Raw genomic sequence first — 57,671 nt, 5'->3', positions numbered from 1 at the left:
CCGCGCGGTGGCCGCGTTGACCTGGGGGAAGAACTCGCCCTGCACGCACCCGGTCAGCATGCCGACCACGGCCCGGCGCGGCCCCCTGGCCCGGACCAGCCGCGGTATCCGCTGCCTGCGCTCCACCCGGGGTGTCAGCCTCGCCATCGCTCCGAGGCTGGGATGCACCCGCTCCAGGAATGGCGCCATCCGCTCGGCCAGCCCCAGCCCGGGGCGCAGCAGCCGCAGCCGGCGCGGGTAGGGGAACAGGCTGAACACGATCTCCCTGACCGCCCGCTCGCGCGGCTCGCGCACGTGGACCCGCTCGACCTCGGCCCGCGTCTGCTCGATCAGCCGGTCGTACTGGACGCCCGACGGGCAGGCGGTGACGCACGCCATGCAGCCGAGGCAGGCGTCGAAGTGCCCGGCCATCTCCGGTGTCACCGGGGTGCCCTCGACGTGCTGTTTCATCAGGTGGATCCGGCCGCGCGGCGAGTCCATCTCCTCGCCCCACAGCGTGTACGTCGGGCAGGTGGGCAGGCAGAATCCGCAGTGCACGCAGTCGTTGATCAGCTTGGGGTCGATGCCGCCGGACGTCATGCCAGATGCCTCCTGGTTACCGCTCACTCAGATGCCGCCGATGAACCGGCCGGGAGACATCCGGCGCTCCGGGTCGAACCGCTCCTTGACCCGCCGCATCAGCGGCAGCGCGCTCACCGGCCCCCAGCGGTCCACGCTCTCGTACGGCGCGGCCAGCACGGTCACCCGGCCGCCCAGCGGCGTCAAGCGCTCCCGCAGGCCGGACACGACACCCGCGAAGTCCGCAGGCGGTTCAGCCGTGGGCTGGAGCCAGACCCGGCCCGCGACGGGCGAGCCGCGGAGCGAGAGCCCGGTGTCGCGTACCTCCGCCAGGACGTCGCTCGTCCGCGCGGGCGGGAACCGCAACTCGATCAGGAGCTCGTCGTCGCTGATCAGACCCCACCAGGCGGGTGCCTCGTCCGTGACGGCGCCCGCGCCGATGGCCTCGCGCAGCGCCTCGGCCCGTTGCCCGGCGGCCGAGCCCTCGACCAGCACGGCCAGCGTGATCGGCGCGTCCCCGCCGGGCCAGTCGAGCTCGACCGCGCTCGGCTCGGCCTGTGCGGCGGCCAGCATCGCGGTCACCTCCTGAACGTGCCGCTGGGCGAGCTCGGTCACGACATAGCGGCGGTCGGCGGGCAGCGGGTGCAGCCGGAACGTGGCTTCGGCGATGACGCCCAGGGTGCCGTACGAGCCGGTGAACAGTTTGCCCAGGTCGTAGCCCGCGACGTTCTTGACCACCCGGCCGCCCGACTTGGCCACGGTCCCGTCCGGCAGTACGACGGTGATGCCGATGAGCAGGTCGCGGGCCGTACCGTAGCGGAAGGCGCGCGGCCCGGCCGTCGCGGCGGCCAGCGTGCCGCCGACCGTGGCGCCTTCGGCGAACGGCACGTCCAGCGCCAGCTCCTGCCCCTGCTCGGCGAGCGCGTCGGCCAGCGCGTCCATCGTCACCCCGGCCTGGGTCTTGACCACGAGGTCGCCCGCGGCGTGCTCGACGACCTCGTTCAGGCAGCACAGGTCGAGCAGGACGTCACACCGCTCGGGCGGGTGGCCCCAGTGCAGCTTGGTGCCGCCGCCCACGGGCACGACCGCCAGGCCGGCCCCGGTGCAGGCGCGCAGCACGGCCGAGATCTCCTCGACCGACTCGGGCAGGGCCACCACATCCGCTCGCACGCCGCCCACGACGTCGTCCGGCCCGGCCTCCCTGACCGTCACGCCGGTCTTCTCCAGCCCGTCCATCAGAACTGCTCCGCCTGCCCCGAGGCGACCAGGGGGTGGACGCCCTTGCGCACCCCCGGCACCTCCCCGCACAGCCGCGGCGTGGGGAACACCTTGCCCGGATTCGACAGGCCCTTCGGGTCGAAGGCGCAGCGGACGAGCTGCATGGTGTCGAGATCGTCCGCGGAGAACATCCTCGGCATGTACTTCGCCTTGTCCACGCCCACCCCGTGCTCACCGGTGATCGACCCGCCGTGCTCGATGCACAAGTCGAGGATGGCACCCGAGACCGTCTCGGCCCGTTCGCCCGCCCCCGGCTCCGCGTCGTCGAACAGCACCAGCGGGTGCAGGTTGCCGTCGCCCGCGTGGAAGACGTTGGCCACCCTGATCCCGTACTCCTCCGACAGCCGGTCGATGGCGGCCAGCACCTTCGGCAGCGAGGTGCGGGGCACCACGCCGTCCTGCACGATGTAGGCGGGGCTGATGCGGCCGACGGCCGCGAACGCCGACTTGCGGCCCTTCCAGATCGCCGCCCGCTCGGCCGGATCGTCGGCCGTGCGCAGCTCGAACGCCCCCGAGCAGATCTCCTGCAGCCGGGCGAACTGCCGGACGACCTCCCGCTCCGGCCCGTCGAGCTCCACGATCAGCACCGCGCCCGCGCCCTCGGGATAGGAGCAGGCCACCGCCGCCTCGGCCGCCTCGATGGCCAGCGCGTCCATCATCTCGATCGCCGCGGGCACGATGCCGGCGCCGACGATGGCCGACACCGCCTGCCCGCCCTGCTCGATGCTCTCGAACGCGGCCAGCACCGTGGTGACGGCCTCCGGGGCGCGGCTCAGCCGTACCGTGATCTTGGTGGCGATGCCCAGCGTGCCCTCCGAGCCGATGAACGCGCCGAGCAGGTCGTAGCCGGGGTCCATCCGGTCGAGGGTCACCAGGTCGCCGTCGGGGGTGACGATCTCGCAGGCTTCGATGTGGTTGACCGTGAAGCCGTATTTGAGGCAGTGGGCGCCGCCGGAGTTCTCCGCCACGTTGCCGCCGATCGAGCAGACCTGCTGGCTGGAGGGATCGGGGGCGTAGTAATAGCCCTGGTCGCGGACCGCCTCGGTGATCGCCAGGTTGGTGACGCCCGGCTCGACGACGGCCCGGCGGTTGGGCAGGTCGATCTCCAGGACGCGGCGCATCTTGGAGGTGACGATCAGCACGCCGTCCTGGCGGGGGAGCGCCCCGCCGGACAGGCCGGTGCCGGAGCCGCGGGCCACGAACGGGACCCCGAAGTCGTTGCAGGCGCGGACCACCCCGGAGATCTGCTCGGCCGTCTCGGGCAGTACGACGACGCCCGGGGTGGCTCGGTGGTAGGTCAGGCCGTCGCACTCGTAGGTGCGCAGGCGTACCGGGTCCGTGATCACCGAGTCGGCGGGCAGCAGCGCGCGCAGCGCGGCCGTCAGCTCGTCGAGCGGCTTGTCGACCATGACGCCCCCCTTCTGTCGGCCATCCTTGGTCCTACCCGGCTCTCGGCCATCCTTGGTCATACCCGGTCAATCGCACTACCTTTCCGGATATATCCGGCGGCGACCCGCCGGATATATCCGGAAATTTCGTGATTACGGCATGCGGGCATACGCGGGCAGCGTCAGGAACTCGGCGAAGTCGTCGTCCAGCGCGACCTCCTTGAACAGCGCCGTGGCCTGCGCGTACAGCAGCTCGTCGTAACCCGGCTCGGCCGCGATCTTCGCCAGCTCCTCCGCGATGATCCGCTCGACCAGCTCCTTCGTCACCGTCGCGCCCGTGTCGGCCAGCGTGATGTCGTTGTGGATCCACTGCCAGATCTGCGAGCGGGAGATCTCCGCCGTGGCCGCGTCCTCCATGAGGTTGTGGATCGCCACCGCGCCGAGCCCGCCCATCCAGGCGGCCAGGTAGCGCAGCGCCACGTCCACGTTGCCGCGCAGCCCGGCCTCGGTGATGTCACCCGGCGTCTCGGAGACCGACAGCAGATCGGCGGCCGAGACCGAGACCTCCTCGCGCGTCCTGTCGAGCTGGTTGGGCCGCGAGCCCAGCACGCCGTCGAACACCTCGCGGCAGATCGGCACCAGGTCGGGGTGCGCGACCCAGGAGCCGTCGAAGCCGTCGCCCGACTCGCGCGTCTTGTCGGCCCGCACCTTCTCCAGCGCCGTCGCGTTGACCTCGGCGTCACGCCGCGAGGGGATGAACGCCGCCATCCCCCCGATCGCGTGCGCGCCCCGCTTGTGGCAGGTCCGGACGAGCAACTCGGTGTAAGCGCGCATGAACGGCGCGGTCATGGTGACCGCGTTGCGCTCGGGCAGCAGGAACTCCCGGCCCCGGGTGCGGAACTTCTTGATCACGCTGAACAGGTAGTCCCAGCGGCCCGCGTTGAGCCCGGCCGAGTGGTCGCGCAGCTCGTAGAGGATCTCCTCCATCTCGAACGCCGCCGGGTACGTCTCGATCAGCACGGTCGCCCTGATCGTCCCCTGGGGGATCCCCAGCAGGTCCTGGGCGCGGACGAACACCTGGTTCCAGAGCCGCGCCTCCAGGTGCGACTCCATCTTCGGCAAGTAGAAGTACGGGCCGCGCCCCTTGTCCAGCTGCGGCTGGGCGCAGTGGAAGAAGTAGAGCCCGAAGTCGAACAGCGAGGCCGACACCGGCCGCCCGTCCACCAGGGCGTGCTTCTCGTCGAGATGCCAGCCGCGCGGCCGGACCACGATCGTGGCCAGCTCGGCGTCGGGCTTGAGCGCGTACGTCTTGCCGCCGGTCTCGAAGTCGATCGTCCGGTCGAGCGCGGCGCGCAGGTTGAGGTGGCCGCTGACGCAGTTGGCCCAGAGCGGGGAGTTGGCGTCCTCGAAGTCGGCGAGCCAGACCTTGGCCCCCGAGTTGAGCGCGTTGATCGTCATCTTGCGGTCGACCGGGCCGGTGATCTCGACCCGGCGGTCCTCCAGCCCCGGGGCCGGCGGCGCGACGCTCCAGTCGCTCTCCCTGACCCCCTTGGTCTCCGGCAGGAAGTCGAGCCGGCCGCCCGCCGACAGCTCCGCCTGCCGTACGCGCCGGGCTTCCAGCAACTCCTGGCGGGTCGCGTCGAACTCCCGCTGCAGGCTCTCCACGAAGGCGAGCGCCTCCGGCGTGAGGACCTCGTCGAAGCGGTCGAGCATCGGGCCGGTGATCTCCATGCGCCCCTTCTTCCATGATGTGGAAAATTGGTTCTGGATTATGGAAGTGAAGCTACTTCATGGGTGGTCCCCGGTTCAAGGTGGGGGTCCCCTGGGGGAGGGTCAGGGGGAAACCCCGATGTACGGCATCCCCTGTGGACGCGAGGATCTGTCTCATGAAGACGATCGTGATCGCGGGTGGCCTCCTCGCCTCGGCATTACTGCTGACGGGCTGCGGGCTGAAGGACCTGGCCGGCCCGACCAACCAGGACACCGTCACGTACCAGGTCACGGACAAGATCGCCAAGCTGCAGCTCAAGAGCGGCTCGGGCGACACCGTGCTCACCGAGTACGACGGCGCCGCAGTGCGGGTCACCGAGACCCTCCAGTGGCGCAACGAGAAGCCGAAGGCCGAGCACAAGGTCGACGGCGACACGCTCTCCGTGTTCTACAGCTGCCCCAAGGGCTGGGACAGCTGCAGCGTCGACTACAAGATCGAGGTCCCCAAGGGCCTTCAGATCGACGCCGACGCGGGCTCGGGCGACCTCACCATGAGGCAGCTGACCGGGCAGATCGAGGCCAACGCCGGCTCGGGGGACGTGGACGCCAGCGGTCTCGGGACCAAGAAGATCTACGCCGAGGCCGGCTCCGGGAGCATCGACCTGAAGTTCGCCGTCGTGCCCGACAGCGTCGAACTGCAGAGCGGCTCCGGCGACGCCACCCTGCGGGTTCCGGCCGGTGCCTATGATGTGAAGACCCAGGTCGGATCGGGCGACGTGCAGGTCTCGGTCGACAAGGACCCGGCTTCTCCGCACAAGGTCTCGCTGACCACGGGCTCGGGAGACATAAGCGTGTTGCCGGGATAACCAGGTGATGGCATGAGGGATGTCATGTCACCATCGGGGAAGACACTCCGGTGTTCAGACGTTGCCTATTAGAGATGACACGAATGCACGAATACTCCGCGCTTGACGAGTTCGAGACCGGCGAGATGGACCTTGAGGAGCGCCAGGCACTGCGCCGCGTGGCGGGCCTCTCCACCGAACTCCAGGATGTCTCCGAGGTCGAATACCGGCAGCTGCGGCTCGAACGGGTCGTCCTGGTCGGCGTCTGGACCTCAGGCACGGCGGAGGACGCTGAAAACTCCCTTCTTGAGCTGAAGCTCCTGGCCGAAACGGCCGGTTCGGAGGTCCTCGAGGGCCTCATCCAGCGCCGCCAGAAGCCCGACCCCGCCACGTACATCGGATCGGGCAAGGCGCTCGAGCTCCGCGACGTGGTCGAGTCGACCGGCGCCGACACCGTGATCTGCGACGGCGAGCTCGCCCCTGGCCAGCTCCGCCAGCTGGAGGAGACGGTCAAGGTGAAGGTCATCGACCGCACCGCGCTGATCCTCGACATCTTCGCGCAGCACGCCAAGAGCCGTGAGGGCAAGGCTCAGGTCGAACTGGCCCAGCTCAGCTACCTGCTGCCCCGCCTGCGTGGCTGGGGTGGCAACCTGTCCCGGCAGGTCGGCGGACGCGCCGCGGGCGGCGTCGGCATCGGCGGCCGTGGCCCCGGTGAGACCAAGATCGAGCTCGACCGGCGCCGCATCCGCGAGCGCATGGCCAAGCTGCGTCGCCAGATCAGCGGCATGTCCACCTCGCGTGACACCATGCGCCACCGGCGCAGTCGCCGGGAGGTCCCGGCCGTCGCGATCGCGGGTTACACCAACGCCGGCAAGTCCTCGCTGCTCAACCGCGTCACCGGCGCCGGTGTGCTGGTGGAGGACGCCCTGTTCGCCACCCTGGATCCGACCGTACGCCGGGCGCACACGCCCGACGGCAGGCTGTTCACGATCGCCGACACGGTCGGCTTCGTGCGCCACCTGCCGCACCAGCTGGTCGAGGCGTTCCGCTCCACGCTGGAGGAGGTGGCCGACGCCGACCTGATCCTGCACGTGGTCGACGGCGCTCACCCCGACCCCGAGGGCCAGCTCGCCGCCGTGCGCGAGGTCTTCGCGGACATCGAGGGCGCCTTGGACATTCCCGAGATCGTAGTGATCAACAAGGCCGATGCCGCCGACCAGGAGGTGCTGGACCGCATCGCCAGGCGAGAGCGCGACAGCATCGTGGTCTCGGCGCGCACCGGTGCCGGCATCGCCGAGCTGATGGCGCTCATCGAGCGCGAGCTGCCCAGGCTCGACCACGAGGTCATGCTGCTCGTGCCGTACGACCGGGGTGACCTGATCTCGCGGGCCCACAAGGAGGGCGAGGTGCTCTCGGTGGACCACGTCGCGGAGGGCACGGTCCTGCACGCGCGCGTGCTCCCGAGTCTGTTCCAGGAGCTGGAGCGGGCCGGCAAGCCGGTCGAACGCGTCTCCTAGCGGTCGTATCGGGCAGCTCTTGGTGGTTGCGGGGGGCCAGAACCCCCAAAATCACTGCGGAGCTGCCCAAAGGCGGCAGTGGTCCCTGAACGCTGGGATTGCTAGGATAAGCCGAGTCTTACGACACTAATGGCACGGGTTTCAGATGATCGCTGCTGCGAGTCAGGTCGCGTGCGGGGGCCACAGGGGATCGATGGGGCTGAGTGGCGGTTGGGATGAGTGGGCTTCTTTCCGAATAACCCTGTACAGCAAGCCCACCTGTGAAATAACGTAACTGAACTGAAATCGCCGGATCATGAGTCTGGCGATACGGTCACCGCACAGCCATACGCGGATGAGATCAGGAGACCCCCCATGTCGTCCGGACCCGGAGCCGACTCAGTGGGCGCGGCGGCAGCCGTGCGCTGCTGGGCACTGTGCTCAGCTGGGGGATCCCGCGGGGCGGTGATGCGGTGACCGTTCGGCTCCTGACCAACATCGGCCGCCTCTGGACCGGCAACGAGGTCCTCAGCAACGCGGCCATCCTTGTGCACAACGACCGGATCGCGTGGGTCGGGCGAGCGCCCGATCTGCCGCAGAGCGTGCCCGGCGTTGTCGACGACATCGTCGACGTGGACCACGTCGAAAACCTGGGCGGCGCGCTCGTCACGCCCGGCCTCATCGACGCGCACACCCACCCCGTCTACGCGGGCAACCGCTACGCCGAGCTGGCGATCCGCACCGGCGGGTCCACCTCCTCGGCGATCACCGCGGCGGGCGGCGGCGTGGGCTCGACCGTCACCGTGACCCGCGGCACCGACCCGTGGACCCTGTGCAACGGCGTCCGCGAGCGGCTGCGCGGCTGGCTGCTCAGCGGCACCACGACCGTCGAGGCCAAGACCGGCTACCACCTCACCCGCGACGGCGAGCTCGCCGACGTGCGGCTCCTGCGCGAGCTGGAGAAGGAGCCGATGATGCCGCGGGTGCACGTCACCTTCCTCGCGGCACAGGTGGTGCCGCCGGAATACTTCGGCCGGCAGCGCGAATACGTCGAGGCCGTGGGCGCCTGGTGCGCCGACGCGGCCGCCGCCGGCGCTGACAGCGTGGACGTCTACTGCGACGAGGGCCACTTCACCACCGAGGAGTCCCGCTGGGTGCTCGCCTCGGGCCGCAACGTCGGCCTGCTGCCGCGCATCCACGCCGGCCTCTACAGCCGCCGCGGCGCCGTTCAACTGGCCGCCGAGCTCGGCTGCGCCTCCGCCGACGGGCTGCACCACATGTCCGAAGAGGACATCGCGATCATGTCCCGCTACGGCGTGCCCGCCGTGGTCTGCCCCGCGACGGCACTCCAGCGCGGCCACCTGCCGCCGGTCCGCCAGATGATCAAGCACGGTGTGCAGATCGCGCTCGGCAGCGACCACAACCCCGGCTACTGCGGCATCACCTCGATGTCCCTGGTCATCGCGATGGCGGTGTCGGCGTTCGGGATGAGCGTCAACGACGCGCTGCGGGCGGCCACGCTCGGCGGCGCCACCGTGCTGGGCGCGCCCGACCGCGGCGTGCTGGCTCCCGGTCGCCTCGCCGACATCGTCCAGTGGGATGCCGACCACGAGGGCGCCTTCGCCTGGTCCTTCGGCCTCAAGCCGCGCCGGGTCTGGCGGGGTGGCACCCCGGTTCAGTAGTTGATCTCGGACTATGCCGCCATCGGTGTTCGTGGTCACGGATTCAACCGCTTACCTGCCTCCGGTGCCTGGTGTCGCTGTCGTACCCGTACAGGTGACTTCCGGCGGTCTTTCGTACGACGAGGACTCCTTCACCGGTGACCTGTCGTCGGCGACGACGTCCAGACCCGCACCCGCGCGCTTCGCCGCGTGCTACTCGTCACTGGCGGCCGACGGAGCTTCGGCCGTGGTCTCAATACACCTTTCCGGCGATTTTTCCGGCACAGCCTCCGCCGCCCTGCTGGCCGCCAAGGAGTCGCCGATACCGGTAGAGGTCATTGACAGCCGCTCGATCGCCATGGGCCTCGGCTACCCCGTCCTCGCCGCCGCCCGTACGGCCGCGGACGGGGGAACGCCGACGGACGTGGCAGCGGCGGCCCGGCGGTGCGCCTTACGGACCCGGACGTACTTCTACGCCGACACGCTGGAATACCTGCGGCGAGGCGGCCGAGTCGGGACGGCGGCCTCGCTGGTGGGCTCGGCACTGCTGATCAAGCCGTTACTGCACCTGGTGGATGGGCGGGTCTCGCTGCTGGAGAAGGTACGGACCGCGACCAGGGCCATCGGTCGGCTGGAGGACCTGGCGGTTGCCGCGGCGGCGGGCAAGGCGGAGGTGCGGGTCGCCGTACAGCACCTGGGGGCGCTGGGACGGGCGGAGGGGCTGGCCGAACGGCTGGCCAAGCGGCTGCCTGGGGTGGTGGAGATGCGGGTGGTGGAGGTCGGGGCGGTCGTCGGGGTCCATGTGGGTCCCGGGATGCTGGGGCTGACGGTCACCTCGGCCGACTAGGGCGGTGTCGCCGAACGTTCGCCGGGTATCCGTTTCTTCCGTTCCCCCGTACGGGGTTTCCTCCATAGGGACACCAGCCACAACGGACCGTCGCAGGGATTGAGACGGTCGTCTGACGGCCCACTTCTTCGTCCACAGGACCGCCTACCGTGGCTCGGTTATCCCCAGAACCTCGTTCACCCGCCTGCGACCCCCTGCCGGTCTCGTACGTTCGCTGGCGTGCGCAACCACGATGCGACAGCCGAGCGGACCATCGCCGAGTCCCGCCTACGGTCGCTCACCAACCCCAGCCTGCCCGGCGGCGCACTCCATCGCCCACACGACCCGCCTCCGCAGCCCGGCCGAGCTCTTCCCGAGGCGCCCGTCCGGCCAGGACCAGTCCTGCGCGAGGCGGCCCAGAGGCCGAGCCGAATGATGGCCCCGATCCCGCCCTCGTTCGAGGCCTTTCGCCAGGCCGTCACCACCAAGCCACCCGCCTCGCTCGACCCCGGCAGGCCGGGCCTGCGCATCCTGATAGCCCTGGCCGTTCTGACCGCGGTGGTGGCAGGCGTGATCGCGTGGCGCTCCCAACCCACCCCAGAACCCCTCCCCGCCCCATCCCCCAGCCCGCCGGGACCCGCCACCCCTTCTCCCACGGCCAAGGTGACCGTCCACGTCACCGGCAAAGTACGCAAGCCGGGCCTCTACACCCTCGCCATGGGCGCCAGGGTGGCCGACGCGGTGACGGCCGCAGGAGGTCCCGTCCGCAGCACCGCCATGTCCTCGGTCAACCTGGCCAGACGCCTGGTGGACGGCGAACAGATCGTCGTAGGTGCCCCACCAGGCTTCGCACCCGGCCTCGCCTCAGCCGACCCCGCCACCACGACCCTCGACCTCAATTCGGCCACCCCCGACCAACTCGAACAACTCCCCGGCGTGGGCGAGGTCCTGGCGGCCCGCATCGCCGACTTCCGTACCGCGCACGGCGGCTTCACCAGCGTCGACCAGTTGCGCGAGGTCAGTGGCATCGGCGCGAAGAAATTCGAGGAGATCAAGGGAAAGGTCCGCGTCTGACATGCCCCACGGCCTCCCCTCCTCGCCTCACTCCTGGTCCCTGGCCCTGCCCGCCCTCGCCACCTGGGCCGCCACCCTCACCCTCCTGAACTTCTCGCCGACCACGAGCCTGATCGTCTCCGCTGTGGCCACCGTGGCCGCGCTCCTGACCGCCCTGAACTTCTCGCCGACCACGAGCCTGATCGTCTCCGCCGTAGCCACCGTGTCCGCGTTCGTGACCCTCCCCAGGCGTTCCCGCGTTCTCCAAGCGGGCTCACTCACTGGGTTCGTGTCCGGTCGCACTTCCTCGGGAGCGGTTCAGGGGTCCGTCCGGCGGCTCTGGCGCAACGTGGCCATCGCGACCCTCACCTGCCTCGCCGCGACCTCAGCCTCAGTGGCCCTGCGCGTCCACGCCGTGAGCACAGGCCCGGTGGCTGACCTGGCAACCCGTGGAGCACAGGTCACCGCCCAGATCACCCTCACCGACGATCCGAAGATCAGACGCCACCGAGGCGGACGCTTCACCCAGGACCGCATCGTCGTCCCCGCCACTCTGACCGTCCTCCAAACTCCAGACAGCCTAGGATCGCCGCTTCGGCGAGGTGCGGCCGGCAGAGCAATCGCGGTGAACACCCCTGTCGTCGTCTTCGCCCAGGGCCCCGAGTGGAGCAGCCTCCTCCCGAGCCAGAGTCTGGAAGTAGCCGCTCGCCTGGCACCGGCAACCCCAGGCGACCTGATCGGCGCCGTCCTCCTCGTACGAGGGTCACCACGCGTCCTCACCTCCCCGTCATGGATCCAGGCAGCGGCAGGCACCCTCAGGGCAGGTCTACGGACGGCCGCAGACGTACTCCCGGCAGACCAGCGCGGCCTCCTCCCAGGCTTGGTCGTGGGCGACGTCTCCCGCATGGACCCACAACTCACCGCCGACCTCAACGAAGCAGGCCTGAGCCACCTGAACGCGGTAAGTGGCGCGAACCTCGCGATCGTGGCAAGCGTCGTCCTGGCCCTCTCCCGCCTGGCCGGCCTCCCGCTCGCCCTGAGAGCCGTCCTCGCCGCCATCGCGATGCTCGCCTTCGCCGTGGTGGCCAGACCCTCGCCCAGCGTCCTGCGAGCCCTGCTCATGGGTATGACCGCCGCCATAGCCCTGGGCACCGGCCGAACCAAGGACGGCGTGGCGGCCCTGTCCGCGTCGATCCTGCTGCTCATCCTGTTCGACCCCGAACTGGCTCATTCGTACGGCTTCGCCCTGTCCGTGTTCGCGACCGCCGGAATCCTCCTCCTGGCTCCCCGCTGGCGAGCCCACCTCATTGGCCCCGACCCGGAAGAAACCCCCACCCACGACGACTCCGACGCCGAGAGCCGTACCCCCACCCGGGCCGACGACGCCAGGCGTCACAGCGACTCGGCACTCCACAGTGCCGACACACTCCACATCGTTCTCGAGTCCCAGGCGCCGCCCTCTGCCCTGGTTCGCTCACCGCCCGGGCGAGGTCGGCGCCGTCTGCGGCTGCCTCGGTGGGCGGCGGAGGCGGTGGCCGTGTCCGCGGCGGCGCAGGTCGCTGTGACGCCGGTTCTCGTGCTGATGTCCGGCCAGCTGACCCTGGTGGCCATACCCGCCAACCTCCTGGCGGGCCCGGCAGTGGCACCGGCGACCATCCTCGGGTTCGTCGCCGCGCTGGTAGCTCCCCTCTGGCCGCAGGCAGCTCAGTGGCTGGTCATCCCGGCCGGGTACGCCGTGGGCTGGATCATCCTGGTCGCCCAGTGGGCCGTGAGCATGCCACTCGCCACGCTCCCATGGCCGGGCGGTCTTCCGGGACTCGGGCTTCTGATGGTCGCCGTGGCCGTGATGATCCCCGTGCTCAGACGTCGTACCTGGAGAACGGCGGCCCTCACTATGACCGCCGTGGCACTCGTGGTCGCGCTCGTGGTTCGCCCCATGGCCAAGCCCTGGCCACCCCCGAACTGGCTCATGGTGGTCTGTGACGTCGGTCAGGGCGACGGCATGGTGCTGGCGGCCGGTCCCGGTCGTGGCATCGTCGTCGACACCGGCCCGGACCCCGTCGTCATGGACCGCTGCCTGCGCAGGCTGGACGTACGCGACGTACCCCTGCTGCTCCTCACCCACCCGCACGCCGACCACGTGGACGGGCTCCCCGGCGTACTCAGGAACAGGCGTGTCGGCGCGGTCATCGTCAGCCCGCAACGCGTCGCCCCGCAGGAGAGCAACCGCATCGCGACCATCCTCGCCCGCCACCGGATCCCCGAGTGGACACCTCCCTCGGGCAGCCGCTGGCAACTGGGCCCGTCCGAGATGACCATCCTCGCCCCCGACCCGGCCCAGGGTGACGCCGAGGGGCAGGGGGAAGGCAGCTTGATCAACAACTCCAGCATCGTGGCGCGCGTACGCTGGCGAGCAGGCTCGGCCCTCCTGAGCGGCGACATCGAAACCGAGGCTCAAGACGCGCTGCTACGGCGCCTCGCCCCGCGAGCGGACATACTCAAGGTCCCGCACCACGGCTCGCGGCGACTGGACCCGGCCTTCTTCGCGTCCGTAGGCGCTCGCGCGGCGCTGATCAGCGTAGGAGCCGACAACGACTACGGCCATCCCGCTCCGTCCACGATCGCGCTCCTGCACCGTCTCGGCGCCCGCGTCTACCGAACCGACCGCTCGGGCGACCTGGCGGTCATCGACCAGGACGGACAACTGGCGGTGGTCGCCCGTGGCCCGTAGCCGGCACCGGTCCGTTCCAGTCTGCCGTTCTGCGGACGCTGGAACGGGATGGGACGCAGTACTGCGTCACCTGACCTGGACGAGGGCAAGGCGAACGGCGTCGCCCCCAACCTCGTGAAGAGGCGCCCGCCCAGGCGAAGGGCGCTCGCCCCCCTCCCGGCGGGCGCCCCTTGTCTGGGCGGGCGCCTCCGGCGCGGGCTCAGCACGTAACAAGGCTCAGCGCATTAGCAGCTCAGCGCATACAGGGCTCAGCATGTCAGTGGCTCGGTACGTCGGTGGCTCAGCACGTCAGTGGATCGGTACGTCAGCGGCTCAGCAGGTGAGTGGCTCAGCACGTCACAGTGATTGCCGGTACGCGAGCCATGTCCTTCCCGCGCCCGCCGTCCTGGCCCGGAACTCGCGCCTCTCCTCCGGCCCGTACCGAGCCTTGTAGGTGCGGAATCGCGTCCACAGCGCGGCCAGCCCGATCACCGCGTCCGGCGGCGCGGACGACCACGACGGTACGCGGGACAGCAGTTCGTCCACCTCTGCTGGGGTGTGTCCGGCTTCGACGAGGTGGGGGGCGAGCATGGCCGCGTCGATCCAGGCCGCGCCCCGAGCGGAGAACGACCAGTCGATCGCGTACACGCGCCCTTGTGAAATGAGCATGTTGTTCGAGCCGAGGTCGTAGTGGAGCAGCGTGTTGCCGCGAAGGTCGCGCGGTTCGAAGCGTTCGATCGCGGTGTCGTACAGGTCGCGGTCCGCCGGGATGCCCTTGTCGCGCAGGTGGGAGTGCTTGGCAAGGAGCGGCAGGATGTTGTCGATGACCGGCGCCGCTCCCCGGGGGCAGGGTGTGAGCAGGGCGCCGAGCAGGGAGACCGTGTCCAGGACGGCGGGCAGGTCGGGGGAGCCGGGCGTCAGGTCGACGTGGCGGCTGTTGTCGTTGATGTACTCGAACACGGCCACCAGCCACCCATCCTGCTGCCCTCGCCACAGCAGGTGCGGTGCGGGAGTCTCGTCGGGCAGCACGTTCGCCGTCCAGGACTCCGTACGGTGTGCCTTGGCAGCGGGCCCGGATGCCTCGACGGCCTTGATGAACACGCTGTGATTCTCGGTCTGTAACCGGGCCGAGATGCCGGGCATGGTGCCTTCGCCGGCGGGCTCCGCCTTGATGACCGAGCCGCCGCATTCGAGTTCTACCGTTTCGCGCACGCTCGCCGGGAGGTCTTCCCATTGCTGCCGGGTCATCGTAATCCTCCATTTCCGGAGACGTCGGCGCAGCCCGAGTACCACTGGCCGCGTCTGCCGTCTGAGATCCGCAGTTCGGCGTCGAGCGGGGGAGCGGGGGTGCGCATGGTTCGTGCGATGGCGCCGACTTGCTCGGCCGTGGGGCGGAGCGCTGCCCCGGCCAGGTCGTCGGTGCCGTGGTCGCGTGCGACTCGCCCGACCGACTGATCGAGCGGGCCCTGGTTGATGAGGGCGCACGGGTGGGTCAGGGCTGGCGGGTCCAGCAGGGGGATCATTGCCGTGCTCCAGCTATGGGGGGACACGCGGAGATTGTCCGCGGGTGGCGCGGGTGGGTGTGTGGTGGTGTCCGCGGGTATCGCGATTGGACGTGCGGAGATGTTCACAGGTAATGCGGGCCGGTGTGCGGAGGTGTCCGCAGGTGAGGTGGTGGGGGACACAGCGACTTCCTCACGGAGGTGGTGCTTGCTTGCGGCGGCCGGGGTTTGGAGGTCCGGGAGCCTTCCGGCCGCCGCGAAGTGGTCCGCCTCGAAGGTACGAATCAGCGTTGTGGCCGCTCAAGTAAGTTTCGAAAAGTTTCTTAAAGATCTGGGCGAGCCGCGTCGATACAAGACAGCGCGAGCGGCCCGTAGACGGCCACTTCAGCCAGTGCGGTGAACGCCTTTTCGTAGACGGCGACGTCGTCCGGTTTCTTGATCCGGAACTGCGCGGCCACGCCGTCGACCCGGACCTCGGTGGCGTCGTACAGCCAGAAGTTCTCCGGCGGCATGACGGGTGGTTTGCGGCTGTACGGCAGGATGCCGAGGCTGACGTAGGGATTGTCCCGGGTGTAGGTGGCCAGCCGGTCGAGCTGGGCGTTCATCCCGGCGGGGTTCACCATGGGGGTGCGCAGCGTCTGCTCGCCGAGTACGAACACGAAGCGCCGTACGCCCCCGAGCGACTGCTGCTGCGCCATGCGCGCCGCCACGGCTCGGTCCAGGTCATCGGTTATGCCGCGGAAAGAGATGATCGTGGACAGATGGGCGCGGGCGTACGCCTCGGTCTGTAGCAGGCCGGGCACGGTGGAGTGCTGCCACACGCGTAATCGGGTCGTGCGCTCGTACAGCGGGATGAACGCCTCCTGGACCTGGCCCAGTCCATTCCGCTCCAGGCGGCGCCATTCGGTGTAGAGCGTGTCGATATGGCGGGCGGCGGCGAGCAGGTCGGGTATTTCGTGTTCGGCTCCGCAGGCGGTGGCCCAGGCGCGGATATCGTCGTCGCTCGGGACCTGCTGGCCGTTCTCGATTTTCGAGATGCGGGACTTGCGTCCGCGCCACCCCATGGCCTCGGCCAGGCGGTCGCCGGTCATTCGCCGGCCGCCATCGGTGTGGGCGGTGCGCAAATCCTTTAGCCTGATGGCGAGCGACATTCGCGCTTCCATGATTGTGCTGTGACTTGTCATGGGCCACCTCAGCTCGGGTGATGGAGTTTGCTTCGAAGCTACGCCCGGGTTCGGCCCCCGTCTGTAGGGTTTCTTGAAAATCATGGAGAAACCATTGAGTACGTTTCGGACGGATGTGACCGTTGCTTTCGGCGAAACAGCAGCGACTCAGGTCATGCCGGCCAAATCGGCGGCCCGCAAGCCTCACCGCGCGCGGAGCAGGTCGAGGAAGGCGGTGAAGGCCGCATCGGTGCGGGCGGTGTCGCCGGTGGCGTCGGTGTCCATGAGGAGCCCGCGGACAACGGCGAGCGCGGTGGTGGCCAGTGCGGGTGCCGCCGCGCCATGGTGGGCGCGCAACCCCTGTTCCAGGACCGCGAGCCAGTCGGTGGTCGCGGCCCTGCGGAAGTCGGGCCACAGGGCCTGCCCGTCGGGCGTGTTGTGGACGGTGCCGAACAGGCGCAGGTAGGGCGCGCCCTCAGGGCCGCTCAGCACCCGCCAGGCTCGGGCGAGGGTCTCCTCGTACGGTTCGTCCCTTGGCGCGAGCGCTTTTCCGAAGAAGCCGAGCTGTCGTCGCCGGGCCTCGTCGAGCACTTCACGTAGGAGCCGTTCGCGAGTGCCGAAGTGGTAGATCAGCATGCGCGCCGTGGTGCCGACGGCTTCGGCGAGCGGGGTCAGGCTGGTGGGCAAGCCGCGAGCCAGGACGTGGTCGGTGCAGGCGTCGAGGAGCGACCTTCTGATGTCGGGCTGTGGCTTGCGTCCCATGACCTTCCTTTGACGTAATGCTCGTTACGCATATTATCGTGCCCAATCGATAGGGAAGATCCGGGAGGTCACGGTGCGGGTGGTGTTCGTTCACGGGGCGTGTGTACGTGACGGGGCATGGTGGTGGCACCGGGCCGCCGACGAGCTGGAGGCGCGCGGCGTCCGCAGCTCCGCTCCGCCGCTGCCGAGTTGCGGGGAGACGGGGCACATGCCCAGCGGGAAAGGGCCGACGCTGGAGGACGACGTGGCGGCCGTGCGCGAACGGCTGGCGGCGGACAACCAGCCGACGATCGTGGTCAGCCACAGCTATGGCGGTGTTGTGGCGAGCGCCGCGGCGATAGAGCTGCCCCAGGTGCGCCATCTGGTGTACATCGCAAGTTTCCTCCCGGAGGTGGGCGAGAGCCTGGCATCGTTCGGTGACGGGACGCCCGCGCCGCACCTGGACTTCGGCCCTGACGGCACCTTCGGCGTGCGCGCCGAGCTCGCCACGCGGACTTTCCTGCAAGACTGCGACCAGGAGGCGGTGGAGCAGGCGCACGCGCGCTTGGTACGGCAGAGCGCTGCCGTCATCACCGCGCCGGTCCAGGCCGCGGCTTGGAAACAGATCCCGTCCACCTACGTCGTGTGCGCGCAGGACAACGGCACTCCTCCGGCGTCGCAGCGCGCCCAGGCCAAGCGGGCCAGCCGCGTGGTCGAGATGGCCACGGGGCATCACCCCTTCCTGGCCCAGCCGGATGTCGTCGCCGGGCTCGTCCTCGATCTGACCTGAGCCGGGCTCGTTGTCACGGCGTAGGGTGGGTGGTGCGCGCTCAGGGCGCCACCGGTCCGCGGACAGGGCTAAGCCCACCTGATGCTCATCGAACGACCCGGCCCGACCTCTTTTCCGGCCTGATCATGCGGACGCCAGGCCAGACGGAAAGGAGGCCCTCGTGCCCATCCATCGCCTGCCCGACAACCCCAGCCTCGAACGGCTCCGCAAGCAGGCCAAGACGCTGCTTCAGTACGTGAAGGCGGGAGTTCCCGAGGCGCTCGGGCTCGTCGCCGAGTTCCACCCCCGGCCGCCGGAGGCGCTCAAGCTGGCCGACGCGCAACTCGTCACCGCCCGCATGTACGGCTTCGCGAGCTGGCCCAAGCTGAAAGAACACCTCGGCACCGTCGAGCGCTACTCCCGCTCGCCGCACCGGGTCGCGCCGAGGGAAGAGTTGCCGGAGGAGTTCCTGCGGCTCGCCTGCCTCACCTATGGCACGGACTACCCGGGCCGGACCGCGGACGCCGACCTGCTGCTGGACCGGCATCCGCAGTTGTCCACCGCGAACATCTTCACCATGGCGGCCACCGGTTCGGCCGATGCGCTGGCCGACGTGCTGGCCGAAAATCCGGTGCTCGCGCGCGAGCAGGGCGGCCCCTTCGGGTGGGAGCCGCTGCTCTACCTGGCCTACGCGCGGCTCGATGCTCCCGGCCGGTACGTGGCCGCCGCCCGGCTCCTCCTCGACCATGGCGCCGATCCGAACGCCGGATTCCTGTGGGACGGGCTGACCTCGCCGTTCACCGTGCTCACCGGCGCATTCGGTGGAGGAGAGGGCCACCAGCCACCGCATCCGCAGGGCCTGGCGCTGGCCAGACTGCTGCTGGAGGCCGGGGCGGACCCCAACGACAGCCAGACGCTCTACAACCTCGGGCTCGGCGGCGCCCGCTCCGACGACACCGCCCACCTTCAGCTGCTGCTGGAGTTCGGCCTGGGCCGAGGCGCGGGCGGTCCGTGGCATGCCCGGCTGGGTCCCACGCTGCAGTCCCCGCAGCAGATGCTGCGCGACGAACTGGCCACCGCCGCGCTGCGGGGCGGTCCGCGGCGGGCCCGGCTGCTCCTGGCACATGGCGCGGAGGTGGACGGCCTGGGCGGGCATCCGGCGTACGGCGGGCGCACCCCCTACGAGCTCGCCCTGCTGAACGGGCATACCGAGATCGCCGAGCTGCTCGCCGCGGCAGGCGCCTCGGCAGTACTGGACGAGATGGAGGCGTTCACCGCCGCCTGCATGCGCGCCGACGCCGACGCGGTGGCCGGATTCGGCCCGGAACCGCTGGCGTGGGCGCTCGAACGATTCCCCGGCCTGATCATCAGGGCTGCCGAGCAGCGCAAGCCCGCGGCGGTACGCCTGCTCGCCGGTCTCGGCTTCGGCGTGAACCACCTGCATGAGTCCACCCCGCTGCACGCGGCGGCCTGGAACGACGACGTCGAGACGGCCAGGACACTGATCGAGCTCGGCGCCGACCCGGCGATCAAGGACACGGCGTACGACGCGACCCCGCTCGGCTGGGCCGAGCACGGCGGCATGCATCGCGCGGCGGCGTACCTGCGAAGTCTGGGAGAAGAGTCCAGTACGACGTGATCGGAACCGCCGTCGTCGAGTACCCGCTTGTCGGTGCCGCATGGCATGCTGCACGACATGGCGGCAACAGATCCAGCACTCGTGACCTTGGTCGTCGGCGACGAGGAGCTGCTGGCCGAGCGGGCGGTCAGCGAGGTGGTCGCGGCGGCGCGGGCGGCCGACGGCGGCGCGGAGGTGCACGATCTCATCGGCGGGAAGGTGGCGCTGGGGGAGCTGACCCAGCTGACCTCGCCGTCGCTGTTCGGTGATCGTTCCGTGGTGGTTATCCGATCCGCGCAGGATCTCGTCAAGGACGTCATCGCCGAGGTCCTGAAGTACGTGGCGCAGCCCTCTGACGACACCGTGCTCATCCTGGTCCACCCGGGCGGGGTGAAGGGCAAAGCGCTGGTCGACGGGGTCAAGAAGGCGGGGGCGCGAGTCGTCACCGTCAACAAGGTCACCAAGGCCGGTGAGCGGCTCGACTTCGTCAAGGGCGAGATCAAGCGGGCGGGGCGCGGCATTTCGAGCGACGCCGCGCAGGCGCTGCTCGAGGCCGTGGGCAACGATCTGCGGGAGCTGGCCGCGGCCTGCAACCAGCTGGTGTTCGACACGGAAGACAAGACGATCAACGCGGCGGCCGTGGCCCGCTATCACAAGGGGCGGGCGGAGGTCACCGGGTTCAACGTGGCCGACTCGGCGCTCGAGGGGCGGCTGGCCGAGGCGCTGGAGCAGCTCCGCTGGGCACTCGGCACCGGGGTGGCCCCCGTGCTGCTGGTGAGCGCGCTGGCGGGCGGGCTGAGGGGCCTGGCCAAGGTCGGCGGAGCGCCGCGCAACCTCAGGGGCGGGCAGTTGGCGAGCCACCTGGGCATGCCGCCGTGGAAGATCGACCGCGTGAAGCGGCAGCTGAACGGCTGGGGTCCGGAGGGCCTGTCCCGCGCCATCCAGGCGGTGGCCGACGCTGACGAGCAGGTCAAGGGCGGCGGCGCCGATCCGGCGTACGCGCTCGAACACACGGTGCAAGTGATCGTCGCCAACCGTACGGGCCGGTAGCCGCCACTCACCCGGTAGGTGCCACCCGCCCCGATAACCAATAGTCCGGTAGCCGGCGCCCCGGTAAGGTCGCGAAGCGTCGGAGGGCGAAGTGCGCCTCCTGTCGGTTGCTGGAGGGTATGTGAGCTGGTCGCCGTTTCGTATTGAGGTGCCGGACGCCGTGCTGGACGACCTGCGGAGTCGGCTGCTTAACACGCGGTTCGGCGACCCCACGCGGCCAGGGGAACAGGCGTGGCAGGGCGGCGCGGATCCCGGCTACCTACGTGACCTGGTCGGCTACTGGGCCGAGGGATTCGACTTCCGGGCACGTGAGGCCGAGCTGAACGCTCTGTCGCACGGCATCGCGCACATCGACGGCACGCGCACGCACTTCCTGAAGATCCCCGGCAACGGGCCCGCGCCCATGCCGTTGCTGCTGAGCCACGGGTGGCCGAGCAGCTTCATGGAGATGCTGCCGATGGCGACCCGGCTGGCCGATCCGGGACGGTTCGGGGGCGATCCGGAGGACGCGTTCGACGTGGTGATCCCCTCCATGCCCGGCTTCCTCTATTCGGAACTGCCCGCTGAGCCGCTGACCAGGGCGGCGATGGCGCGGACGTTGCACGCGCTGATGACCGAGGCGCTGGGCTACGAGCGTTACGGCGCGTTCGGCGGTGACATCGGCGGGGCGGCGACCGGGTGGCTGGGGGCGCTCTATCCGGAGCAGGTGATCGGGATTCACCTGATCCATCCGCCGTTCCCGGCGTCGCTCGAGGTTCCGCCGTTGTCGGCGGAGGAGCAGGCGTTCCTCGACGCGGAAGCCGTCTATGACGAGGGTGACGCCGGCTACAGCGCCATCATGGGCACGCGGCCTGACACCATCGCCGCCGCGCTTTTGGACTCGCCGGTCGGGCTGGCCGCGTGGATCGTGGACAAATACCGCGACTGGAGCGACTGTCACGGCGAGGTGGAGACGCGGTTCGACCGGGACACCCTGCTGACGATCCTCACCCTCTACTGGGCCACGGGCTCGATCGGCACCTCGTTCAGGCAATACTTCGACTTCGAGCACAACACCGCCCGGCCGCCCATCACCGTGCCGGCGGCGGTCACGCTGAGCCACGAGCCGTCGATGGCCGACTTTCCGCGGGCGCTCGCCGAGCGTGCCCTCACGGACATCCGGCACTGGAGCGAGCCCGGCAGAGGCGGCCACTTCCTGCCCCTGGAGGAGCCGGCCCTCCTCCAGGAGGAGCTGACGAGCTTCTTCCGCGAGCTCCGCAGCACCTGACGGGCACGGACCAGTAGCGCCCGGCGCACCGGACCGACCGCGGTTGAGGGTCAGCGGGTGGATTCCACGTTCACCAGGAGGCGTTTGAGCAGGCCGTCCAGGATCGCCTGCTCCGCCGGATCCAGCACGTAGACCATCGCGGCCTCCACCTCCCCCCGGATCCGCATGGCCTCCATCCACAGCTCGTGCCCCCGGTCAGTCAGCTCCACGTCGACCCGGCGGCGGTCGTCCGTGCTGCGCAGGCGGCGTACCAGGCCAGACTTCTCCAGCGTGTCGAGGCGGCCGGTCATCCCGGCGGGCGACAGCATCAGCTCCGCGGCCAGCTCCGAAGGCGTCGCGGAGCCCGAACTGGCCACCAGCCGATGCAGCGTCTCGAACTCGAAGTCCTGCATCCCCACCTCCGCCAGCGCCGCCTCCTTCGTCTGACGCAGATGCTTGACGAGGAAGTGCATCCGCGTCACGACCGCCTCCACCCGCTCGTCGTACGGCGCCTTGCCCCGCCACCGCGCCAGATGCCGATCGACAGAGTCACTGGAGCCGGAATCGGAGCTGGAGCCGGAGCCCGAGCCCGTCGAGTCGCCCGCGTTCATCGAGTCCACCCACCAATCCTAAGCCAGCAAGTATTTAGTTGACGAAACATTAGCCAGCGAATTAATGTCGAACCCCATGAGACTTCTGCTCGGGCGAGCCATCTCCGCCTTGGCCACCGCCTTGATCCCCACCACCCTCACCCTCGCAGTCCTCCGCACCACAGGCTCGGCCGAGGCCCTTGGCCTCGTCCTGGCCTGCGAATTGATCCCCCTCCTCCTGCTCCTCCCGGTCGGCGGGGTGCTGGCCGACCGGTTCCGTCCTGAGCGGGTGGCGCTGGTGGCCGACCTGGTCCGCGGCCTCTCCCAGGCCGCCATCGGGATCGAACTGCTGATGGGCGTCGGCCGCGTGCTCGACCTGGCCGTGTTGTCCGCGGTGGCGGGCGTGGCGATCGCGTTCGGCATGCCGGCCGTACCGAGGCTGGTCGCGGCCGTGGTGCCGGGCCCGGATCGGCTGCGCGTGAACGCGCGCATCGGGGTGGCCACCAGCACGTCCAGTGTGCTCGCGCCCGCCCTGTCGGGCGGCGTGGTACTGGTGGCGGGGCCGGGGTGGGCGGCGCTGCTCACCGCCGCGTTGTTCGCCTGCTCGGCGCTCACCCTTGGCGGAGTCCGTACGGCCAAGCAGCCCGAGAGAGCCCGGAACACCTTCGCCAAGGACCTGGCCGAGGGATGGCGCGAGGTCAGGACGCGGCCGTGGTTCCTGAGGTCGGTGCTCGGCCACGGCGTATGGCATTTCATGGCCGGGTTGTTCCTCACCCTCGGCCCGCTGACCGCGGTCAAGCACCTCGGCGGCGAGGCCAGTTGGGTGCTCATCGTGCAGTGCGGCACGGTCGGCCTGGTCGCGGGGGTGTTCCTGGTGCCGAGGCTGCCCGTTCGCCGGCCGCTGGTCGTCGTCCAGGTGGCTGCCGCGCTGTACCTGCTGCCGTTGGTGGCGCTGGCGGTGTCGGCGAACGTGGTGCTGATCGCGGCGGCGTACTTCGTGGCGATGTTCGGGCTCGGGCTGCTCAGCCCGTTGTGGGAGACCGTCGTCGCCGAGGAGATCCCCGAGGGCGCGCTGGGGCGGGTGCGGGCCTTCGATCAGCTCATCTCGTTCGCGTCGCGGCCGTTCGGGCTGGCGGTGGCGGCGCCGCTCGCGGGCTTCGTGGGCATGACCGGGCTGCTGCTGGCGGGAGCGGTCGCCGTGGCCGTGGCGAACCTGGCCGCGATCACGTCCGTCAAGCCTCCAAAGACCGGCTCTCCAGAGGAGCGGCCTCCCGCAGGACTCCATCGCTGATCTCCAGCACCCGGTCGGCCAGCGTGATGAGGCTCGGATCGTGGGTGGCGACGAGCGCGGTGACGCCCTCGCTGCGGACCAGGGCGCGCAGCAGTTCCATGATCTGCCGCCCGGTCTGTGAATCGAGTTGTCCGGTGGGCTCGTCGGCGACGAGCAGCCGGGGCCGGTTGGCCAGCGACCTGGCGATCGCCACCCGCTGCCGCTGGCCGCCAGACAGCTCGTACGGCCGCTGGTTGACGTGCTGTTCCAGCCCGACGAGGGAGAGCAGCACGCGCACGCGCGCCTCCCGTTCCGCGACCGGGGTGCGGGCCAGCCGCATCGGCACGCCGACGTTCTCGGCCGCCGACAGCACCGGGATCAGCCCGAACGACTGGAACACGAACCCCACCACGTCGCGGCGCAACGCCAGCAGGTCGTCCTCGGACATCGAGGTCACCTCGGTCCCCGCCACGACGACGCGCCCGGCGTCGGGCCGGTCGAGCCCGCCGATCTGGTTCAGCAGGGTCGTCTTGCCGGACCCCGACCGGCCGCGGATGGCGATCAGCTCGCCGGGGTAGGCCGAGAACGACACCTCCCGCAGCGCTACGACCTCCTTCGGCCCGGTGCGATAGGTCTTGCGCACCCCCTCTACGACGACCAGGGGCTCACTGCTCATTGGAGGGCTCCTCTCGGGCCGGCCACACGCCGATATGGTCGGATTCGAGCTCGAGGCGCACCCGGCGTTCCATGTCCAGGGCGTTCATGAAGTCGCGGGGCAATTGCAGCCGCCCCACGCGGTCGAGCACGGCGTACTCCTCGGCGACGCCCTCGCGGCGGAGCGTCTCGCTGCTGGTCCGCCCGTCGCGGATGCCGATCGTACGATCGACGCGCTCCGACACCAGCGGGTCGTGGGTCACGATGACCACGGTCACGCCCAGCTCGCCATTGGCCTTGCGCAGCGCCCCGAACACCTCCTCCGAGGTCTCGCTGTCCAGCTCGCCGGTGGGCTCGTCGGCCAGGACGAGCTGCGGGGAGTTGGCCAGGGCGACGGCGATGGCGACCCGCTGCTGCTCGCCGCCGGACATCTCGGGCACCTTGCGGTCCGCGCAGGAGGCGACGCCCATCAGGTCCAGCAGTTCGGCGGCGCGTCCCCTGCGTGCCTTACCGGCCAGCTTCATCGGCAACTCGACGTTCTCGCGGGCGGTCAGGTACGGGAGCAGGTTGCGCGCGGTCTGCTGCCAGACGAACCCGACGATGTCGCGCCGGTACCGCAGCCGGTCCTTCGCGGTCATCGACAGCAGGTCCGTCCCCGCCACCCGGGCCACGCCCGCCGTGGGCACGTCCAGGCCGGACAGCACGTTCAGGAGCGTCGACTTGCCCGACCCGGAGGCGCCGACGACGGCGACCAGTTCGCCCTCCTGGATGAGCAGGTCGAGGCCCTGCAGAGCGACCACCTCGACGCCCTCGGTCTTGTAGATGCGCACCAGGTTGTCGCACACGATGTGCGCGTCCCCGCCGAACGCGGCCTTCTTCTCGGCGGCCTTGGCTTCAAGCTCGGACAACGTTGGACTCAAATGAGGTCACCCACTCGGAGTACGGCGCCGAGGCTGCGGCGGCGGCTGATGGCGGTGTGCGCGTAGGTGCCGAGCACGGCGACGGCGGTCAGCCCGGCCGCCAGGACGATCGGCATGACCGGATCGGCGGAGTAGTCGCCGACGGCCAGGTCACCGGCGTAGGCGGACAGGTCGATGCCGGGTCCGAGCGCCGCGGGCAGGCCGAGGCCGAGCGCGAGCCCGGCGAGCGAGGCGATGAGGATCAGCGGGAGGATCTCCAGCACGGTCAGGCCCCGCGCCTGCCGGTCCGACAGCCCCAGCGTGCGCAGGAACGACAGCGCCCTGGCCCGGTCGGCCGCGCCGATCACCAGCGTCACCAGCACGGCGATGAGCGCGTAGACCGCGAGCGCGACGGTGGTGATGAGCAGGATGTCCTGGACGGTGCCGGTCATCGGGTCGTCCTCGATCGCGGCGAGGGCCTGTTCCTGCGAGGTCAGCTCGGCCTTGGGCTGTCCGGTGGCCGCCAGCAGCGCCGCGGGATCCGCCTCGCCCTTGATCAGCAGGGTGTTGACGCCGGGCCGCTTGTTCGTCGCGAAGGGCAGCACGATGAACTTGCCGCGTGGGTAGAAGCCGGGCAGCGAGGCGATCTCGCCGGCTGTGGTGACCTTCATCCGCTCATACCAGGCGATCTCGAACGTGCCGCGTCCGCGCAGCTCGCTGGAGACCAGCACTGGGATCCCTGCGGCTCCCGAGGCGGTGAGGGGCACGCTGATCGGCGCGCCGTCCAGCAGTCGCCGCCATTGGGCCAGGTCGACGGCGATGATCTCGGCGCGCTCGCCGCCGTAGCCGATCTGCGCGGTGGCGGTCTGCGCGGGCACGAGCAGCCGTACGCCGGGCACCTTGCGCACCCGCTCGATGGCATCGGGAGGCAGCTCCACGGGGGAGGTCAGCTTGATCGGCGCGCCGACGCTCTGCCAGGACGCCAGGCGCTGCGTGCTGGCCAGCCCACCGGAGATCACCGTCCCGAACACCGACACGGCCAGCGCGGGCAGCAGGATCAGCACCGGCAGCACGCTGGCGGATCTGGCCCGGGCCGCCCTGGTCAGGCCCAGGAAGGGCACGGCGAGGCGGCCGCGCGCGGCCAGCCGTACGAGCAGCTTGAGGGGGAGGGGATAGCAGCGGATGGTGATCAGCGCGGCGGCGACCGTCAGCGCGACCGGTACGAGCAGCAGGAACGGGTCCTGGCCGCCGGTCGTCAGGCCGCGGGTGCGCAGCAGGTACGCCCCGGCCAGCGCCAGGCCGACGACCAGTACCTCCAGGGTGATCCGGCGGGCCGACGGGCGGGCGGCGGCCACGTCGTCGCGGCGCTCGTGCAGGGGCGTCCGGTGCGTCACGGCCAGCCGTGCGGCGGCGTAGCCGACGGCGGTGAGGGGCACGAGGGCGGGCCCCGCGTGGGCGAGCCACGGCACCGGCCCCGGCACCAGGAAGGCCAGCCCCCACCCGGCCAGCGCCGCGGGCACCACCGCGATCGCCACGAGCGCCGTACCGGCACCCGCCACCTGCCGCAGCGACCCGCCGCGCGCCCGCGCCAGCGCGAGCGGGTGATCGATCCGCTCGGCCAGCAGTTGCACGGCCAGCACGAGCACCCCGAGCGCCACGACCAGAAGGCCGCCGAGCACCAGGAACATCACGGTCTGCGCGGTGCCCAGCGCGGTCCCGAACTTGTCCAGCAGCCCCGGCAGCTCCGTCTCCAGCCGGTACTGGCTGTCGGCGCCCGCCGGCTGCAGGGTGACCACGTGCCCGTAGTCCTCGATGGCGGCACGCAACTCTGGCAGGTCGAGAGAGGCGGCCGCAGTGGGATCGACCGGCAGGACCCAGCTGTAGATCAGGTTGCGGTCGGCGCCGCTCAGGGCGGCCAGGCCGGCGGCCGGGATCAGCGCGGTCGTGCGCCGCTCCAGCTCCAGCTTGCCGGGCGGCTGGACCTGCGTGACGTGCAGGACGTCGGTGTCGTGGCTCCAGTAGCGGGCACCGGGGTCCTTCGCCCTGAACACGCCCACGATCTTGACGGCGGCGTAGTCGCTCTCACCGAGGATCCGCACGTCGCCGATCTTCAGCGGCATCGTGGTGCGGGCCTCCTCCACGATGCCCACCTCGAACAGCGGGATCTCCGTCCCGCTCCAGCGCATGGTCGTCGGCTTGCCCGGCGCCCGGCCGTCGACCCACTCGACCCGCCGCTCACTGTCCGACAGCCAGGCGAGGTTGATGTAGGTCTGCCCGCCCGACAGGTGGACCGGCGTGTCGTACGTCTTCGCGCTCATCTGGCCGGTGGCCGACACGAGCGGCCGCAGCTGCGGCGGCACGAGCGAGCGCAGCCGGGCGTCCCTGGAGGCGAACTGGCCGGGCTCGTGCAGGTCGTCCGGCCCTCCGCGCGTCCTGGTCTGTACGGTCAGGTCGGCCTGCTGCGCGGGCGCTTCCTGGAGGGCCTGGTGGAGCGCTTCGTCGTACGAGCCCTGCAGCACCCGCGGCAGCCCCGCCACGAGCAGGCAGGCGCTCAACGTCAGCAGGGACAGCATGGCCATCGCGCCCAGATACGCCTGGGCAAGGCGCAGGATCCTCACAAGTCCTCCTGACGCTGCCCACGCAGATTCCGGGCCAATACGGCGACGATGCCGAGCAGCACCGCGGCCACCAGCGCCAGCATGGCCGCGGTCGCCGCCCACGGGATGTCGAGCAGCACGTCCGGCGTGACGGCCGCGGCCTGCCCGGTGAGCACGATGTGCGGCACGACCAGGACGCCCACGACGATCGCCAGCGCCGTGCCCGCCACCAGCGACAGGCCGATGACGAACGCCTGCTCGACCGCCAGCAGCCCGAACACCTGCCGGTGGCTCACCCCGAGCGCCCGCAGGATCGTGAACTCGGCCATCCGTTCCCGCGCCGCGACGGTGGCGTTCACCACGAAGCCGAGCGCGGCGAACGCCAGTGCCGCCGCGAAGCCCAGGATCAGCGCCCCCTGCAGCCCGCTGGCCAGCGGGTCGTCCCGCAGCCGCTCGGCGAGCTCGCGCTGGTCGACCGCGGTGACGTCCCACTCCGGCCGCTTCTTCAGCGCCGCGAGCGCGGGTCCGGCGTCGCCGTCGTGGGCGGCGAGCCACCATTCGGTGGCCGGTCTGGGGATCTCTCCCGCCGCCAGGCCGTACGCCTGCAGGGTGGCCCAGTCGGCCAGTACGGCGGGCTGGTCAGCGGCGGTCGTCGGCATCCGGTCGACCAGGCCCGCGACCTTGACCTCGACGATCCGCCGATCCAGGTTGACCCGGCCCACCTGGCCCACCGAGAGCTTGAGCGAGGCGGCCAGATCGGTCGTGAGCACCACGGGCAGCGGGCCCGACAACTCGCCGAAGGCGACCGCGACCGGCTGTGATCCGGTCGCCTTGAGCGAGATCGGGCGATCCGCGCTCAGACCGGTCACCGTGACCTGCGCGCTGCCGCTCTCGGGTGGATTGGCGACCAGGCCGCGGACCGACAGCGGGTAGGCGATCTTCCCGGTCCGCCCGGCGATCTCCGAAAGGTCGAGGTCGATCTGGTTGTCGCCCGGATGGAGCAGGCCCAGGGGCAGCTCGCGCCAGACGCCGAGCGCGTCCGAGACCATGATCCGCAGTGTCACCGCGGCGTCGGCGCGGGCGTGCAACGTGAGCGTCGTGGGCCGGCCCGGCAGCTCCAGTGGGGCACCTCGCGGCCGGCCCGAGCCGAGCACCCGCGCCATCTCCGTGACCGCTCGCGCCGACAGGTCGGGCCGCAACTGGAAGAGCCGGTCGAGCTTGCCGGCGTCGAGGCCGAGCAGGATCGCGCCCTCGCCGCTGAGCTGGACCGGGCCGCGGAAGGCGGGCGAGGCCGCCGTGACGCCCGGCAGCGCGGCGAACGCGGTGCCGCGCCCGAACGTGCCCAGCTCGGGGCCGTCCGGCGGCCCGGAGATCCGCAGGTCGGCCCCGGCCTGATGGCGGGCCTGGTCCTGCTGGGAACCGCGCCAGGTGGCGGCCGTGGCCATGGACACGATGCCGATGGCGATGGCCATGGTCAGCAGCAGCGCGGGCCCGGCGTACTTGAGCGGCCGCCGGCTGACCTGCCAGACGCCGAGCGCCGGGGCGAGCGTGGGCCGCCTGGCGGTGATCCGCTCGGCCAGCTTCGAGACGCGGGGCACCAGGCGCAGGCCCAGCATGCCGCCGGCGAGCAGCGCCAGGGCCGGTCCCGAGACGATGAGCGGGTCGATGCCGAGGTCTCCGGCGGCGGTCGCGGTGACGGGCGCGCCGTAGCGCCGCAGCTGCCAGATGGCCAGCCCCGCCACCACCAGCAGCGCCAGGTCCGCCCCGGCCCGCTCGATCAGCCCGCGCCCGCCGCCGCGGCCGCGCGCCGACTGCTCCTCCACATAGGTACGCCGGGCGCCGGCGAGGGCCGGGAGCATGAGGAGTACGGCCGAGGCCAGGGCCACGCCGATCGAGACCGCGAAGGTGCCCGGGTCGGGTGAGGGCGCCAGCCGTACGCCGGAGGCCCTGATCCAGGGCAGCGCATTGACCAGGGCCAGCAGCGGCGGGCCGAGGAAGGGCGCGACGATCGCGCACGGGAGGGCCACCAGCAGCGCCTCGCCGCCCGCCAGCGCGGCCAACCGCAGCGTGCCCGCGCCGCGCGAGCGCAGCAGCGCCACCTCCATGCGGCGGTGGTCGGCGAGCAGGCGGGCGGTGAGCATGAGCGCGTACGCCGCCAGCAGCAGCAACTGCAGGACCGGGATCAGCATGGTGGAGCGGGCGACCAGGGCGGCGGTGCCGAGCTGGGCGAGCATCTCCGGCAGGCGGCTGGTGGCGGTGCAGCTCGCGCAGCCGTTCGCGTGGAGTCGGTCGCGCAGCTCGGTCACCCGGGCGGCGAACGGCCGCAGCTGCTCCGGTGACAAAGCGCGCAGGTCAGGAACGGCGGTCCAGGTGGCGTTGACGTTCGTGGCGAAGCGGCTCAGGAACGTCTCGCGGGAGACCATCAGCGGGCCGTAGGTGGTGTACTCGCCCGTCTCGACGCCCCTGGTGAGCAGCTGCTCGCCGGTCCAGCGGTCGCCGAACGGGTCGTTGAGCTGGAAGACGCCGGTGATGCGGACGTTGACCGCCTTGTGGTCGAGGCGGCCTTCGGTGGTGATCTCCTGACCCGCCTTGACGCCGATCGCCGTGGCCGCCGACAGGGAGATGGCGGCTTCGACCGTCTTGGGTTCGGTGGCGCTTGGCCAGGTGCCGGAGACCAGTTTGGCGTGGGCGTCGAGGCCGTCATAGCTGCCGAACCTGAGCAGTTCGGGGGTCTTGCGGCTCTCCTGGCCCGGCCGGACGTAGGAGTCGGAGCGGAAGGCGGTCGTGATGGCGGCGGGCGCGCCCGCGTAGGCCCTGGCGAGCTCGGCGCGGATCGCCCGGTCGAGCGCCGGGAACGTCTGGCCGGTGACGGGCGCGGCGATGGTCGCGGCCACCTGGCCCAGCGGCGCGGTCTCCATCGTGCGGCGCACGCCCACCTCGGCGATGGTGGAGGCGTACATGGTCAGCGCGACCAGGGTCGTGGTGGCCAGCAGGATCGACCCGAACGCGGCCAGCAACAGCAACGGCTCACTGAACGCCCGTTTGACGACCAACGGCCCCCGCATGTGCCCCCCCTTGCCCCGTTTAGTGAACCTTTGAGCATTCCACTGGGGGAGGGCAAGGCGATCTTCGCAACGGTGACAGACCCGAGACGGCGGTGTGATATCGAAATCGTGACACAAAAAAACGCCGCACCCCTTGGTGGAGGTGCGGCGCTCTGGCGCCTTGCTCTTTGATCGAGCCTGGCTGGGCCTTACTTGGCTGCCAGGGAGGCGGCCTGCTTGGCGATCGCCGACTTGCGGTTGGCGGCCTGGTTCTTGTGGATGACGCCCTTGCTGACGGCCTTGTCGAGCTGGCGGGCCGCGGCCCGCTGCAGCTCGGCAGCCTGCTGGGCGTCGCCCTGCTCGGCGGCCTCGCGGAACTTGCGCACGGCCGTCTTCAGCGAGGACTTGACCGCCTTGTTGCGCAGGCGAGCCTTCTCGTTCTGCTTGTTGCGCTTGATCTGGGACTTGATGTTCGCCACGAAGAAGCCTCGGTAAAGTCTGAGTGATGGATGGGGCGCGCGGGCTCGTGAGAGGGGCGCGCCACACGCAGTTGAACAGGTTACCAATAACCCAGAGGACAGCTCAAATCAACACCCTGGGAATTGGAGTCTCGGACCAGTGTACGGCCTCAGGAGAGCCACTCGGTGGTGTATTCGCGCCAATCCTCCTCCGTGGCGGCGAAATCGACGTACAGGGCCAGGCCGAACCGCTCCCGCCTGCCGTGCTCCGTCAGGGCCAGCTTGGCGCCCTGGGCGGCCATGGCCACACTCTCGGCGGCGTCGCTCCACCCGACGCCGTGGTCGTGGTAGGCGGGGGCGCCCACGAGGACCAGCTTCGTCTCCGGGACCAGGTCGAGGGCGAGCGTGGCCTGCCGCACGACATAACCGCCGTAAAGGGACTGCAGGGGGGTCAAGGAGTCGTACGTCATGATGGCCACCTGGTCGACGCGGTCGGCGGCCTCCCTGAAGTAGCCGCTCGACCAGTATTTGTCGTGGCCGAGGATCGTCCGAGCGGGCAGGCGTATCAGGGGGTACGGCTCGATCTGGGGCGTCGAGATCGACAGCAGCTTGGTGTACTGGCGGGTCCTGTCGAGGAGGTCGAGGAACTCGCGGTCGCCGTCGCCGATCGGCTCGAAGTTGTAGTGGATTCCGTCGAAGCCGGTCTTCATGATGGCGGCGACTCCGGCCAGGACGTTCTCACGGGACTTGGCGTCGTCGAGGTCGAGGAAGCCGTCGACCTTCTGGCCGAGCCAGGCGGAGATGCGGACGCCGGGGAGGTACTGTCGCCCCCATCGAACGAAATTTCCGGCGTTGGGGTATTTATCGGGTTTTAGCTGGCCGTCCTTCTCGAACGGGCCCGCGTGGACGTACAGGTCCTTGATGCCCGTGGCGCGCAGGCGTACCGCGAGGCGCTCCACGTCCTGCTCCGTACGGCGGCCGTCGACCCAGGCGTGGCCGAGCCACAGAGCGTCGTTACCCGTGCTCTTCGCCCAGGCCGCCGGGTCACCGGTAAACTGAACGCGGAGCGCGCCGGCGAGGAGGCCGAGCAGCGCGACGACGATGGCCAGGGCCAGCGCGACAAGGCGCAGGCCACGGCGAATGGCGGTTCGGGCAATCACCCGGGCATGTCACCATGAAAGACGCTTGACCTCAACCCTGTCGAAACGGACTTCGGTGCGCACTCAGCCTGGCCAGACCGACCCCGCGTTGATCCGCAACTTCTGCATCATCGCGCATATCGACCACGGCAAGTCGACCCTTGCCGATCGGATGCTGCAGATCACCGGCGTGGTCGACGACCGCTCCATGCGCGCCCAATACCTCGACAGGATGGACATCGAGCGGGAGCGCGGCATCACGATCAAGTCGCAGGCCGTGCGGCTGCCCTGGGACGGCCACGTCCTCAACATGATCGACACGCCGGGCCACGTCGACTTCACCTACGAGGTGTCCCGGTCGCTGCAGGCGTGCGAGGGCGCGATCCTGCTGGTCGACGCCGCCCAGGGCATCGAGGCGCAGACGCTGGCCAACCTCTACCTGGCCATGAACAACGACCTGCACATCATCCCGGTGCTCAACAAGATCGACCTGCCCGCCGCGCAGCCGGAGAAGTTCGCCGAGGAGCTCGCGGGCCTGATCGGCTGCGACCCGTCCGACGTGCTCAGGGTCTCGGGGAAGACCGGCGTGGGCGTACGCGAGCTGCTCGACCACGTGGTGCAGACCGTCCCCGCGCCGGTGGGCGAGGCCGACGCGGCCGCCCGCGCGCTGATCTTCGACTCGGTCTACGACACCTACCGGGGCGTCGTCACCTACGTCCGGGTTTTCGACGGCCACCTGGGCAAGCGCGAGCGCATCCTGATGATGTCCACCCAAGCCGCCCACGAGACGCTGGAGATCGGCGTCATCTCGCCCGAGCCCAAGGTGTCGGACCTGGGACTGGGCGTCGGCGAGGTGGGCTACCTGATCACCGGCGTCAAGGACGTGCGCCAGTCGCGCGTCGGTGACACCGTCACCTCGGTCGCCAAGGGCGCCACCGAGATGCTGGCGGGCTACGACCACCCCAAGCCGATGGTGTTCTCCGGCCTCTATCCGATCGACGGCGACCAATACCCCGAATTGCGCGAAGCCCTTGACAAGCTCCAGCTCAACGACGCCGCGCTGATCTACGAGCCGGAGACCTCGGCCGCGCTCGGCTTCGGCTTCCGCGTCGGCTTCCTCGGCCTGCTCCACATGGAGATCGTCCGCGAACGGCTGGAGCGCGAGTTCGGCCTGTCGCTGATCTCCACCGCGCCCAACGTCGTCTACCGGGTGGTCATGGAGGACGGCTCAGAGCTGACCGTCACCAACCCGTCGGAGTTCCCCACCGGCGGCAAGATCTCGCAGGTCTTCGAGCCGGTGACCAAGTCGACCATCCTGGCCCCGGCCGAGTTCATCGGCGTGATCATGGAGATCTGCCAGGGGCGGCGCGGCCAGCTCCGCGGCATGGACTACCTGTCGGAAGACCGGGTCGAGATCCGCTACACGCTGCCTCTCGGCGAGATCATCTTCGACTTCTTCGACCAGCTCAAGTCGCGCACCCGGGGCTACGCCTCGCTCGACTACGAGCCCGACGGGGAGCAGGAGTCTGAGCTGGTCAAGGTCGACATCCTGCTCCAGGGCGAGGCCGTCGACGCCTTCAGCGCCATCGTCCACAAGGACAAGGCCTACGCCTATGGCGTCGACATGGCCAAGAAGCTGCGCGAGCTGATCCCCAGGCAGCAGTTCGAGGTGCCGATCCAGGCGGCCATCGGCGCCCGCGTCATTGCCCGCGAGAACATCCGCGCCATCCGCAAGGATGTCCTCGCCAAGTGCTACGGCGGCGACATCACGCGTAAGCGCAAGCTGCTGGAGAAGCAGAAGGAAGGCAAGAAGCGGATGAAGATGGTCGGGCGGGTCGAGGTGCCGCAGGAGGCGTTCGTCGCGGCGCTGTCGACCGACTCGAGCGCCGACAAGGCCAAGAAGTAGCCCTTCGGAAGCTTTTGGCAGTTTTTCGGAGCCCCGCACCCGGCGTAGGTGCGGGGCGTTCTCATGCCCGCTTGCCCGATGACTGAACACATGTTTATAGTACTAAACATGTGTTCAGCGTCTTCCGATCTGACCGCCCAGGCCAAGATCCGCAACGCGGCCATCGCGCACTTCGCCCGCGACGGCTTCCAGAAGACAAACCTGCGGGCCGTCGCCGCCACGGCGGGGGTGAGCGCCGCTCTGGTCATCCACCACTTCGGCAGCAAGGACAAGCTGCGTGCCGTCTGCGACGAGCACGTCCTGCGGACGCTGGCCCGCAAGGGACGCGCCGGCCTGCCGAATTTGGCGAACGAGTACCTGGCGGACCCGGCGGAGTATCACCTGTACGTCCAGTACATGGGCCGCGCCGTCGAGGACGACTCGCCCGCCGGCGCCACGTTCGTGACCACGATGGTGGAGGAGACGGAGGCGACCCTGCGGGCCGGAATCGCCGACGGCTCCATGCGCCCGTCGTCCGACGTGCGGGCGCTGGCCGTGTTCAGCGTGCTGACCAGCCTCGCGACGCTCACCATGGCGCCGTCGCTGGCGCGCGCCCTCGGCTACGAGACCTTCGGTCCCGAGGCCCTGCGGCGGCTCGCGCTGCCGACGCTCGAGGTGTACACGCATGGCTTGTACGCCGACGACTCCCTGCTCAAGGCGGCCGGTGACGCACTGACCGACCCCCGCTGGGCGAGCGCACAGAGCGACAGCCTGGAAGACGGTCCCGCGGACTCCTTGGAAAACGGTCCGGCGGACACCTTGGAGGACGGTCCGGCCGACAACCGATCAGAAGACGCACCGACCGATACCCGATGGGAAGAGGACTGACGACCCATGCCCCCAAATACCCTTCCGGCTCTCACACCGCTACAGGAGACCCTGTGGCTGACGCTGTGCGGCCGGGCCCTCGACAACCGGTTGACCCGCCCCATCCTCGGCGACGAGATGGCCGACGAGATCGTGCGCGAGACCGGCTACGACTACAAGAAGTTCGGCCTCATCCCGAGCGCCGCGATCAACATCGCGCACCGGGCCAAGAAGCTGGATGAGGTGACCGAACGGTTCTTCGCCCGCCACCCCGACGGGGTCGGCCTCGACCTCGGAGCCGGTCTGGACAGCCGGGCGCTGCGCATCTCCCCACCGCCCACGGCCGACTGGTACGACATCGACTTCCCCGAGGTCATGGCCGCCCGGCGGCAACTGCTGCCCGCCCGCGCCACCCCACATGGCATCGCCGCCGACCTGACCGACCCCGCGTGGCTGGACACCCTGCCCACCGACCGGCCCGCGGTGATCGTCGCCGACGGGGTGATCGCGTTCCTCTCCATGGAGGACATGATCTCCTTGGTGGGCCGCCTCATCGGCCACTTCCCCAGCGGGGAGATAGCCTTCAACGGCTACGGCAGCTTCCACGTCTGGGCCCAGCAGCACGTTCCCATGGGCGCCACCAAAGCCGTCAGGGACATCACCAAGTTCTCCGGCCTCGACGATCCCCGGGACGCCGAACGCTGGCACCCCAAGCTGAAGCTGGTCAGGGAGATCCTGTGCACCAGGGAGCCCGAGGTCGCCCGGTTCCCGCCGGTCCTTCGCTGGTGGACCCGCCTGGGCGCGCCGAGCGTGGCACTTTCCCGCCGGGGCAACGTCGTACTCCACTACCGCTTTTAGAGAGCTTGATCGTCAACGACCTGAGCGCGTCCTCTACCTACCCCGGCCGAGCGCTCCCGGCAAAGGCCCTCCGCTACGCTCCGGACGTCCTCCCAGGCGGGCTGACGCCCGCCCCCTGAAGGACCCTCGCTGCGCTCGGACCGCCCTCCCAATACGCTTCGCCGGGCCGGCTGATTGGACTGACCTTGGCGGCAACATCATCGAGACCGGCACCGACTCCTACCGCCAGGCCCAGACCCAAGCCCGCGCTCCCGCTCCCGCTGCGGCCGCGCTTACCGATCTTTGAGTGTCGTTGCTGGTAGTGGCTTCGTCGAGTGCGGGTCTGGCGGTGTTGTCACCATTGGGCCAGTGCAGGATGGACTCTTGGAAGCTGTCTCCGAACCTCGGCCCGGAATTTTGATCACGGTTCGGTGGTAGCAGGGCTGGGTCGCTCCCTTGAGCGGTGATAGCCGACCTGGTCCGTCCCATGTACACCGCCTCTGCCTTGATTGCCGCCAATGCCCGGAAAATGGCCGATCAGTGGCCTGGCCAAGCGTATGTCCGTAGGCGAAAATCAGTCCGCATGTCCCGCGACTTGGAGGTGCAGATGGACACGTCCGCGTATTTGAGGGCTGTTGTCGAACAGACGAGCACGTTTGCCGCTTGGGTGGACGGCAGGGATGCGGTGGCCCCGGTGCCGACATGTCCGAAGTGGACGCTGGCCGATCTTGTCGACCATGTCGGCGGGACGCAGCGTATGGTGGCCATGCTCGTGGGTGGGCGGATGACCGAGCCGAGCAGGGCGTTCGCCGGCTACGTTCCGGCTCCGACCGATTCCAGTCAGTGGCGCGCCTGGCTGAGCGACGGCGCGGCCGAGGCGAAGCGGGCGTTCGCATCGGTCGCCGATGACACGCCGGTGTGGGATCCGTCGGGTGGCACCGCGGGCGTGCCGTTCTGGTCACGTCGGCTGTTCGGCGAGGCTTGCGTGCATCGCGCGGACGCGGCTGCGGCGCTCGGCATGCGGTACGAGCTGGCGCCGGAGCTTGCCGTCGCGGCCACCGAGGACTGGCTGGACACGATGACCTCTCGCGGCTATTGGGAGAACAAGCCGGGCTTCGCCGACGCGATGCGCGGCAGCGGCCAGACCCTGCATTTCCACGCGACCGACGCACCCGGGGAGTGGCTGGCACGCCGGGAAGCGGACATGATCGTCCTGGAACGCACGCACGCCGAGGCGGACGTCGTGGTACGCGGCCCAGCCGCCGAACTCCTGCTGGTGCTCAGCAGGCGTCGCTCGCTGAATGCGGCTTCTACGCTGGAAGTGCAGGGCGATCGGGCACTGTTCGACCACTGGATCGAACACATGGACTGGGTCACCGACGGCTGACCCGCGAGCGACGCGCAAGATCCGCCGTAACCGCTCTGCGCTCTCCCGGCCGGCCAGAGGGGTTCGGGCAGCCTATGAGGGGGATGAGGCGCGTCGATTCCAAGCGTGTGTGCGGACCAGCCGCAAACCGACGAGCGACAGGATCGGCCCGCTCCGACCTCGAACGCCTCGAACGCCTCGAGCGTGCGACCGGCGAGCGGGTCGCGGCCGCCGAACGCGGCCGGGCCCGGCGCCATCCGCCGGGGGAACACCGGTAACGGAAGTGCCTTTCCTGGCTTGGAAAGGCACTTCCGTAGATCTTCAGCGGCCTTTGCCTCATTCACTCATGTGTGTCACCGGTGTGTCCGGCGCCACCAGTGGCGCCACCGCCAGCTCCCGCGGCCGATGCCGTACAGCGCACCGGAGAGGCCGCCGATCGCGCTGTTCTGCCAGTACGCGTTGGCGCAGCCCCTCAAGGTGCGCTTACGGAGACAGCCATAGGTGCCGAAGCCCACGCCGACGATGAAGGAGCCCCGGCTGACCCAGCGCCGGCCGCTGCTAGCCCACCGGTGGACGAAACCGCCAAAGCCCCGGCGGGTGTTCCAGCCGTACCGGAACGATCGGTAGTGGACCTTGGCCCGGCGCCAGACGTGCCTGGCCTTGTGGCGGAGCTTGCGGCACCAGCCGCAGCCCCACTTGCCGTCCAGGTCGGTGCAGTTGACCGGGTCGCCCGAGCAGTACTCGTAGGCGTTGGCGCTGCCGCCCTCCACCGGGTCGAGCTGCAGGAACCGGCCCAGCGACGGATTGTAGAGCCGCACGCCCATGAGCATGGTGCCGTCCAGGGTGTCGGCGGCGCGCTGCTTGCCGCCCAGCCAGCCGTATCTGCGGGCCGGACCGCGCGCCACCCCGTACTCGTCGGCGTCCACGACGGTGGCGGTCGCGGTGCCGAGCGTGTACTCGGTGCCGACGTCGCCGTGCAGCGTGGTCAGCTGCAGGCGGATGTCGCCGTTCGCGCCGGTGACGGCCGCCAGGTCGCCGTCGAAGCCGGAGACGTTCCTGAGCACCTGGCCGCCGGGCTCGGTGCTCCAGCGCGGCGAGTCGCCGTCGGAGCCGTAGTGGTTCACGACGGTGCCCGCCGCGGCGGCGCTGGACCTGAACCGGTCGGCCGGGTCCAGCGCCCAGGTCATCGTCTGGCCGCCCGCGGTCTGCCGGCGGGCCAGGTCGTTGACGTGGTAGTCGAACGTGGTCCCGCCCGGCAGGGCGGTCGTACGGCCGAGCGCGTCGTAGCGATAGCCGTCACCCACCAACCGGTCTCCGGAATCGTAGGCGTAGGAGGTGATCGTCGCCGCGGCGTCGTCGGCCTCCGGGCACGTGTCCGCCTGAGACTGGGTGGCCAGGCGGGTCCGGTTGGAGTTGTCGTCGAAGGCGTAGCGGCGCAGCGCGCACACGCCGCCCGCCGACTCCCTGGCCGAGGTCAGGCGGCCGGCCTTGTCGTAGCCGTAGGCCCGCTCGTACCCGGCGTCGCCGCGCGCGTCCGCGGCCCACTGGCCGTGCACCGACTCGGTGACCTGCTCGCTCAGCACGGGCTGGTCCAGCCCGTCCTTGGTGTAGAAGCGCGAGACGTCGGTACCGGTCTCGTCGTCGGTCACGCTCACATGCAGGCCCCCGGGCAGGTCGCCGGAGGCGAACTCCCCGTCGGCGTCGTAACGGGCGGTGAACGTGCCCGCCACCGAGTCCGTCATTGTCACGGCCAGGCCACGCGGCTCGGTCGCGATGTCGTAGCCGTAGGTGACGGTGGACGGCGCGGAGTCGGTCACCTTCGTGGTCCGGTCGAGCAGGTCGTACTCGGTCTTGACCACCCCGGCGTCGGCATCGGTGTAGGAGATCCTCCGGCCGAGCCGGTCGTAGGCCAGGACGATCCGCTCGGTGACGTTGCCCGCGGCGTCCAGGCGCTGCTGCTCGGCCACCTCGCCGGAGTCGTGCGCGTACGCCGTGGCCACGGCGCCCAGCGCCTCGCCCACGCCGCCGGTGATCCACTGGCGGATCTGGCGCCCCGCCTGGTCGTAGGCGGTGTTGGTGACGCGGGTGACGCCGTTGGCGGTCTCGGAGACCGTCAGCGGGTTGCCGTAGCGGTCGTAGGTGGTGATGGCGGTGGGCAGTTCGTCGGGGTTGTCACCGCCTCCGGTGATCTTCCCGGCGGGCGCCGTCCGGCACACCAGTCCCGCCCACGCGGGCTTGCCGCCGCACGGCGCGCTGCCGGAGGCGGTGTAGTACGTGGTGACCATGGTGGCCGCGTCGTTGCCCTTGGGCAGCACGTTCTTAACGGGGTTGCCGTCGTCGTCGTACGACGTGGCTGTCACCAGGTTCAGCCCGCCGGGGTCCTTGACGGTCTTGAGTGGCTTGCCGAGCGCCCAGTCGTACTCGGTGGCGGTCACCCGCGTGTCCCGGTCCTCGCCGCTCAGCAGGCGTGCGCTCACCTCGGTCCTGGTCGCCAGGTCCTTGGTGGGCGCGTTGCCGGGACGCCCCTGGTCGTAGGTGCTGACGGTGTGCTCCCTGGCCGCCGCGTCCTCGCCGCCCACCGACACGACGTGCAGCGGACCGAGGGTCTCCAGCTCCCGGGTGCCGTCGTCGTTGTACGTCGAACGCTTGGACAGCAGCTCAGCCCGTTCGGCCGTGGGCAGCCCGGAGACGCCGAGCTCGGCCAGGCGCGGCGAGGTGCCGAGCGCCAGCTCGCGGTTGCCCTCCGACAGCTCGCGCACGACGTTGCCGAACTTGTCGTGCTCGGTGGCCGACAGGTGACCGCCCGGCGTGAGCTGGTTGACCTGCCGCCCGTTGGCGTCGAGGTAGGTGACGGTGGCCCTGGTCCAGGAGCGGCCGTCGGGGATCTGGTCGCCGGGGAAGACGGCGGTGGCGTCGGTGGGGTTGTCGCGCTGCCCCCAGGCCGCGGTGTGCTGCGGGCGCAGGTCGGCCGGTCCACCGGCGGCCTTGTCCAGCGGCACGTTGTAGACGATCGAGGTGCGGTTCTCGCCCTCCGCCTGGTCGGCCGTGCCCGTCTTGAGTGCCTGCCTGACCGCGCTGGTCAGCCTGCCGTCGGCGTCGTAGACGAACGTCCACGGGAGCTGTCCCGGCTGAGTGAGCGAGGTGAGGTGGCCGCCGGTGTCGTAGCCGTAGGCCGTCTTGAGCGCCGGTGCGATGCGCGGGTCCCACGACTGGGCCAGGCGGCCGGCGCTGTCGTAGGCGTACTGCGCGACGGCCACGGGGGTGCCGGAGTCGTGGAACAGCACCTGCTTGACCCGGCCCGCGTAGTCGCCGCCGCCGGTCTGCGTGGCGTAGACGAGCTCCAGCACCCGGCAGCCGGACTTGGGCGAGGGCAGCGCGCAGTCCGCACCCGGGTCGGACAGCGCGCTGGTGGGCGCGATGACCGCCTTGAGCCGCTGGGCGCCGCTCGCGGCCTCGTAGACGTAGCGGGTGATGTTGTTCGCGCCGGGCGGGGTCGTCGTGGCCGGCAGGTACGACGTCGCGCCCGCGGGCTTGGTGAACGTGGTGACCACGCCGTCGGCGTCCTTGAGCGTGTAGGAGGCGGTCAGCGCCAGGTCCTCGGCGCCCTCCTCCGGCTTCCAGCCGCTGCCGGTCTTGGTGAACTGGATGGGCGTCCCGTCCACCAGCGTGATCTCGACGGAGCTGGCGGAGGTCTCGCGTAGCGCCGCGTACTCGGAGTCGGCGACGTCCGAGACGCCGCCGGCCGACCATTCGGGGCCGAACGGAGACGCCTGGGAGGCGATCTTGGTGCCGGCCTTCGGGTCGCGCGAGGAGATCGTCCTCGACAGCGCCAGGCCGAACAGCTCGGCCTCGCTCTCCTCCATCCGGAAGTCGCCGGTCAGCAGGTTGACGCTGCCCGGCCCCACGTTCTGCGTCTCGGCACCCGATGCCTGCCGGTCCGCGACCACGTCGGCGGCCGGCGTGCCCGCCGAGTCCGAGGCGTTGGCGAACACGGCGCGGACCTGGACGGCGCCGTCGCCGCCGAGCTGGTCGACCAGGTTCCAGGTCAGCCCCGACACCGTCGCGGTGCCGTCGGCGACCTTCGCCGCGACCGGCCAGGCCGTCAGCGGCTTGCCGTCGGCGCCGAGCACCTGCGCGACGGGGATGTCGGCCCAGTCGTCGGTTGACGCGCGCCGCCACTGGAAGGTCGCCCGGTCGTACTCGCCGCGGCCGGTCGCCGCCAGTTCGGTGCGGCGGGCCGTACGCGTGCCGTCGGCCGGTGCGGCCAGCGCGCCCGCCCCGACGTTGAAGCGGTACGTCACCGCCTCCGAGGCGTTGCCCGCCCGGTCCAGCGCGTACGTCGTCAGCGTGTGCGGCCCCGCGGCCTGCGGGGTCACCGTGAACGTGACGGCCGCGCCGGTCGTGGCCGCCGTGGCCGTGTCACCGTCGTCGAGCCGGTAAGCGATCTTGGCGACGTCGGAGTCGGCCGGCGTGGCGGTGAACGAGGCCGCCTCACCGGCGTCGCCGTGCCATCCGGAGTCCGGGTGGGAGCCGCTGGTCAGCTTGGGCGCGGGCGGCCGTATGGTGTCGATGGTGAACTGCCGGGACTGGGACTGCAGGGAGTCCAGCGAGCCGTCGTTGCCCCAGCCCTTGAGCGTGTAGGTGCGGCCGTTGGCCAGCTTGCCGGCCGGGACCGCGGCATCCGAGAATCCGCCGGAGGCCACGTAGGCGCCGTACAGGCCGGTGATGACCGCCGTGCTGCCGTCGTACACCTCGAACTTGGCGCGCACGTTGCCGCCGTCAGCGTCGCCGACGTGGGCGAACAGCCGCGGCGTCACCGAGTTGGTGTAGAAGGTGCTGTTCACCTCGCTGTTCGGGCTGGTCCAGACGGACAGCGGCGTGCTCGGGTTGCCGTTGTACGTCACCGCGATGTACGGCGTGTGCGAGGTCGCGTTGCCGGAGTTGAACCGCTTCCATCCGTACGGGTCGGACTCGTCCGAGGCGCGCAGTCCCATGCCGGACTTGGCCCAGCCCTTGTCCGCCCAGTACTGGGCCAGCGACGTGACGTTGGCGGTGACCCAGCCGTCGGCGCAGCTGGTGCTGAAGCCCTTGGTCTGGCTGGAGGTGGCGTACTTGGCCGCCATGGTGGGGCCCGGGTAGCGGCTGGAGGTGGAGGCTTGGTCGGCGCTCCACACCTCCCAGTTCTTGGCCGTGCACGACCAGGAGTGGAAGTTCCACAGGTTGAGCGTGGCGGAAAGGATCTTCCGCCCGGCCAGGCCGGAGGTGTTCCAGGTGATGAACGACTTGGCGATCTGCCCGCTGCCGTTGTTGCCGAGCTTGAGTTCGGTGGAGGCCGAATTGTCGGTGTTGTAGCCCTGCTGCACGAACGTGTCAAACACCCCGCTCACGTTGAGCGACGGGTCGACGGTGACCGGGTAGGCGGTGGCGGGGTCGTTCAGGAAGGCCGGGTCGGGCGTGAGCACGAGGTCCTTGCCCGACACCTCCATCTTCACCGGCGCGCGATGCGTGTGCTCGCCGGAGGACTGGTTCACCTGCGCGTCCCACATCACGGACGCGGGCACGGTCGCGGCGACCTTGCCGCCCTTGCCCACCAGTTCGACGCCGCCGTCCTTGGCCTGGCGGACCGTGAGCCCGGGGGCGTCCAGCTTGAGCCGGTAGGACAGCGGGGCGGAGGGCCGCTGCTTGAGCAGCAGGAACTGCTCGGCGCCCGTCCTGGTCGCCGTGACCGTCAGGTCGGCGCCGGGCAGCACGCCGGGGTAGGTGACACTCTGGCCCGACACCTGCGGTGACGGGAGCGCGCCCGGCCAGCGCAGGGTCACGCGGGCGTCCCCGGCGGCCACGCTGATCAGGTCGGTCCCGGCGGCCGCGGCCTGCTTGGCGCTACTCGCGGCGCCGCCGATGCGCAGCGCCCTGCCGTGCGATTTGGGGGTCACCGTGCCGTCGCCGGCCGCCGTGAGCGCGAGATCGACGGGCTTCCACCCGGCGCCGTCACGCACCCTGACCGGCCCGGCGAACATCTCCTCGGTGAGGGAGCCGTCGGGGTTGGCGTAGGTGGAGGAGGCCTCGGTACGTGCCGATTCGATCTCGACCCGCTTGCCGGTGAGGCGGGCGGTGAGCTTGGCCGAGCTCTCGTCGGGCGCGCTGGGCCCGGCCGGAGCGGTGGAGGGGTCGGGCGGGGTGGCCGCCTGTGGGGGTTGGGGTGAGGGGGTGTCTGCGTACGCCGTGGGGATGTCCGCGACGGTTACGGCCAGTGCGACGGACAGCACGGCCGCGATGGCCCGGTCCGCCGGGGTCGTCCGGCGGACGCGGGTGCGGTCTAAAGCCACTCTTCGATCTCCGATTCGCGCGTCTCTGGGAGAGGTTTGACCATCGTTGCGGCGTGATCGTAAGAGGCATGATCAATATGGGGAACAGGTGGCGAAGATCCTTAAGCTACCCGTCAGTTCGCGTTCATGTTCGGTAACGGGGTGGGGGGCCGCCGCGACCGCCAGTGACTGCCGACGATCTTCCTCAACCCCGAGCCCGGCCACCCGCCACATCGTCGTCGGCCTGCTGCCCTGCGGGCAGGTGTACGGAGCCCGCCGGGTGCGGCAGTTCGTCAGGGAGCCGCGTCGTGAACGACTCCGCATCCTGCTGCTGATCCCCGCCCGAGCTGACATCAGCAGTGCGTCCAACCGCGCCAATAACGCCTTCACATCCCTCAGGTTTCACCCCTTCACGGTGAGCACCATACGTTGGTACGACGTGAGCGTTGGCGAGCCGTTGTCCGTTGTCTGCAGGATCAGGTGAATCGTCTGGCCGGGTAGTGCGCCCTGGGGCACGCGGAAGCTCGCGATGTGGTGGCTGGCTTGCGAGGTCTGGGTGAGCGTAACGGTGCCGGGGTAGGTGTCCGCATCGCTTTACTGCCACCAGGTGCTGGTCAACCGGTCGCCGTCCGGGTCATGGGTGAGGCCGTTCAGAATTACCGACTGGCCGCGGGTCGTAGGGAGCGCCCCGGGCCCATCTCGCGGCCCCTGGATCCCCGTGTACGCCGGGGATTCTGTCGGTGGCGCCCGCTACCTTCTTGTCCGAACACCTGTGCGATAGGAGGGTGACATGCTTGCCGCTGAGCAATTCGAGCGTGCTGCTGTGCTAGGGGTCGCCGTGGCGGAAGAGATGCGGCGGTTGCTGAGACTCCACGCGGTTCCGGCTGAGGAGGCGGGTGACGGGGCCGTCCTGGTCGACGTCCCCTATCCGGACGCGGCCGTGGTGGTGGCCGTGCTCGACGTGGCCGCCGACTGTTTCGGCGAACGTGGCGATTCGGTCGAGGAGACCCGCCAGGCCGCCCTGGAGACGGTCTTACAGTTGGCGGGCTTCGATGACGATTCCCAGCTCAACCACGTGGAGGTCACGGGTTCGGGCGGACGAGACCGTGGCGGTACGCGTACGTGACGGCCTGCGCTCGGTCTCTCAGGCGGGCCTTGGCGAAGAGGTTGTTGATGTGGGTCTTGACGGTGGCCTCACTGATGAAGAGCCGGGCGGCGATCTCGCTGTTCGACAGGCCGTCGGCGATGAGCCGCAGCACCTCGACCTCGCGCGGCGTCAGGCCGTCACGCGCCTCGTCACTCCCTGCGGTGCTGTCTCCGATACCGGGAGTGGGCCGTTCGGCCGTCGCGTCCGGCCTGCTGGGGGGCGGTGCGGGCGGCTGCTCGCGCGGGGCGGGGTCGGGCTGTTCGCGTGGGTCGGGGGCAGGATGTTCATCCCAAGCCCGGCCGCCGCCAGGGGTCGTGGGATCGGGCCGCCCCGGTTGCTCACCCAGGGGTCGGCCGGCGTCGGAGGCCGTCATGGTGTCGAGGAGGCGGCGCTGGACGGAGGGGTCGAGCTGGGCGTTACCGCTGACGACGGCGGTGATGGCCTTGGCGATCTCGTCCGAGTCCGCGCTCTTGGTGAGGAAGCCGCGTGCCCCCGCCCTGAGCGCGGCGAACACCGACTCGTCGTCCGAGTAAGTCGTGAGCACCACCACTTGGGTGCCCGGGTGCTCGGCACGGATGCGACGGGTGGCCTCGACGCCGTCCATGCGCGGCATCCGGAGGTCCATCAGCGCCACGTCTGGCCGCCGCTCCGCGACCAGGCGGAGCGCCGCCTCGCCGTCCCCTGCCGAGCCGACCACCTCGATCCCCGGCAGGAGTCCGAGCAGCAGGACCAGCCCTTCCCGGACGACCGCCTGGTCATCGACGACCACGACCGTGACGCTCATGATCCGGCCACCGTGACCCACCGGGCGAGAGTGGCGGGGCCGCCGGACGGGAGGGGGAGGAAACGGGAATCCCGCGACTCCGCGTTGGAGGCGGCCGCCTGGGTCTCGGTGGGGCTGGCGGAGATGGGGGAGGTAATGCGGGGACTCCTCGACTCCATGCTGGAGCTGGCCGCCCGGATCCCGGCGGAGCTGCCGGACGTGAGGGAAGTCATGCAGGGACTCCCCAGGTGGACGCGGAAGCCCAGGAGACCGGCGGGTTGGCGGAAGCCGCCAGTCGTCTCACCAGTGCGCTGGTTCACGCCGGGATCCACAAATGGACGCGGAAACCGTCCGTCGTCTCGCCCGCCGACAGGGTGCCGCCGAGAAGTTCGGCTCGTTCGCGCATGCCCATGAGCCCATATCCTCCCCCAGGCGTGCCGCGCTCGGCTGCGGCGGGGTTGGTGATGCGGAGGTCGCATGAGCCAGGCGCGTACACCAGTGTGATCGTGGCCGGAGAGCCGGGAGCGTGGCGCCGTACGTTCGTGAGCGCCTCCTGGGCGGTACGCAGCAGGGCGAGCTCCGTCTCCGGGGGTAGGCGGTGCTCCGTGCCCGAGACGTGCAGCGTGCACGCCCGGTCGGTGGTCGCCTGGAACTCCTCCGCCAGCGTCCGAAGCGCCTGTGGAAGGGCGGGCGCGTCTTCGCGCAGGGCCGACACCGCGCGCCGGGCTTCCTCGAGTCCGGATTTGGCCAGGTCGCGCGCGCGGACGACGCGGTCGAGCGCTTCCTCGGTCTTGTCCGCACGGAGCAGGAGCTTGGCGCCCTCCAGGTGTACGAGCTGCGCCGACAGCGAGTGGGCGAGGATGTCGTGGATCTCTCTGGCGATCCGTGCCCTTTCGGCGAGTACGGCCTCGCGGGCCTCGGCGGCTCTGGCCGCCCGGCGTTCCTTGACCGAGTACGCCACCAAGAACACTAGGCAGGCACTGAGGATGAGGCTGAGATCGCGACCCAGCCGCCCGTAGATCGCCCCCTCCACGAGCAGCCCGCCGACGGCCAGAACGCCGATGGGCACCGAGTGGCGCAGCGGCAGCCGGACCGCCGCTATGCCAAGGCAGTACAGCAGTACGGCGAGTGCCGGACCGCCGTCGACCACCGCGTCGAGGATGATCGCGAGCACGACCGACAAGCCGAGCGCGATTGCCATGACCGGCGCCCGGGACGTGATCGCCGCGATGGGAGGTCGGGCCGCGATCACTCTGAGGGACTGGCGGGCCGCGATCGTGATGCGGGACACGCGGGAGGTGATCGCTCTGACCAGTGTGCCGAAGGCGACTCCCTTTCGCGACACACCGGCGGGCTCGGACGGGCGTGACGCCACGTGGTCCAGCGGTGGTCGAGGCATCACTTGGTCCTGAGGTGGTCGGGACGGTGCTTGGTCTGGCTGCGGTCCAGGCGGCGGTGGGGGTGGTGGTGAGGGATGCGGGGCCTTGGGGCCCTGCCGGAGCGTCGATGTCTTGCGGGTCAAAGGGAGTTGGACGACGAGCAGCATGATCACTATGGCCGAGGTCAGTGTGGTGACCGTCAGGCTGGTGCCGGTCAAACCAAGCGTGGGCATGGCCCGTATCTGTGCCCATACGAACACCACGATCGCCCCCAACCGCAAGACGAAGGGGACGATCTTTGACGGGCCAGGCATCACTCCACGAAATTATCCGCCCGCAGGGTCGTACCGGAAAGGGCGCGGCCGCGTCGGGCGACGAGCAGGGCCTGGGCGCCGATGGTAAGGCCGACGAAGAACAGGATGCCGGAGGTCGAGGCGTTCAGGCCGAGGGCAGTGCCGGCGAAGTACAGGCCCACGCGGCTCGCGACCGAGGCCAGCCAGGCCAGAAGGGTCAAGGGGGTGGCTTTCGACCAGGTCACCCCGGCCTCGTCCATCCAGACGCGTACGGTCGCGGCGCGGATGGCGCCGAAGACCACGGCGGCGATGGCCTCCACGGCCACGAGTGCCAGGCTGAGGGCGAGCTGGGTGGTGTCGATGAGGCCACCGGTCAGCAGGCCCAGCGCGACCAGGGCGGCCGAGACGTAGACGATGCCGTTTCTGGCCGTGGGGCGGGTCATCATCTGCCGGTAGACGACGAAGATGACGACGGCGGGGATGAGCAGCGCGCTCAGCAGGGGATCCATGGGTCTGACGGTAGGGAGGAGCGGTGTGGCGGCGGATCGGACTGGGGGTTGAGTCCTGGATCTCCACCCTGGGGTGGAGAGCGTGGGCAGTGGTGCAGTCCCGGAGCTTCGTTTGCCGTCAGACGTGAAGGCGGTGTGCGGGCGCGGCAGGAAGCACGCCCGCACACCACGATCGTCCGCGCCTCACGGGCGGCGCCACGGTCGTCCGCACCTCACGAGCAGCGTCGTGATCACCGCAGTACTGAGTACAGCGCCGATGTCAGCGAGGCGCGCGAGTCGTCCTGGTCGATTGACCACATCATCGACCCGCCCAGCCCCTTGAGCCGGATGTAGGCCGCCTTCTGCAGCATCACCGCCGGATCGTCGTACGACCAGAACTCGTTCCCGTCGTACAGCCACAACGTCCCCGTCCGCACGTCCCGGTACCGCTTGCCGGGCTTGGTCGCCAGGTCCTTGTAGTCCTCCGTCCCCGGACCCCACTTGCCCGGTGCGGGGCCGGTGGCGGGCTTGTACAGGCCGTCGCCGCCGGCGGTCACCCCGGTCCAGCCCTGGCCGTACGCGGGGACGCCGACCACGATCTTGCTCGCGGGAGCGCCGCGTGACAGGTAGTCGCGTACGGTCTGGTCGACGCTGTACCGGATCGGGTTCGGGTCTCGGCGGTCCGTCAGCAGGTTGCCGTTGTGGCCCGTCTGGGGCTCCCAGTTGCCCCGCAGGTCGTATCCCTGGACCGTGGCGAAGTCGAGCTGCTTGAACACCTGCCGTACCTCGAACCCGGCGTCGATCTTGGCGGTGGCGGCCGGGAGGAAAGCCGTCAGCTGCGACGACGTGGAGAACGCCCGCAGCCGCGACCGCAGTTCCGCCGCGAAGAGGGTGAAGTTCCGCTTGTCCTCGGGTCTGATGACGTTCCCGTCGGCGCCGGACGAACCGGGCCACTCCCAGTCGAGGTCGATGCCGTCGAACACCCCGGCCCCCGTGCCCGCCGCCAGTCCCGGCAGGTCACCGCGTAGCCACAGGTCGACGCACGACTGCGCCAGCTTCGCCCGGGACTCGGGGGTGAGGACGGCGTCGGAGAAGTAGCGGGACCCGGTCCAGCCGCCCAGCGAGATCAGCACCTTCAGTCCCGGGTGCTTGGCTTTGAGCTTGCGCAGCTGGTTGAGGTTGCCGTTCAGGGCCTGTCCGGGCGCGTCGGCCACGCCGTCCACGCTCTGCTCGGCGGGTACGGGGCGCTGCCAGTCCGCCCAGGGATCGGCCGAGTAGCAGGTCCCCTCCGCGCTGACGAAGCCGAAGGCGTAGTTGAGGTGGGTCAGCTTTGCGGCAGCGCCGCTGGCCTCGACGTCCTTGACGTGGTAGTTGCGGCCGTAGACGCCCCACTGGATGAAGTAGGCGACGCGTTTGAAGCCGGTATGGGCCTCGGCGGGCACCGCGACCGCTGAGAGACCGAGGAGCAGCGAGAGCGCGATCAGGATCTTCGTCTTCACCAGGCGATCCCCAATTAGGAAACTTTCCTATAAGTTTCACGGATCGTAGAGCCGCTGGATCAGGCAGTCAATGGCAGCGGGCACACTGGAGTCGTGCCATCCACCTTGCCTGACGGCGACCCCGCGCCCCCGTCCGGCGACCTGCCCGAGAGCGCGCTGCGCGGCCTCGGCGAGCGTCCGTTCGGCTTCTACGTGCACGTCCCGTTCTGCGTGACGCGCTGCGGCTACTGCGACTTCAACACCTACACCGCCGCCGAGCTGGGCCCCGGTGCCTCGCACCGCGACTACGCCGACACGGCCATCGAGGAGGTACGGCTGGCACGACGCGTCCTCGGTGATGTGGAGCTCCCGGTCGAGACCGTGTTCTTCGGCGGCGGCACGCCCACCCTGCTGCCCGCGGAAGACCTGAGCAGGATCCTCGGCGCGATCGACGCGGAGTTCGGGCTCAAGGCGGGCGCGGAGGTGACCACGGAGGCCAACCCCGAGTCGGTCGACCCGGCCTACCTCGGCAGGCTGCTGGACGGCGGCTTCAACCGGGTCAGCTTCGGCATGCAGAGCGCCAGGGAGCATGTGCTCAAGGTGCTCGACCGGCAGCACACGCCCGGCCGGGCGGCGCAGGCCGTACACGAGGCCAAGAAGGCCGGTTTCGAGCACGTCAACCTGGACCTGATCTACAGCACGCCCGGCGAGTCCGACGACGACTGGCGGGCGTCGCTGGAGGCGGCGATCGCCGCCGAGCCCGACCACGTCTCCGCCTACTCGCTGATCGTGGAGGAGGGCACGCGGCTGGCCGCCAGGATCAGGCGCGGCGAGCTGCCGATGCCCGACGACGACGTGGCCGCCGACCGCTACCAGATCGCCGACGCGCTGCTGGCGGAGGCGGGCCTGCGCTGGTACGAGGTGTCCAACTGGGCCACGGACGACGACGCGCGGTGCCGGCACAACCTGCTCTACTGGACCGGTGGCGACTGGTGGGCCGTCGGCCCCGGCGCGCACAGCCACGTGGGCGGCACCCGCTGGTGGAACGTCAAGCATCCGGCCGCCTACGCGCAGCGCCTGGCCGCGGGCACTTCGCCCGCGCACGCGCGCGAAGTGCTCGCCGACGACGACCGCGACGCCGAGCGGCTGATGCTGGAGCTTCGGCTGGCCTCCGGCTATCCGGTCGCCGACGTCGCTCCGGGCGCGCGTACGGCCGTCGCGGTGGCGCTGGGCGACGGCCTGCTGGAGCCGGAGCCGTTCAAGGCGGGGCGGCTGGTGCTCACCCTGCGCGGCCGGCTCCTGGCCGATGCCCTGGTACGCGATCTGCTCGGCTGAACATTGCCCTGGAACGGGATCTGCTCAGCTGACTATTGGCCTGGTATGCGGTCTGCTCAGCTGACCATGCGGATGGCGATCGGGTAGCGGTAGTTCTCGCCCTTGTTCGCGGCGACGGCGGCCTGGATGTGGAAGATCAGCGACACGATCCAGATGATGGGGAACAGGATGATCCCGATCAGGACGACCGTCAGCAGGCCCGCGACGACGTAGCCGATGAACATCGTGATCTGGAAGTTCAGCGCCTCGGCCGACTGGTCGCGGACATAGGGGGACTCGTCCCGCTTCATCAGGTAGATGATCAGTGGGCCGATCCAGGAGACGAGCAGGCCGAGCAGGTGGGCCAGCATGGCCATCGTGGTGTCGTCGCTGCCCGGCCGCGGACCGTAGACGCCGGGGACGTGCGGCGGACGCTGCTGCGGGGCCGCGTAGCCGTAGCCGGGCTGCTCGTAGCCGGGCGGCGGCGTGGGCGGCTGCCCGTAGCCATAACTGGGCGGCTGCCCGTACCCACCGGAACCAGGCTGCCCGTAGCCGTAACCAGGTTGCGGCCCCGGCCCAGGACCGCCCTGAGGTCCGGAACCGTACCCGGGCTGGCCACCGTACTCAGGTTTTCGAGGTGGTTCCGAGTTGATGTCCGACTGAGACACGCGCCGCGTCGCATCGTCGTCCGGCGGCGGCTGCGGGGGATCCTGGCTCATTAGATGCCTCCGAGGAAACCCCCGCCTTCAGGCGGGGGAGGAATCGGACCCCTGCGGAGTTGGGCAGAGGCAGGCGGGTCGCAGTATCGAACATATGCACGAAATTTGCATGATCGTGCGGTAGGATGTGAGGCGTGGCGCAGATCGTGAAGCGGGCCTACAAGTACCGCTTCTATCCGACGTTCGGGCAGGCCGAAGAGCTTGCCCGGACGTTCGGTTGCGTCCGCCTCGTCTATAACAAGGCCCTGGAAGAGCGCACCCGCGCCTACTCGCTGGAAGGGCGTCGCGTCTCCTACGTGGAGTCGTCTGCCATGCTTACGGCGTGGAAGCGCGGCGGCGAGTTCGACTTCCTGTCCGAGGTGTCGTCGGTGCCGTTGCAACAGGCGCTGCGGCACTTGCAAGCGGCGTTCGCGAACTTCTTTGCCAAGCGTGCGAAGTACCCGACGTTCAAGTCCCGTAAGAAGTCGCGGACCTCGGCTGAGTACACCAGTCGGCGTTCCGCTGGCGAGACGGCGCGCTGACGCTGGCGAAGATGGACGCGCCGCTGGACATCCGCTGGTCGCGGCCGCTTCCAGACGGCGCGGTCCCGTCCACGGTCACCGTGTCCCGGGACGCGGCCGGGCGCTGGTTCGTGTCCCTGCTGGTCGAGGAGAAGATCAGCCCGCTTGCGCCCTCTGATCAGAGTGTGGGCGTGGACGCGGGTATCTCGGCGCTGGCCACGCTGTCGACCGGCGAGAAGATCGTCAACCCCGGCCACGAGCGCCGGGACCGGCGCAAGCTGGCCAAGGCGCAGCGGGCGCTGGCCCGTAAGGAGAAGGGCTCGGCGAACCGGGCCAAAGCGAAACTGAAGGTTGCCAAGGTGCACGCCCGCATCGCCGACCGTAGGCGCGACCATCTGCACAAGGTCACCACACGGCTTGTTCGCGAGAACCAAGTGATCGCCGTAGAAGATCTGACCGTCCGCAACATGGTCAAGAACCATTCGCTGGCCCGCGCCATCTCCGACGCGTCGTGGCGCGAACTCCGCTCGATGCTGGAGTACAAGGCGGCCTGGTACGGGCGCACGCTCGTGGCGGTGGACCGCTGGTTCCCCTCCTCCAAGTTGTGCTCGGCGTGCGGGACGCTGCACGACAAGATGCCACTGGACATCCGGGAATGGACATGCGCCTGCGGCGCGGTCCATGACCGGGACGTCAACGCGGCCAAGAACGTGCTCGCCGCCGGGCTGGCGGAGAGCTGAAACGCCTGTGGAGCTGATGTAAGACCTCAAGAGGAGACCTCCTCGGCGGGCGATCGGCGGTGAAGCAGGAATCCCACCTTCGGGGAAGGGAGCAGTCAAGGTGCCTCCGTAACGAAGTCGATCAGTTCCTCGACCCGGCCGAGCAGTTCGGGCTCCAGGTCTGTGAATGCCGAGACGGCGCCGAGGATCCGCCGCCACGCGTCGGCCGGTTCCATCCGCCAGCCCAGGGCGGCGATCACGCCTTCCTTCCACGGCACCCCGCGCGGCACGTCCGGCCAGGCCGGGATCCGCAGCACGGAGGGCTTGACCGCCTGCCAGATGTCCACGTACGGATGGCCCACGACGAGCACGTGGGGCGAGGTCACCTGAGCGGCGATCCGGCTCTCCTTGGAGCCCGGTACGAGATGGTCGACCAGCACGCCCAGCCTACGCTCCGGCGACGGGCCGAACTCGGCGACGATCGCGGGCAGGTCGTCCACGCCCTCCAGGTACTCGACCACGACGCCCTCCACCCGGAGGTCGTGGCCCCAGATCTTCTCCACGAGGGCGGCGTCGTGCACGCCTTCCACGTAGATACGGCTCTCTTTGGCCACCCTGGCCCGCAGGCCCTCCACGGCTATCGAGCCGGACGCGCTCCGCCTGGGCGCGGCAGAGGACGGGGCGGCCGGCCGTACGAGCGTCACGACCTTGCCGTCCAGCAGGAACGCGGCGGGCGCGAACGGGAACAGGCGGCGCTTGCCGAAGCGGTCCTCCAGCGTGACGGCCTCCTTGTCGCAGGCCACCACGGCGCCGCAGAAGCCGCTCTCGGCGTCCTCCACGACCAGATCGAGTTCGGCGGGCACCTGTGGGATCTTGCCCTTGCCCGGCCGCCGCCAATTTCCCGCTAGAACATCGCCGTCGTACACACGGGGACCGTAGCAAATCACCCGCCCGCCGCAAGGCGCTTGCGATGAGAGCTGCGCCGGGTGACCACCATGATCGTCGTGATGACTGCGGCAAGTACGCCCAGACCCGGGATCACCAGCAGCGCCGCCACACCGCCCACCAGCCCGCCCGCGGCGCCTGCGGCGGCGAAGTCGCGGCCGACGCCGAAGCGCACGTTCGTCGGCTCCTGGGTCGTGCAGGTGAACTGGTATTCGCCCTTGACCGGCGCGTTGACCACGAGTATGAGATTCCACTGCGTGCCGTTGACGGTGACCCGCTCGGTGCCGGACGTCCTGGCGAGCTTGGCCTCGCCAGGACCGCCGTCGATCCGGCACATGTAGTGGACCTGGCTCTCACTGGCGAGGTACACCACCGGCTTGTCCGCCGGGTCCAGCGGCACGGTGACGCTCTGGCCCGCCGTGAACGTCTTGGACGGGGCCACCGCGCCCACCGTGTTCAGGATGCCGCTCACGAACACTCCCACCCCGACCAGGCCGGCGAGCAGCGCCAGGCCCCAGGCGACCGCGATCCACCGCAACCGCGGTCTGATCAACTTCGGGTCAACCTGAGGGCCGAACCGCTGCGGCGTGCCGTAAGGTCCGGGCTGGTACGGCTGCTGCTGCCCGTAAGGGCCGGGCTGGTAGTGCTGCTGGCCGTATTGCGGCGGACCATATTGGGGCGGCGGCGGGCCGTACTGGGGAGGTTGCCCCTGGTACGGACCCTGTCCCGGCGGCGGACCGTAGGCGGGGGGCTGGGAGTCATCGGTCATATCGGCCAGTGTGCGCCCTATGGGCGGCCACTCGCTAGCTCCGGTGTTATCGCACCTTGTGGGCGGGAGCCGTACACTTGGCACTCGGGAACACAGAGTGCTAGACCTGTCGTTTCCTGAAAGGCAGAGGTAGGAGGTGAGCGCGTGCTCGACGATAGGAAGCTGGCGGTGCTCCGCGCCATTGTCGAAGACTACGTGTCCACCAACGAGCCGGTGGGCTCCAGGGCGCTCGCCGAACGCCACAACCTGAAGGTCTCCCCAGCGACGGTCAGGAACGACATGGCCGCCCTGGAGGAGGAGGGCTACATCACCCAGCCGCACACCAGCGCGGGCCGTGTGCCGACGGACAAGGGCTATCGCCTGTTCGTCGACCGGCTCTCGCAGGTCAAGCCGCTGTCCGGGGCGGAGCGCCGGGCGATCGAGACGTTCCTCGCCGGCGCGGTCGACCTCGACGACGTGGTCACCCGCACAGTGCGGCTGCTCGCGCAGCTCACCCGGCAGGTCGCGGTCGTGCAATACCCGACGCTGACCCGCTCGACGGTCAGGCACGTCGAGCTCGTGCCCCTGCACGACCGGCGGATCATGCTCGTGCTGATCACCAACACGGGCCGCGTCGAGCAGCGGGTGGTCGAGCTGCCCGAAGCGGTGGAGGACACCCGCATCGCGCACCTGCGCGCGGTGCTCAACGCCTCCCTCGACGGCTGCGGCCTGCTCAACGTCCCCGATCAGGTCGCCGACCTGCCGGAGCGGCTGCCCGTCGAAGACCGTCCCGTGGTGGCCACTATCCTGTCGGTGCTCCTCGAGACGCTGGTCGAGCGCCATGATGAGAAGATCGTGTTCGCCGGTGCGGCCAACCTCGCCGGGGCCGACTTCTCGACCGGGCTGCGCGACGTGCTCGAAGCACTGGAGGAGCAGGTCGTGCTCATGCGGCTGCTCGGCGAGACTTCCACAGACACCCCGTCCACGCTCACCGTGCGCATCGGCTCGGAGAACCCGTTCCTCCGTGGCACGTCGATCGTCGCAACCGGGTACGGTTCTGGCGACAACGAACTGGCTCGGCTAGGCGTGCTAGGCCCCACGAGGATGGACTATCCCGTGACGATGGGCGCCGTGCGCGCGGTGGCACGCTACGTCAGCCAAATCCTGGCTGCATCATAAGAGGTCGATAAGTGGCAAACAGCGACTACTACGCCACCCTCGGGGTGCGCCGTGACGCCAGTCAGGAAGAGATCAAGAAGGCCTACCGCAGGCTTGCCCGCGAACTCCATCCCGACGTCAATCCGGACCCCGCGACCCAGGAGCGGTTCAAGGAGATCACGCAGGCCTACGAGGTGCTGTCCGACACCAACAAGCGTCAGATGTACGACCTGGGCGGCGACCCCTTCGGCGGCGCCGGCGCGGGTCAGGGAGCGGCCGGCTTCGGCGCGGGCTTCCCGTTCAGCGACATCATGGACGCCTTCTTCGGCACGGCCGGGGGCGCGCGCGGGCCCCGTTCGCGGGCCAGGAGAGGGCGCAACGCGACCATCCGCGTGGAGCTCGACCTGAGCGAGACCGCCTTCGGCACCACCCGCGAGCTGGTCGTTGACACGGCCGTGCTCTGCGAGGTCTGCCAGGGCGCGGGCGCCGCGTCCGGCACCCACCCCGACACCTGTGACATGTGCAACGGGCGCGGCGAGATCTCCCAGGTCACCCGGTCGTTCCTGGGTCAGGTCATGACCTCCAGGCCGTGTCCCCAGTGCGGCGGCTTCGGGACGATCATCCGCCACCCGTGCCAGGAGTGCTCGGGTGACGGCCGCGTGCGCACCCGCCGTACGATCAAGGTCCGCATCCCCGCGGGCGTCGAGGACGGCACGCACATCCAGCTCGCCGGCGAGGGCGAGATCGGCCCCGGCGGCGGCCCGCCCGGAGACCTCTTCCTGGAGATCGTCGAGCGCCCGCACGAGATCTTCGAGCGGCGCGGCGACGACCTGCACTGCACGGTCCAGATCCCGATGACGGCCGCCGCGCTCGGCACCAACCTCGCCGTGGAGACGCTCGACGGCTCCGAGGAGGTCGACGTGCGGCCGGGCACGCAGTCGGGCCAGGTCATCACGATGTACGGCAGGGGTGTGCAGCGGCTCAACGAGACGGGCCGCGGCGACCTGCTCATCCACGTCAATGTGGAGACCCCGCTGCGGCTCGACCCGGCGCAGGAGGAGCTGCTGCGCGAGCTGGCCAAGCAGCGTGGCGAGGAGCGGCCGCCCGGGAAGTTCGCCCCCGGGCAGCAGGGGTTCTTCTCGCGGCTGCGGGACGCGTTCAACGGCCGCTGAACGGGATACGTTCAGCGGCCGGTGACCCGTGAGGGCACCAGGAGTTCGCCCGGGAGGGCCACCCGGGCGGTGATGCCGTGTGGCGGCGACTCGTCCAGCCACACGCGCACACCGAGCCGCTCGGCCAGCCTGCCCACCACGTAGTGGCCGAGGTAGCGGGTGGGGGCGGCGAAGAAGCGCCGTTCGCCACGCAGCCGGGCGTTCGCGGCGGCGCGCTCTCCCTCGGTCATCCCCACGCCCTGGTCGACGATCGCGATGTGGCACTCGCCCTCGCGGGTGCTGGCCCGGATCTCCACCTCGGTGTCGGGCGCCGAGCAGGTCAGCGCGTTGTCGACCAGCTCGGTCACCAGGTGCGCGATCTCGGCGACGGCCGTGCCCCTGAGCAGGGCGTCATCCACTTCGCCCAGCACCGCGCGGCCCGACCCGGCCGCGCTCAGGGCCGAGCGGAGCACGTCGCGTACGGCCACGGGATCGGGCGGGCGGCGCGGGCGGCCGGTGGCGGGCCGGTGGGGCTCCTCGGCCGCGGGCCCCGTCGTGTCCGGGGCCTTCCCGGCGAGCCGGCGCGGCGCCGCGCGGGCGATGGTGGCAGGGACGGTGAGCAGGACGGTCAGCCGGGTCTTCAGCGCGCACGGCCAGCGCCGCGCGCGGCGGGTGTTCCTGGACATGAACGTCATCAGAACCACCCGTGGATACCCCGGCGTTCATGCCGGGGAGGGAACGGGAGCGGGAGCGGGAAGGCCCTTGAGGGCCTGAGTGTGCCCTGAGGTTCACCGTTCAGTGGTGGTCTCCTTGCTCGTGGTGTAGCTGTAGCCGTCGGCTCTTTGGAGCAGGCGGATGTGTTTGTGGTTGATGCCTTGGCGGGTGCCGGTCGCGGTGGTGATGTTGAAGGAGCCTGTGGTGCGGACGGCGACGCGTCCGGTGTGGACTCCGGTGTGTTTGCCTTTGGTGAGGGTGGCGCGTACGAGGTCGCCGGTGGCGAACCCATGGACGTGCTTGATGCGGGGGAGCCGCAGGCGGGGGAATCCGTACCGGTCGGTGCGGGTTCGGCTGTAGGTGCCGCGTCCGGTGGCCTTGACGACCAGGATGCGGTCTGGCCATCCGGTCACTCGCCCGAGTTTCGGCGACCGTGGAGTCGGCCGCCGTGCGGTCGGTCAGGCGGATGACGAACGGGGTGTGCCGGACCACCAACGCCCGGCCCGCTTTGAGGAAGTGCCGGGCTCGGCCGGGTCGGCAGGGCTGCAACGGTTTCCCGTGGCGATCGAGGACGAAAACGTGTGGGTCTGTAAGGACCTTTCCGCCCTTCCCGGACTGTTCCGGGTCGGG

General features: G+C 70.1%; 45 protein-coding genes and 3 pseudogenes (1 of these 48 running past the window's edge). 20 read left to right on the top strand and 28 right to left on the bottom strand.

Annotation, left to right across the window (positions count from 1 at the left end; all coding sequences use genetic code 11):
• The 4 genes from AB0L53_RS40605 to aceB form a co-directional block, all read right to left on the bottom strand.
• On the bottom strand, nt 1-579 hold the beginning of the coding sequence (locus AB0L53_RS40605; RefSeq protein WP_364006172.1) for a heterodisulfide reductase-related iron-sulfur binding cluster. It extends 639 nt beyond the left edge of the window; only the first 579 of its 1,218 coding nucleotides appear in the window; its start codon is at nt 577-579; its stop codon lies off the left edge, out of view.
• Between the two features lie 27 nt (nt 580-606).
• The gene (locus AB0L53_RS40600; protein ID WP_364006169.1) at nt 607-1,794 is read right to left on the bottom strand and encodes an FAD-binding oxidoreductase; all 1,188 of its coding nucleotides are present in this window, start codon (nt 1,792-1,794) and stop codon (nt 607-609) included.
• Entirely contained in the window at nt 1,794-3,245 is a 1,452-nt protein-coding gene (locus AB0L53_RS40595) for an FAD-linked oxidase C-terminal domain-containing protein (RefSeq protein WP_364006167.1), read from the bottom strand. The genes AB0L53_RS40600 and AB0L53_RS40595 overlap by 1 nt, the downstream gene beginning before the upstream one ends.
• A gap of 132 nt (nt 3,246-3,377) precedes the next feature.
• Complete coding sequence (aceB, locus tag AB0L53_RS40590; protein WP_364006164.1) at nt 3,378-4,955, bottom strand: malate synthase A; 1,578 nt, start codon at nt 4,953-4,955, stop codon at nt 3,378-3,380.
• Between the two features lie 155 nt (nt 4,956-5,110).
• Between aceB and AB0L53_RS40585 the strand changes: the two genes are divergently transcribed.
• The 6 genes from AB0L53_RS40585 (at nt 5,111) to AB0L53_RS40560 (ending at nt 13,546) form a co-directional block, all read left to right on the top strand.
• Nucleotides 5,111-5,800, top strand: coding sequence for a DUF4097 family beta strand repeat-containing protein (locus AB0L53_RS40585; protein ID WP_364006161.1), 690 nt, complete (start codon nt 5,111-5,113; stop codon nt 5,798-5,800).
• 83 nt (nt 5,801-5,883) lie between these two features.
• Nucleotides 5,884-7,296, top strand: coding sequence for a GTPase HflX (hflX, locus tag AB0L53_RS40580; RefSeq protein ID WP_364006433.1), 1,413 nt, complete (start codon nt 5,884-5,886; stop codon nt 7,294-7,296).
• Nucleotides 7,297-7,748: 452 nt separating this feature from the next.
• Nucleotides 7,749-8,957 (top strand): amidohydrolase family protein, encoded by a 1,209-nt coding sequence (locus AB0L53_RS40575; protein WP_225290705.1) that lies wholly within the window; start codon nt 7,749-7,751, stop codon nt 8,955-8,957.
• Between the two features lie 13 nt (nt 8,958-8,970).
• Nucleotides 8,971-9,783, top strand: coding sequence for a DegV family protein (locus AB0L53_RS40570; RefSeq protein WP_364006158.1), 813 nt, complete (start codon nt 8,971-8,973; stop codon nt 9,781-9,783).
• Nucleotides 9,784-10,002: 219 nt separating this feature from the next.
• On the top strand, nt 10,003-10,836 hold the full coding sequence (locus AB0L53_RS40565) for a ComEA family DNA-binding protein (protein ID WP_364006155.1): 834 nt from the start codon (nt 10,003-10,005) through the stop codon (nt 10,834-10,836).
• 1 nt (nt 10,837) lies between these two features.
• Entirely contained in the window at nt 10,838-13,546 is a 2,709-nt protein-coding gene (locus AB0L53_RS40560) for a ComEC/Rec2 family competence protein (protein ID WP_364006152.1), read from the top strand.
• Between the two features lie 336 nt (nt 13,547-13,882).
• Here AB0L53_RS40560 and AB0L53_RS40555 read toward each other — a convergent pair whose 3' ends face one another.
• The 4 genes from AB0L53_RS40555 to AB0L53_RS40540 all read right to left on the bottom strand — a co-directional run bounded on the left by AB0L53_RS40555 (nt 13,883) and on the right by AB0L53_RS40540 (nt 16,952).
• Complete coding sequence (locus AB0L53_RS40555) at nt 13,883-14,773, bottom strand: hypothetical protein (protein WP_364006149.1); 891 nt, start codon at nt 14,771-14,773, stop codon at nt 13,883-13,885.
• Complete coding sequence (locus AB0L53_RS40550) at nt 14,770-15,048, bottom strand: hypothetical protein (protein WP_364006146.1); 279 nt, start codon at nt 15,046-15,048, stop codon at nt 14,770-14,772. The genes AB0L53_RS40555 and AB0L53_RS40550 overlap by 4 nt, the downstream gene beginning before the upstream one ends.
• Nucleotides 15,049-15,350: 302 nt before the next feature.
• Entirely contained in the window at nt 15,351-16,178 is an 828-nt protein-coding gene (locus AB0L53_RS40545; protein ID WP_358436026.1) for a helix-turn-helix transcriptional regulator, read from the bottom strand.
• Nucleotides 16,179-16,394: 216 nt separating this feature from the next.
• The gene (locus AB0L53_RS40540; protein WP_364006144.1) at nt 16,395-16,952 is read right to left on the bottom strand and encodes a hypothetical protein; all 558 of its coding nucleotides are present in this window, start codon (nt 16,950-16,952) and stop codon (nt 16,395-16,397) included.
• Nucleotides 16,953-17,025: 73 nt separating this feature from the next.
• Here AB0L53_RS40540 and AB0L53_RS40535 point away from each other — a divergent pair, with 73 nt between their 5' ends.
• From AB0L53_RS40535 to AB0L53_RS40520, 4 genes are all read left to right on the top strand, one after another.
• A complete protein-coding gene (locus tag AB0L53_RS40535) occupies nt 17,026-17,721 on the top strand; it encodes an alpha/beta hydrolase (RefSeq protein ID WP_364006141.1) in 696 nt (231 codons plus the stop codon).
• 160 nt (nt 17,722-17,881) lie between these two features.
• Nucleotides 17,882-19,339: an ankyrin repeat domain-containing protein gene (locus tag AB0L53_RS40530; protein WP_364006138.1), complete on the top strand. Its 1,458-nt coding sequence runs from the start codon at nt 17,882-17,884 to the stop codon at nt 19,337-19,339.
• 57 nt (nt 19,340-19,396) lie between these two features.
• The gene (gene holA, locus AB0L53_RS40525) at nt 19,397-20,368 is read left to right on the top strand and encodes a DNA polymerase III subunit delta (RefSeq protein WP_364006135.1); all 972 of its coding nucleotides are present in this window, start codon (nt 19,397-19,399) and stop codon (nt 20,366-20,368) included.
• A 121-nt stretch (nt 20,369-20,489) separates the two neighbouring features.
• Nucleotides 20,490-21,635, top strand: a complete 1,146-nt coding sequence (locus AB0L53_RS40520; RefSeq protein ID WP_364006132.1) for an epoxide hydrolase family protein — start codon at nt 20,490-20,492, stop codon at nt 21,633-21,635.
• 50 nt (nt 21,636-21,685) lie between these two features.
• Here AB0L53_RS40520 and AB0L53_RS40515 read toward each other — a convergent pair whose 3' ends face one another.
• Nucleotides 21,686-22,225 carry a MarR family transcriptional regulator gene (locus tag AB0L53_RS40515; protein WP_364006429.1) on the bottom strand — a complete coding sequence of 180 codons (540 nt, stop codon included), beginning with the start codon at nt 22,223-22,225 and terminating at the stop codon, nt 21,686-21,688.
• 76 nt (nt 22,226-22,301) lie between these two features.
• Between AB0L53_RS40515 and AB0L53_RS40510 the strand changes: the two genes are divergently transcribed.
• On the top strand, nt 22,302-23,495 hold the full coding sequence (locus tag AB0L53_RS40510) for an MFS transporter (RefSeq protein ID WP_364006129.1): 1,194 nt from the start codon (nt 22,302-22,304) through the stop codon (nt 23,493-23,495).
• On the opposite strand, the gene AB0L53_RS40505 is transcribed toward AB0L53_RS40510, so the two are convergent.
• The 6 genes from AB0L53_RS40505 to AB0L53_RS40480 all read right to left on the bottom strand — a co-directional run bounded on the left by AB0L53_RS40505 (nt 23,437) and on the right by AB0L53_RS40480 (nt 32,286).
• Nucleotides 23,437-24,150, bottom strand: a complete 714-nt coding sequence (locus tag AB0L53_RS40505) for an ABC transporter ATP-binding protein (RefSeq protein ID WP_364006126.1) — start codon at nt 24,148-24,150, stop codon at nt 23,437-23,439. The genes AB0L53_RS40510 and AB0L53_RS40505 overlap by 59 nt on opposite strands.
• On the bottom strand, nt 24,140-25,036 hold the full coding sequence (locus AB0L53_RS40500) for an ABC transporter ATP-binding protein (protein WP_364006124.1): 897 nt from the start codon (nt 25,034-25,036) through the stop codon (nt 24,140-24,142). Before AB0L53_RS40500 ends, AB0L53_RS40505 begins: the two co-directional genes overlap by 11 nt.
• A gap of 8 nt (nt 25,037-25,044) precedes the next feature.
• The gene (locus AB0L53_RS40495; RefSeq protein ID WP_364006121.1) at nt 25,045-27,645 is read right to left on the bottom strand and encodes an FtsX-like permease family protein; all 2,601 of its coding nucleotides are present in this window, start codon (nt 27,643-27,645) and stop codon (nt 25,045-25,047) included.
• Nucleotides 27,642-30,689, bottom strand: coding sequence for an ABC transporter permease (locus AB0L53_RS40490; RefSeq protein ID WP_364006118.1), 3,048 nt, complete (start codon nt 30,687-30,689; stop codon nt 27,642-27,644). Before AB0L53_RS40490 ends, AB0L53_RS40495 begins: the two co-directional genes overlap by 4 nt.
• Nucleotides 30,690-30,877: 188 nt before the next feature.
• On the bottom strand, nt 30,878-31,147 hold the full coding sequence (gene rpsT / locus AB0L53_RS40485; protein ID WP_219527587.1) for a 30S ribosomal protein S20: 270 nt from the start codon (nt 31,145-31,147) through the stop codon (nt 30,878-30,880).
• A gap of 149 nt (nt 31,148-31,296) precedes the next feature.
• Entirely contained in the window at nt 31,297-32,286 is a 990-nt protein-coding gene (locus tag AB0L53_RS40480; RefSeq protein WP_364006115.1) for a hypothetical protein, read from the bottom strand.
• A gap of 55 nt (nt 32,287-32,341) precedes the next feature.
• Between AB0L53_RS40480 and lepA the strand changes: the two genes are divergently transcribed.
• The 4 genes from lepA to AB0L53_RS40460 all read left to right on the top strand — a co-directional run bounded on the left by lepA (nt 32,342) and on the right by AB0L53_RS40460 (nt 37,241).
• A complete protein-coding gene (gene lepA, locus AB0L53_RS40475) occupies nt 32,342-34,171 on the top strand; it encodes a translation elongation factor 4 (RefSeq protein WP_364006112.1) in 1,830 nt (609 codons plus the stop codon).
• Nucleotides 34,172-34,279: 108 nt separating this feature from the next.
• A complete protein-coding gene (locus tag AB0L53_RS40470; RefSeq protein ID WP_364006109.1) occupies nt 34,280-35,038 on the top strand; it encodes a TetR family transcriptional regulator in 759 nt (252 codons plus the stop codon).
• Nucleotides 35,039-35,044: 6 nt separating this feature from the next.
• A complete protein-coding gene (locus tag AB0L53_RS40465) occupies nt 35,045-35,875 on the top strand; it encodes a class I SAM-dependent methyltransferase (RefSeq protein ID WP_364006106.1) in 831 nt (276 codons plus the stop codon).
• Between the two features lie 562 nt (nt 35,876-36,437).
• Nucleotides 36,438-37,241, top strand: a complete 804-nt coding sequence (locus tag AB0L53_RS40460; protein ID WP_364006103.1) for a maleylpyruvate isomerase family mycothiol-dependent enzyme — start codon at nt 36,438-36,440, stop codon at nt 37,239-37,241.
• Nucleotides 37,242-37,573: 332 nt separating this feature from the next.
• Here the strand turns inward: AB0L53_RS40460 and AB0L53_RS40455 are convergent, their stop codons facing one another.
• The gene (locus AB0L53_RS40455) at nt 37,574-43,546 is read right to left on the bottom strand and encodes a DNRLRE domain-containing protein (protein ID WP_364006100.1); all 5,973 of its coding nucleotides are present in this window, start codon (nt 43,544-43,546) and stop codon (nt 37,574-37,576) included.
• A gap of 381 nt (nt 43,547-43,927) precedes the next feature.
• Nucleotides 43,928-44,104: pseudogene (locus AB0L53_RS40450) on the bottom strand (hypothetical protein); the annotation flags it as partial.
• A gap of 211 nt (nt 44,105-44,315) precedes the next feature.
• Here AB0L53_RS40450 and AB0L53_RS40445 point away from each other — a divergent pair.
• Nucleotides 44,316-44,651 (top strand): hypothetical protein, encoded by a 336-nt coding sequence (locus AB0L53_RS40445; protein ID WP_364006097.1) that lies wholly within the window; start codon nt 44,316-44,318, stop codon nt 44,649-44,651.
• Here the strand turns inward: AB0L53_RS40445 and AB0L53_RS40440 are convergent.
• The 5 genes from AB0L53_RS40440 to AB0L53_RS40420 all read right to left on the bottom strand — a co-directional run bounded on the left by AB0L53_RS40440 (nt 44,608) and on the right by AB0L53_RS40420 (nt 49,094).
• The gene (locus AB0L53_RS40440; protein WP_364006094.1) at nt 44,608-45,456 is read right to left on the bottom strand and encodes a response regulator transcription factor; all 849 of its coding nucleotides are present in this window, start codon (nt 45,454-45,456) and stop codon (nt 44,608-44,610) included. The two genes, AB0L53_RS40445 and AB0L53_RS40440, sit on opposite strands and share 44 nt — an antisense overlap.
• The gene (locus AB0L53_RS40435) at nt 45,453-45,668 is read right to left on the bottom strand and encodes a hypothetical protein (protein ID WP_364006092.1); all 216 of its coding nucleotides are present in this window, start codon (nt 45,666-45,668) and stop codon (nt 45,453-45,455) included. Before AB0L53_RS40435 ends, AB0L53_RS40440 begins: the two co-directional genes overlap by 4 nt.
• Nucleotides 45,669-45,751: 83 nt before the next feature.
• Nucleotides 45,752-46,834, bottom strand: coding sequence for a sensor histidine kinase (locus tag AB0L53_RS40430; RefSeq protein WP_364006089.1), 1,083 nt, complete (start codon nt 46,832-46,834; stop codon nt 45,752-45,754).
• A 293-nt stretch (nt 46,835-47,127) separates the two neighbouring features.
• Complete coding sequence (locus tag AB0L53_RS40425) at nt 47,128-47,616, bottom strand: hypothetical protein (protein ID WP_364006086.1); 489 nt, start codon at nt 47,614-47,616, stop codon at nt 47,128-47,130.
• Between the two features lie 230 nt (nt 47,617-47,846).
• Nucleotides 47,847-49,094 carry a glycoside hydrolase family 18 protein gene (locus tag AB0L53_RS40420; RefSeq protein ID WP_364006083.1) on the bottom strand — a complete coding sequence of 416 codons (1,248 nt, stop codon included), beginning with the start codon at nt 49,092-49,094 and terminating at the stop codon, nt 47,847-47,849.
• A gap of 93 nt (nt 49,095-49,187) precedes the next feature.
• Here AB0L53_RS40420 and hemW point away from each other — a divergent pair, with 93 nt between their 5' ends.
• Nucleotides 49,188-50,408, top strand: a complete 1,221-nt coding sequence (gene hemW, locus AB0L53_RS40415) for a radical SAM family heme chaperone HemW (RefSeq protein ID WP_364006080.1) — start codon at nt 49,188-49,190, stop codon at nt 50,406-50,408.
• 56 nt (nt 50,409-50,464) lie between these two features.
• Here the strand turns inward: hemW and AB0L53_RS40410 are convergent, their stop codons facing one another.
• Nucleotides 50,465-51,106, bottom strand: a complete 642-nt coding sequence (locus AB0L53_RS40410) for a DUF4870 domain-containing protein (RefSeq protein WP_364006077.1) — start codon at nt 51,104-51,106, stop codon at nt 50,465-50,467.
• Nucleotides 51,107-51,240: 134 nt separating this feature from the next.
• On the opposite strand from AB0L53_RS40410, the pseudogene AB0L53_RS40405 reads away from it, so the two are divergent.
• Nucleotides 51,241-52,346: pseudogene (locus AB0L53_RS40405) on the top strand (RNA-guided endonuclease TnpB family protein).
• A 95-nt stretch (nt 52,347-52,441) separates the two neighbouring features.
• On the opposite strand, the gene AB0L53_RS40400 reads toward AB0L53_RS40405, so the two are convergent.
• On the bottom strand, nt 52,442-53,251 hold the full coding sequence (locus AB0L53_RS40400) for a DUF3097 domain-containing protein (protein ID WP_364006074.1): 810 nt from the start codon (nt 53,249-53,251) through the stop codon (nt 52,442-52,444).
• A gap of 17 nt (nt 53,252-53,268) precedes the next feature.
• A complete protein-coding gene (locus AB0L53_RS40395; RefSeq protein ID WP_364006071.1) occupies nt 53,269-54,039 on the bottom strand; it encodes a hypothetical protein in 771 nt (256 codons plus the stop codon).
• A 144-nt stretch (nt 54,040-54,183) separates the two neighbouring features.
• On the opposite strand from AB0L53_RS40395, the gene hrcA reads away from it, so the two are divergent.
• Nucleotides 54,184-55,197 carry a heat-inducible transcriptional repressor HrcA gene (hrcA, locus tag AB0L53_RS40390; RefSeq protein ID WP_364006068.1) on the top strand — a complete coding sequence of 338 codons (1,014 nt, stop codon included), beginning with the start codon at nt 54,184-54,186 and terminating at the stop codon, nt 55,195-55,197.
• 11 nt (nt 55,198-55,208) lie between these two features.
• Nucleotides 55,209-56,348 carry a molecular chaperone DnaJ gene (gene dnaJ, locus AB0L53_RS40385; RefSeq protein ID WP_364006065.1) on the top strand — a complete coding sequence of 380 codons (1,140 nt, stop codon included), beginning with the start codon at nt 55,209-55,211 and terminating at the stop codon, nt 56,346-56,348.
• A gap of 11 nt (nt 56,349-56,359) precedes the next feature.
• On the opposite strand, the gene AB0L53_RS40380 is transcribed toward dnaJ, so the two are convergent.
• The 3 genes and pseudogenes from AB0L53_RS40380 to AB0L53_RS40370 all read right to left on the bottom strand — a co-directional run.
• On the bottom strand, nt 56,360-57,013 hold the full coding sequence (locus AB0L53_RS40380) for an ATP-binding protein (RefSeq protein ID WP_364006062.1): 654 nt from the start codon (nt 57,011-57,013) through the stop codon (nt 56,360-56,362).
• A gap of 102 nt (nt 57,014-57,115) precedes the next feature.
• Nucleotides 57,116-57,454: a hypothetical protein gene (locus tag AB0L53_RS40375; protein ID WP_364006441.1), complete on the bottom strand. Its 339-nt coding sequence runs from the start codon at nt 57,452-57,454 to the stop codon at nt 57,116-57,118.
• Between the two features lie 34 nt (nt 57,455-57,488).
• Nucleotides 57,489-57,671 (bottom strand): annotated as a pseudogene (locus AB0L53_RS40370) (RRXRR domain-containing protein); the annotation flags it as partial.

The organism is Nonomuraea sp. NPDC052129, from assembly GCF_040680095.1.
GTDB lineage: Bacteria > Actinomycetota > Actinomycetes > Streptosporangiales > Streptosporangiaceae > Nonomuraea.
The sequence above is the reverse complement of the archived record's forward strand: the minus strand, read 5'-3'. Positions and strand labels throughout refer to the sequence as shown.

Bases quoted from the DNA above. Each gene is read 5' to 3' on its own strand.
- AB0L53_RS40600 (WP_364006169.1), bottom strand. From the start codon at position 1,794: ATGGACGGGCTGGAGAAGACCGGCGTGACGGTCAGGGAGGCCGGGCCG.
- AB0L53_RS40595 (WP_364006167.1), bottom strand. From the start codon at position 3,245: ATGGTCGACAAGCCGCTCGACGAGCTGACGGCCGCGCTGCGCGCGCTG.
- aceB (WP_364006164.1), bottom strand. From the start codon at position 4,955: ATGGAGATCACCGGCCCGATGCTCGACCGCTTCGACGAGGTCCTCACG.
- AB0L53_RS40585 (WP_364006161.1), top strand. From the start codon at position 5,111: ATGAAGACGATCGTGATCGCGGGTGGCCTCCTCGCCTCGGCATTACTG.
- hflX (WP_364006433.1), top strand. From the start codon at position 5,884: ATGCACGAATACTCCGCGCTTGACGAGTTCGAGACCGGCGAGATGGAC.
- AB0L53_RS40570 (WP_364006158.1), top strand. From the start codon at position 8,971: ATGCCGCCATCGGTGTTCGTGGTCACGGATTCAACCGCTTACCTGCCT.
- AB0L53_RS40560 (WP_364006152.1), top strand. From the start codon at position 10,838: ATGCCCCACGGCCTCCCCTCCTCGCCTCACTCCTGGTCCCTGGCCCTG.
- AB0L53_RS40555 (WP_364006149.1), bottom strand. From the start codon at position 14,773: ATGACCCGGCAGCAATGGGAAGACCTCCCGGCGAGCGTGCGCGAAACG.
- AB0L53_RS40550 (WP_364006146.1), bottom strand. From the start codon at position 15,048: ATGATCCCCCTGCTGGACCCGCCAGCCCTGACCCACCCGTGCGCCCTC.
- AB0L53_RS40545 (WP_358436026.1), bottom strand. From the start codon at position 16,178: ATGTCGCTCGCCATCAGGCTAAAGGATTTGCGCACCGCCCACACCGAT.
- AB0L53_RS40540 (WP_364006144.1), bottom strand. From the start codon at position 16,952: ATGGGACGCAAGCCACAGCCCGACATCAGAAGGTCGCTCCTCGACGCC.
- holA (WP_364006135.1), top strand. From the start codon at position 19,397: ATGGCGGCAACAGATCCAGCACTCGTGACCTTGGTCGTCGGCGACGAG.
- AB0L53_RS40515 (WP_364006429.1), bottom strand. From the start codon at position 22,225: ATGAACGCGGGCGACTCGACGGGCTCGGGCTCCGGCTCCAGCTCCGAT.
- AB0L53_RS40510 (WP_364006129.1), top strand. From the start codon at position 22,302: ATGAGACTTCTGCTCGGGCGAGCCATCTCCGCCTTGGCCACCGCCTTG.
- AB0L53_RS40505 (WP_364006126.1), bottom strand. From the start codon at position 24,150: ATGAGCAGTGAGCCCCTGGTCGTCGTAGAGGGGGTGCGCAAGACCTAT.
- AB0L53_RS40490 (WP_364006118.1), bottom strand. From the start codon at position 30,689: ATGCGGGGGCCGTTGGTCGTCAAACGGGCGTTCAGTGAGCCGTTGCTG.
- AB0L53_RS40470 (WP_364006109.1), top strand. From the start codon at position 34,280: ATGTGTTCAGCGTCTTCCGATCTGACCGCCCAGGCCAAGATCCGCAAC.
- AB0L53_RS40465 (WP_364006106.1), top strand. From the start codon at position 35,045: ATGCCCCCAAATACCCTTCCGGCTCTCACACCGCTACAGGAGACCCTG.
- AB0L53_RS40460 (WP_364006103.1), top strand. From the start codon at position 36,438: ATGTCCCGCGACTTGGAGGTGCAGATGGACACGTCCGCGTATTTGAGG.
- AB0L53_RS40445 (WP_364006097.1), top strand. From the start codon at position 44,316: ATGCTTGCCGCTGAGCAATTCGAGCGTGCTGCTGTGCTAGGGGTCGCC.
- AB0L53_RS40440 (WP_364006094.1), bottom strand. From the start codon at position 45,456: ATGAGCGTCACGGTCGTGGTCGTCGATGACCAGGCGGTCGTCCGGGAA.
- AB0L53_RS40435 (WP_364006092.1), bottom strand. From the start codon at position 45,668: ATGACTTCCCTCACGTCCGGCAGCTCCGCCGGGATCCGGGCGGCCAGC.
- AB0L53_RS40430 (WP_364006089.1), bottom strand. From the start codon at position 46,834: ATGCCTCGACCACCGCTGGACCACGTGGCGTCACGCCCGTCCGAGCCC.
- AB0L53_RS40425 (WP_364006086.1), bottom strand. From the start codon at position 47,616: ATGGATCCCCTGCTGAGCGCGCTGCTCATCCCCGCCGTCGTCATCTTC.
- AB0L53_RS40410 (WP_364006077.1), bottom strand. From the start codon at position 51,106: ATGAGCCAGGATCCCCCGCAGCCGCCGCCGGACGACGATGCGACGCGG.
- AB0L53_RS40395 (WP_364006071.1), bottom strand. From the start codon at position 54,039: ATGACCGATGACTCCCAGCCCCCCGCCTACGGTCCGCCGCCGGGACAG.
- AB0L53_RS40380 (WP_364006062.1), bottom strand. From the start codon at position 57,013: ATGTCCAGGAACACCCGCCGCGCGCGGCGCTGGCCGTGCGCGCTGAAG.